Below are 57,671 nucleotides of genomic sequence, written 5' to 3'. Positions count from 1 at the left end.
ACTTACGATTTTTTTGACTTAGAATTAAAGGGACCATGTTATCAAAAACTTCAATATGAGGTAAGTGATTATTTGTATAAAATTTCTAAGGTTGAAGAATTTGATGAAACAGGTGTAATAAAAGACTTCAGTTACTATGACTTTATCATTTTAGAGTTGCCAAGTATCATTAAAAACCCATTTCCTGTTAAACTGGCGGCCACTATGGATTATACCTTCTTAATCACCAGAGCAAATAGGGCCTGGGGTGAGGCCGATAAGAATGCCTTGACTTTATTTAATGAAGCTACAACTGGGCCAGAACCTTCGATTATATTAAACGGAGTTAAAGTTTTGGAAATGGAGACCGTTGTAGGCGATATTCCAAAGAAACGATCTATCATCAGACGCTGGATTAAGCAGGTTGTACAATTTAGATTCTTCACTAAAAAATCTGTTGCCTAATGATTCAAAAGCTAAGAAATATTGGGAAGGAGAAAAACGTATCATCGTTATTAACAAACGTTGTTATTGCATTTCTCGGTCTTTTGAGTTTTATGCTTTTGACAAGACAATTAAGTAAAGAGCTATTTGGCGATTGGGTGCTTTTTATAACACTAGCGACTTTTGTTGATTTATTGAGATTCGGTCTTACTAGAACTTCAGTGGTGAGATTGTTGGCAGGAGCCGATAAAGAACGTTTTAAAAACTTATTAGGTTCTTCATGTCGGATCAATCTAATATTGTTGGGGTTGATTTGTATTTTTTGCTGGGGTGTATTGGGTTTTTTGAATTACAGCAATATAAGTCTGAATCAAGGATATAAACTTTTTCTTACCTGGTACCCATTGTTGGCACTTTGTAATTTAGGTTGGAATACAGCTTCCGCTCTTTTTCAAGCTGAGCAAAATTTTAATCGAATGATGTTTGTAAGGTTTGCCAATATCGGTCTATTTGTGGTTTTTTTAATTGGCAATGGACTATGGTTCAACCTTGGGCTTTTAGAAATAGTATGGGTAAATCTTGCTGTCAATTTGATTTCGAGCTTATGGTGCACTATAAAAAAGTGGGATGGTTTGGTATTCTTAAAATATGCTGATAAAACCATCGAAAAAGAATTAATCAACTTTGGTAAGTATTCTATGGGTACCCTTATTGGGTCAAGCCTACTCAAAAGTGCAGATACTTTAATCATTGGGTTGAGCCCTATTCTAGGCTCAGCAGGAATCGCGATGTATGCTATTCCCTTAAAATTGACCGACTTATTGGGTATACCGCTAAGAAGTTTTACCATGACTGCCTATCCACGTATGTCTAAAAAAGCCATAGCTGGAGACCTTGATGGAGTTCGAAAAATATTTTATTCCTATTCTGGTGCCATTACCTTATTGTTTATACCAGTAGCTATTTTTTGTTTTGTTTTTGCAGAATATTTGATTTTGATTTTAGGAGGAGATGCTTATGCTGATTCCTTGCCTTTATTAACTCTTGTTTTTAGAGTATTTACAGTATATACTTTACTACTACCCATAGATCGTTTTACAGGTGTTTTATTGGATAGTATTAACAAACCGAAATTGAACCTCTACAAGGTCATTTTTATGACAATCGCTAATATTTTAATAGATGTTTTAGCGGTGTTTGTCTTTGAAAGCCTTGTTATGGTTGCCGTGGGTACAGTTCTCTTTACGCTATTGGGAATCTTCTTAGGGTTTTACTTTCTGCGAAAAGAGATCCAAATTCAATCTAAACAAATTTTACCCGAAGGTATTTTCTTTTTTAAAAATTTAAATGCTCATATCGGTAAATGAACCCATTTCATAAAACATATGGTACGGATTATTTAAGGGAGCCATTGCCCATCGCAATTCTTCTTTCGTTGGCTGTTGCGTGCGCACATTTAACGGCTACAAAAGGATTGGTTGTTGGGATGGCGTTTATAATTTTACCTATTGCCATACTGTATTTGGGCGTATTATTTGCAAAACCCAAGTTGGGAATATTGACCATTTTTGTACTCAATTTTACCATTTTAGGACTTGGGCGTTATGTGCCAATGACCTGGGGTTTGTTGATTGACGGTCTTTTATTTCTAATGTACTTGGCTCTTTTCTTTAAGGCGTTCAAAATCAAAATACCTTGGAGTCGTGCAAAATCACAATTAAGCCTATTGGTCACCATTTGGTTTGGTTATGCCCTGTTTCAGGCAGTAAACCCAGAGGCAGCTAGTTTTGCGGCTTGGTTTTATGCAATGCGAGGCTTGGCACTCTACCAATGGATGATCGTACCCCTACTTTTTATCATATTTAATAAGCCCAAAGATTTAAAGCTCTTTCTAATAATTTGGGGAATTATGTCCTTTTTTGGAACCTTGAAGGGTTGCCAACAGCTATTTTTTGGAGTAGATTCCTTTGAGCAAAAATGGTTGGATAATGGGGGTGCTTTGACACATGTGCTCTTTGGAAAACTTCGAATATTTTCATTTTACTCAGATGCGGGTCAGTTTGGAGCATCACAAGGCCATGCTGGGGTAGTGTTTGGTGTGCTAGCTCTTTATACAAAAAGTAAAAAGTTTAGAATTTTTTGCATAATGGTTTGCTTAGCTGGCTTATATGGTATGCTTATATCAGGAACAAGAGGTGCTATTGCGGTTCCTGCCGCTGGAGGTATCATGTTTTTGATATTAAGAAAAAATATCCCAATTCTGGTTGCCGGTGCAATTATGGGTATAGGTGTTTATGTGTTTTTTGCTCATACCACCATTATGAATAATAATGCACAAGTAAGAAGGATGCGAACGGCATTTGATCCTAATGATGCTTCTCTACAGGTACGCTTGGCCAATCAACGAAAATTATCAACCTATTTGGCATCAAGGCCTTTTGGTGGAGGTATTGGTTCTACGGGTAACTGGGGACAACGATTTACGCCAAATACCTTTTTGGCAAACACGGCTACCGATAGTTGGTTTGTTGCTATTTGGGCAGATACAGGTATAGTCGGCCTTTATTTACACTTATTCATTTTGTTTTTTGTGCTAATTACAGGAGCGTATAATGTGATGTTCAAAATCAAAGATCCCTGGCTCAAAGGGCAAATTGCCGCATTGGTTTGCGGCATGTTCGGAATTATGGGGGCATCCTATGGTAACGGCGTCTTTGGACAGTTTCCAACTTGTATCCTAATGTATACAGGTATGGTATTTATGTTTATTGCACCTAAAATGGATGAAAAAATCATGGCCTCAAAAGCAAAACGATCCATCGAAACAACATTAAAAAAATTAGGCAACCTGAGTCCAGCTTAAAAATAAAATTATGAAAACAAACAATCCCTTGGTTTCTATAATAACCATTAATTATAATGAGTCAAGTGTCACTTTAGATATGCTCGAATCATTAAAAAGTTTGTCATATGACAATATTGAGGTCATTGTTGTTGATAATGCTTCTCCCAATGATAATCCTGACATTATAAAAGAACAATATCCAGAGGTCAATCTTATTAAGAGCAAACAAAATTTAGGTTTCGCAGGAGGTAATAACCTTGGGGTCAATGCTGCCAAAGGAGAATATTTATTGTTTATAAACAATGATACGATAGTTCCAAAAGATTTTATTGAGCCCTTGGTCGAAACTTTAGCTAATGATGAAACTATTGGTATGGTGAGCCCAAAGATTAAGTTTCATTGGGATCCAACTTTAATTCAGTATGCTGGGTATACCCCAATGAATCATTGGACAATTCGAAATAACAGTATTGGATACCATCAAAAAGATGAAGGTGATTATGACCAACCTGGCGAAACTGAGTCAATTCATGGCGCAGCCATGATGGTGCCAAGACGTGTTGTAGATAAGGTCGGTACGATGACAGAAATCTACTTTCTTTATTATGAAGAACATGATTGGGCCCAAGCTATTAAACGTGCGGGATATAAAGTTTACTATCAACCAAAGTCGCATATTTTACATAAGGAATCGCTTTCTACAGGAAAGTTCAGTCCATTAAAAACATATTACATTTCCCGAAATCGTATTGTATTTGCCAGACGCAATTTTAAGCCAGCTCATTTACTGGTCAGTTTGTTATTTCAAACGTTGGTTTCAATTCCCAAAAACACTGCTACTTTCATTGTAAAAAGACAGTTTAAGCATTTAAAGGCGTTTTGGAAAGCGATTTTCTGGAATGTTAGAAACCACAAAATAATCCATTCTTAAAATTACCCCCATGAAAAACCCAAGTAGAATTTTATTTATTTTAATAGCGTTATCCTTCCTTTCTTGCGTAAGTGAGAAAGATTTGGATCAACCTATAGTAGATGATGAAATTGTTATCACAGACGATGATGGAGGAGTTGATGACCCGTTATCGGCTCTAAACGTTTCGACATCATTTGATTATCCTACCAGTAAAAATATAAACCTGATTCTAGAAGCTCCAGATTTTCTGAAAGGGGCAACTTTTTCAATTTATGGCAAGGTAGGAATTCAAGATAGCTTGTCTATTGCAAGCGGAACCTTTAATGAAGAAGGTCGTTTTGAGAAACAGCTAACAGTTACCTCGAGATTGGATAGCCTTTTAATATTTACAAATTATATTGGACTTATTGACAATGTACGGTTGCCGGTAAATACTGAAGAAGTCTTATTTGATTATACTCAATTTTATGAGCGCAATGGAAGTTCTGGAAAAGGTATTGAAAGACCCAAGCGAATACATCTTTCACAAAAAGGGCAAGCGGAATATACTTTTATTGACAGCTTTAATGGATTAGGAGTTCCAGATAATTTAGCATTCGCTGATGTGATTCAACAAAATTTATTAGACGATATCAATGCTTCTTTACCAGAGAATGTACCTGGAGGCATTCCTTCTTCAAACCCCGATTTTTTGGCTGGTAAAGAAACTAGTTTAATCATTACTGAAGAAGCTGATGTTTGGGTAACATTTGTTTCTGAGGGCGCTGGTTATCGTAATGTACTAGGGTACTACTCTTATCCTCTTGGAAATGAACCGGCTTCAGTTGATGATATTGTTGAACATCGAGTCATTTTTCCGAATGTTTCGTTTTCAGGCTCTGGAGGAGGTTTGATACCTGGTGATCGAGTTTATCTCGGCAGGTTTCCAGCGAATACTGTTATTTCATGGTTCTTGGCAGCTAATGGTTGGTTTGGAAGTGGGGTCAATGACGGTAATGGCGTATACTATTCAAACCCTGATTTTAATCCGGAATCCACCGCTTCAACAAGAGATCATATGGTGTTATTATATGACGAAGCTCGTGAGTTGACCTTACTTGGGTTTGAAGACTTAAGAAGAGATGTTGCCACTGATGATGATTTTAATGATGCCGTATTTTATGCAAAGGCGAATCCACCTGATGCCATTCAAATTGGAGATTTTGCAGAAATAGAAGTCGCCAATGATGCTGATGGAGATGGAATCAATGATGAACTTGATGATTTTCCTTTTGATGCAGACAAAGCCTTTAATAACTTTTTGCCATCGGTGAATTCAACAGGCAAGTTGGTATACGAAGATTTATGGCCCAGTCAAGGAGATTATGACTTTAATGATTTAGCTGTAGACTACTCGTTTAATTTAATTGCAAATGGAGATAATTTGATAACCTCCATTGATGCCTCATTTACCATTGAGAATATTGGAGGGGCCTTGCATAATGGTTTTGCATTTACACTTCCTATAAATCCAAATAATGTGAGTAGTATTGATGGTCAAATCATCAATGGTGGCTATGAGACTATTGCATCAAATGGAACTGAGACTGGTACTAATACTGATGAAACTGTCATAATTGTGGCAGGTGATTGTTTTGATTTACTTGGGCAGACGATTAACATTTCTATAGAATTCTCATCACCAATTGATGCAAACGCCCTGGGCGAAGTACCTTTTAATGCATTTTTAATAGCAAATCAAGATCGGGCGAAGGAAATTCACCTACCAGATTTACCGCCAACCAGTAAGGCGGACTATTTGGGCACTCAAGATGACTTTAGTGACCCTTTGATTGGTAGATATTATAAAACGAATACCAATTTGCCTTGGGCACTGAATATTTATGAAGGTTTTCAAACTCCACCAGAAAACGTACCTATCATTTTACAGTATCCCAGATTCGTGAATTGGGCAAATTCCGGAGGCACAGAAGACCTTGATTGGTACGCTCAATAATTCAATAATCTTGAAATGACTTGTTTACAACGTAATGTTTGCGTTTCACAACAATATTTTCGAAACTAAAAAATGTAAGATAATATTTACAAAAAAATAACGAAAAAACTTTAATAAATGAATATTGCAGTAATTGGTACAGGATATGTTGGTTTAGTGACCGGCACTTGTTTTGCAGAAACGGGTATAAACGTTGTCTGTGTTGATATTGATAAAAAGAAGGTCGATATGCTCCGAAATGGAGAAGTGCCTATCTATGAACCAGGTCTTGATGCGCTTTTAGAACGCAACATTGATAAAGGTAGAATTTCTTTTACTACAAGTTTACAAAAAGCAATTAAAGATTGTGATGCAGTATTTATTGCTGTTGGTACTCCACCTGATGAAGATGGTAGTGCTGACTTAAAGTATGTTTTGGGTGTTGCGCGCGAGATTGGGCAACATATGGAAGATTATAAGGTAATTATTACGAAAAGTACGGTACCCGTAGGAACTTCATATAAGGTAAAAGCTGCTGTTGAAGAAGAATTGGTCAATAGAGGTGTTCGTATTCCATTTGATGTGGCATCAAATCCTGAATTTTTAAAAGAGGGTAGTGCCGTTGACGACTTCTTGAAACCGGATCGTATTGTGGTTGGTATAGAGAGCAAGAGAGCTGAAAAGGTAATGAAAAGGCTTTACAAGCCTTTCTTGATGAACGGTCATCCACTATTGTTTATGGATATTTTCTCGTCTGAAATGACGAAGTATGCCGCGAACTCTATGTTAGCAACCAAAATTAGCTTCATGAACGATATTGCCAATCTATGTGAACTCGTTGGTGCAAACGTTGATTTGGTACGTAAGGGTATTGGTTCAGATACGCGAATCGGAAATAAGTTTATTTATCCTGGTACAGGATATGGTGGTAGCTGTTTTCCAAAAGATGTTCAAGCCTTAGTTCGTACTGCCGATGAATATGGTCATTCCTTAGAAGTCTTGAAAGCAGTGGAGGCTGTTAACTACAGGCAAAAGACTACGCTTGTTGAAAAAATCAAAAAGCATTTTGGTGAAAACTTAAAAGGAAAACAATTTGGAATGTGGGGCTTGGCTTTTAAACCAAAAACTGATGATATGCGCGAGGCTCCATCATTAGTTATAATAGAACAATTGAAGGCAATGGGCGCGAATATTCGTGCTTATGATCCAGTTGCTATGGAAGAAGCCGAAAGAATATTAGGTGATTCCATAGAATACGCGAAGGATGAATATGATGCGGCCATTGACGCAGATGCGTTGATCTTAGTTACGGAATGGTCTGAATTTAGAATGCCAAATTTCAGGATACTTGAGAAACTCATGAACGAGCATACAATTTTTGATGGCAGAAATGTGTATGATCCAGAAGAAATGGAGGAAATCGGTTTTAGCTACTACAGTATTGGACGTGAGGCTGTAAAAATTGAAGAAATCGCTCAGGTATAAATTGAACTGAAAACAAAAAACATGAAACGAATATTAGTAACTGGAGGTGCAGGCTTTGTAGGATCACATTTATGTGAACGACTTCTAAAAGAGGGGAACGAAGTCGTTTGTATGGATAATTATTTTACGGGTAGAAAAAGTAAAATTGTTCATTTGATGGACAACCCGTATTTTGAATTGATAAGGCATGACGTTACATTGCCTTATTTTATTGAGGTTGACGAGATTTACAATCTTGCATGCCCTGCTTCCCCTGTTCATTATCAGCACAATCCTATAAAAACCATTAAAACATCAGTTCTAGGTGCTATTAATATGTTGGGACTTGCAAAGCGAATTAATGCCAAAATCTTACAAGCATCAACAAGTGAGGTTTATGGTGATCCAGAAGTTCACCCACAACCCGAAAATTACTGGGGTCACGTAAACCCGATTGGAATAAGGTCTTGTTATGATGAAGGAAAAAGGTGCGCAGAGTCACTATTTGTCAACTATCATCAATCAAATAATGTTCTAGTAAAAATTATTAGAATATTTAATACCTATGGACCACGAATGGAACCAGATGATGGTCGCGTAGTGTCCAACTTTATAATGCAGGCCTTGCAAGGTCATGATATTACCATTTTTGGTGACGGATTGCAGACCAGAAGTTTTCAGTATGTAAGTGATTTGGTAGATGGAATGATTAAGATGATGAATACTGAAGATGATTTTATAGGTCCTATCAATATTGGTAACCCTGGTGAGTTCACGATGTTAGAACTGGCAGAAAATATTATAGATCTGACTGGTTCGAAATCGAAAATTACCCATCAACCATTACCTTCAGATGATCCTATGCAACGTAAACCAGATATTTCTTTAGCTAAAGAAAAGCTTAGAGAATGGCAACCAAGTGTCGATTTAAGAACAGGTTTAGAAAAAACCATTAAGTATTTTGATGGAACACTTCAAGATAAATCTATTCAAGAGTTAGTGAATTCATAATTCAATTTTTTAATTAAGTTAGAATGGATGCAATTAAGATTATAATCAATGTCATTGAAATACTACTGATCGGTTATTTCGGATTTGCATCCATATATATTTTTCTATTTGCTCTTGCAGGTATATTCAAGGCAAAAAAGAAGAACGTCATTATAAATAAACAGCGAAAATTTGCTGTTTTGATTCCAGGTTATAAAGAAGATAACGTCATTGTTGAAGTGGCGCGAAGAGCTTTAGAGCAAAGCTATGCAGAAGAACTTTTTGATGTGGTTATTATAGCCGACTCATTTCAAGAAAACACACTTGCCAAGCTTCGTAAACTGCCAATCACATTGGTTGAGGTAGCTTTTGAAAAAAGTACCAAATCCAAGGCTTTGAATAAAGCTATGGAAGTCATCGGAGATAAGTATCATGTGGCTTTGGTTCTTGATGCCGATAATATCATGGAGTTTGACTTTATCGAACAAATTAATGATGCCTTTAATAGGGGTTATAAAGTGGTTCAAGGACATCGTATTGCAAAAAACACAAATACGCCTTTTGCAATTCTTGACGCTATCAGCGAAGAGGTCAATAACCATATTTTTAGAAAAGGACATCGAGTATTAGGACTTTCATCAGCCTTAATAGGGTCGGGCATGGCATTTGATTATCACTTTTTCAAAACTACCATGGCCAATGTCAATGCCGTGGGTGGATTTGACAAAGAATTGGAGTTAAAACTGCTTCGCAATAGAACAAAAATTGAATATTTGCATAAAGCCTTGGTGCTAGATGAAAAAGTTCAAAAATCTGAGGTGTTTTCAAATCAGCGTAAAAGATGGCTTTCAGCGCAGTTTATTTATTTTAGAAGATATGTGCTATCTGGCATTAAGGAATTAGTCTTTAAAGGTAATATTGATTTTGCTGATAAGGTTTATCAGATGATTTCTACACCAAGAATTTTATTATTGGGTCTTGTGTTTGTTTTCACAGGGGTCTACGCATTGATTGATATCTTTTTCGAAAGCTCAACAAGTATTGTCTCTTCTCAATACTGGTTTATAACATTTATAATTACTGTTTTGGCGTTCGCATTATCGATACCAAGAAAATACTACAGCATATCAACATTGAAAGCGGTTTTAACACTACCTAAAGCATTTGTTCTGATGTTTTTATCCTTGTTCAAATTAAAAGGAGCGAATAAAAAATTCATTCATACCCAGCACGGTACCCTTAGCGGACAGTAAAATTTAAAATATGAAAATAGGAATTGAAGGACAACGGCTTTTTAGAAAAAAGAAGCACGGTATGGATATGGTAGCCTTAGAGCTCATCAAAAACTTACAAAGTATTGACAAAACTAATGAGTATGTCATTTTTGTAAAACCCGATGAAGACAATACCTGTATTCCTGATGCGCCTAATTTCAAAATAGTAGAACTGACTTCAAAGTTTGGATATCCTGGTTGGGAACAATGGGAGCTGCCAAGAGCAGCATATCACGAAGATTGTGATGTTTTGCATTGTACAAGTAATACAGGTCCATTATTTTGTAAAGTTCCTTTAGTGACTACATTACATGATATAATTTACCTAGAGAGCATTAGTATTTTTAAGAAAGATGGTACCTGGTATCAGAAACTTGGGAATATGTATCGCAGGTATTTTGTGCCACCGGTCATTAAAAAGAGTAAAAAAGTCATTACCGTTTCCAACTATGAAAAACACAGAATCAATAAGTATTTTGGATTTAAAGATGATCGTTTACATGCTATATACAATGGTGTGGGTGAGCATTTTAAAAAAGTTACTGATAGCAAAGTACTTTCTACAATAACGACCAAGTTTAATCTTCCTGAAAAGTTTTTCTTCTTTTTAGGCAATACTGATCCAAAGAAAAACACTATTGGTGCCTTAAGGGCTTTTGCGGATTTCAACTTGGAATATCCAAATCAATATCAGTTAGTGATGTTAGATTATGATGAAAACGAATTGCAACGAATATTAGGTTCCATTGGTCATCCTGAATTAAGAAAACAAATTCATCTTTTAGGATACGTGCCAAATGAGCAATTACCAGCGATTATAAGTCAATGTACTATTTTCTTGTACCCTTCTTTACGTGAAAGTTTTGGAATACCAATTTTAGAGGGAATGGCCTGTGGTGTGCCAGTGATTACTTCAAACACATCATCGATGCCAGAGGTAGCAGGTGAAGGAACAGCCTTGATTATTGACCCTTTCAAGCCTAAAGAGATTTCAAATGCTATGCAGACATTGGTTGAAGACCAAATGTTGGCAAAGGTTTTATCAGAAAAAGGTATTTCACGTGCAAAAGACTTTTCGTGGAAAGCAATGGCAGAAAACGTTTTAGCACTTTATGAAGATGTCTATGAAGAACTAAATACAGCAATGGTATGATTGAAGGCAAAGATATTATTGTAATGGGTATTCAAGCTTGGGATATTGAGATTGGTAGTAATTGTAAGAATATTGCTGTTGAGTTTGCCAAGAATAATCGAGTTCTTTACGTGAATCCGCCAATGGATAGGGTATCAAGATATAGAGAGCGACATACTCAAAAAATAAAAAAGAGAGTACAAATAAGAAAAGGATTAAAGGATGATTTGGTTCAATTAAATGAATCAATGTGGAATCTTTATCCAAAGACACTTACCGAGTCGGCTAACTTTTTAAACGCTAGTTGGTTGTTTGATAAATTAAATAAAATCAATGCAAAGCGATTTTGTTCAGATGTAGCTGATGTAGTTGAACGATTAGGTTTTAAAGACTATATCATCTTTAACGATAGCTCAATGTTTTTAGGGCAACACATAAAAGAATATTTGCAACCTTCATTTTACGTGTATTACATGCGTGATTATTTAACCAAAAACCCATATTGGCGAAAAAATGGCGTTCGTTTAGAGCCTAAGCTCATTCAAAAAGCTGATTGTGTAGTTAATAACTCTACCCTCTACACCGAGTATGGAAAACAATTTACAGAGCATTCTTATATGGTTGGCCAAGGTTGTGATACTTCTCTCTTTAATGATAAATTAAGAGAGATTGAGATTCCAACAGATTTGAAAGATTTTGAAGGACCTGTAGTCGGCTACGTAGGTTTTTTAAGTAGTAGAAGATTGAGTATTGAAATAATTGCAGATGTGGCGAAAGCAAGACCAGATTGGAACATTATTTTGGTGGGCCCGGAAGATGATGCTTTCAGCACTTCAGAATTACATGAAATTGATAATGTACATTTTTTAGGAAGTAGGGATGCTTCGGAACTGCCTAATTATATCAAAGGATTTGATGTAGCTATTAATCCTCAGTTGATTAATGACGCAACGATTGGAAATTATCCTAGAAAAATAGATGAATATTTAGCCATGGGAAAACCTACAGTGGCATCAGCTACAAAAGCAATGGAATATTTTGCTGAGCATACCTATTTAGGCAAAACTTCGGAAGACTATGTGGAATTAATTGAAAGAGCATTGAAAGAGGATAGCGCTGAATTGCGAGCTAAAAGGAAGGCCTTTGGTCTTTCACATAGTTGGGAAAATAATGTCAATGAAATTTACAATTGCATTTTAAAAGTAAGCAAGCAATCAGCATAAAATAGAAGTTATGGGTATTGTCAATAAAATAAAATCTAACCCTAAGTTGAAGCAATTCGCCCTAACGTTAATTGCCCCAAAGAGAAATCCACGACCTCGTTTTTGGGTGCGTTGGTTTTTAAATCCTTTAAAACACAAAAAAGGAAAAGGGGCAACCATTAGACGAAATAGTCGTATTGATGTTTTTCCATGGAAAAGATTTGAAGTAGGGCAACTAACAACAATTGAATCTTACTGTACCGTTAACAATGGCTCTGGTGATGTTCTCTTAGGAGATAGGGTTAGAGTAGGTATTGGTAGTGTAGTTATCGGACCAGTAACAATGGGTAATGGTTCGGGCTTGGGGCAAAATGTATTTGTTTCTGGTTTTAACCATGGTTATGCAGACGGTTCAAAAAACTCAAGTGAACAAGAACTTGACGTTAGACCTACAATTATTGAAGATGAAGCCCATATTGGTGCAAATTCAGTGGTATTGGCTGGAGTTACCATAGGAAGAAATTGCCAAATAGGTGCTGGCAGCGTAGTTACCAAAGACATCCCTGCATATTCAGTTGCGGTTGGTAACCCAGCTCGAGTCATAAAACAATTTAATCCCCATTCGGGTGAATGGGAATCTGTTAAGAAAAAACAAGCGATAGTCGCTTAAAACTAGTTAATATGGAAGCTTTAAAAATTATTTTCTGGATAGCTTTATTTATCATTTTCTATTCCTATTTGGGGTACGGCATTTTGTTGTTCGTTATCATAAAAATTAGAAGACTATTTGGTCTAGGTAAACCATTCACTGGTAATGAAGATTATGAGCCTGAAGTAACTCTTTTTGTGGCAGCCTATAACGAAAAAGACTATCTCGACGAAAAAGTTTCCAATTCCAAAAGCTTAAATTACCCTCAGAACAAGGTAACCCAGTTATGGGTAACTGATGGGTCGGACGATGGTACACCTGAACTATTAAAAAAGCATAAAGATGTTTCGGTAATACATAGTCCTGAAAGGGCGGGCAAAATTGCTGCGATGAATAGAGGTATGAAGTATGTGAAAACCCCAATCGTGATTTTTTCAGACGGAAATACTAACCTGGGCAAAAACTCTATTAAAGAAATTGTGCGCCTTTTTAGAAACCCTAAAGTAGGTTGTGTTTCAGGTGAAAAGCGTATCTATTCGAAAGATGCTGATAGTGCGGCTGGAGCTGGTGAAGGAATGTATTGGAAATATGAATCGCAATTAAAGAAATGGGATGCAGAACTGTATTCTGTGGTCGGAGCAGCCGGAGAGCTTTTTGCCATTCGTACTGAGTTATGGCAAGAAGTTGAAAAGGACACTTTATTGGATGATTTCATGATTTCATTGCGAGTTGCAATGAAGGGAAATACCATTCAATACAATCCTGATGCTTATGCAATTGAAAATGCTTCAGCCAATGTAAAGGAAGAGCTAAAGCGAAAAATTAGAATATCAGCTGGAGGAATACAATCCGTGGTACGTTTAGCTCCCTTATTGAATTTTTTCAAATACGGTACTTTATCGTTTCAGTATATTTCACATCGTGTTTTACGTTGGACATTAACCCCTTTATTACTTCTACTTTTAATTCCGATCAATTTAATCCTTGCGCTCAATGAAGGATTAGTTTCATTAGGGGTTTTTAGTTTTTTGTTTTGGGGTCAAGTAATTTTCTATGCAGCTGCATTGTTAGGATGGTTTTTAGAAAACAGGCAAATTCGATTAAAGATTCTTTTTATTCCTTATTACTTTTTCATTATGAATTTATCCGTGTTTTTAGGTTTTGGTAGGTACTTAAAAGGAAACCAATCTGTAAACTGGGAACGTGCCAAACGAGGGGGGGCTTCAGCGGAGGTGGTGGCTTAAACTAATTGATTTTCATAAAGGGGTAGGTCGAAGTAAAAGACACTCCCTTTGCCCACTTTACTTCTAATGTTAAGCGAACCACCATTTTTTTGAATGAAATTTTGGCAAAGTATCAAACCTAAACCGGTTCCAGGTTCTTTTTCCGTGCCTAATTTGCTAAAATGTTCATTAGGATTGAGAACTTTACTGATATCTTCTTTTGGAATGCCTTGACCATTATCTTCAATTTCAATGATTAATGCACCGCTGTTGGCAATAGCATTTACGTTGATTGTGCCTTTGACTGGCGTAAACTTTATGGCATTTGAAAGCAAGTTTCTGAGTACGGTTTTAACAGTATTCATGTCTGCAAAAACTAAAGTGTCTTTGAGAACATTGTTAATCAGTTGAATGTTTTTATGTTCACTACCTAATTTAAGTAATCTAAAGGTCTGCTCTACTAAATCAAAAACGTCTAATTTTTCGGGAATGATTTGAATTTGATCACTTTCAGATTTTGCCCACCCCAATAGGTTCTGAAGTAAGTTCAAAGCCTCATCCATAGTTTTTAGCAGTTCATAAACAGTGCCGCCTAAAAAATCATCTGCTTTAGGGTCAATGATACCGCGCATGATAAAATCCATTTTCAGTTTTGCAGCACTTAAAGGAGAGCGCAAGTCATGACCGATGATGGAAAACATTCTGTCTTTTAGGATATTCGACTGTCTCAGATTCTCAGCCTGTTTCTCTATCTGGTTTTTTGCCCTTACCAATTCAACATGGGTTTGTATTCTAGCAATAAGTTCTTGCTCATTGAAAGGCTTGGTAACATAATCAATACCTCCTACTTCAAAACCTTTGACTTTGTCTTTTATATTGACCTTTCCTGTTAGGAAAATCACCGGGATATTTTTGTATTTGGGATAGGACTTTAATTTTTCGCAAAGCTCAAACCCATCAATTCTTGGCATGATAACATCAAGTAGTATGAGATCAGGTAGCTTTTCTTCTAACAATTCAAAGAAATGGTCGTCATCACTGGTACCCTTATAGTTGAAGTCGTTTCTTTCAAGGATGAATCGCAACAGCTCAATGTTTAACTGTTCATCATCAACAGCTAAGATATAGGGCTTTTCATTAATTTGGTCATTCATTTGTAAATAGCTATGCCAAACTAAAGTAAGAAAAAGTTTTCATCTTAAATAAGTATTATCCCTGTGTTTGTAATAGAATTTGTTAATTGATTGGTTATTGAAATTTTAAAACTCTATATTATCCTGTTCCACAACCAAAAACTATTCTTTCACAACATAAATTGATTTGAAAATGTAAGTAGGATTATATTTACAAAATAAGTAGTAATAAACCTTAAAATATTATGATACATGTTTTGGTAACTGGCGGGGCCGGATTTATTGGTTCCAATTTTGTTCCCTATTTTTTGGAGACGAACCCAAATATCCACTTGGTAAATTTAGATGCTTTGACATATGCAGGTAATCTTGACAATCTAAAAGAGGCTGAAGCTGAAGACCGGTATACCTTTGTTAAAGGTGATATTTGTGATAGAAGCCTGGTTGAAAAACTTTTTGAACGTTTTGACATCAAAGGCGTCATACACTTTGCAGCAGAATCACATGTAGATAACTCAATTACCAATCCTGATGCCTTTATGCAAACCAATATTATTGGTACCTTCAATCTAATTGACGTAGCGAAAAAACATTGGATGGTTGGCCCTGGTATTTATAAAGAGGCTTATAAAGATTCTCGCTTTCATCACGTATCAACTGATGAGGTATATGGTACACTTGGTAAAGAAGGTTTGTTTATGGAAACTACCCCATATGCTCCAAATAGTCCATATAGTGCATCGAAAGCATCTTCCGATTTTATCGTTAGAAGTTACCATCATACGTTTGGTATGAACGTGGTCACAACCAATTGTTCAAACAATTATGGTCCAAAACAACACGATGAAAAATTGATACCAACAATTATTAGAAAAGCATTGTCTAAAGAACCCATTCCTATTTATGGAGATGGATCTAACATTCGCGATTGGCTGTTTGTATTAGACCATTGTAAGGGAATTTTATTGGCCTATGAGAAAGGGGTTTCTGGAGAAACATATAATATTGGCGGACGAAACGAACGTAATAACCTATATATCGCAAAAACTGTATGTGATATTTTAGATATAAAAACACCACGAAATGATAACAAATCATATCATGATTTGATTACTTACGTTAAAGATAGGGCAGGACATGATTTTAGATATGCCATTGATGCCTCTAAAATTGAAAATGACCTTGGCTGGAAGGCTGATGAGAATTTTGAAACAGGAATAGAAAAAACAATTGATTGGTACTTGAGACGCTATGTTGAAAAAGAAAATTCAAGTCTCGCTTAGCCAAATTAATATACCCCACAACAAAAAAATATATAATGAAAGGAATCATATTAGCAGGAGGTTCTGGAACAAGACTGCATCCTTTGACACTGGCAGTAAGTAAACAACTAATGCCAGTTTACGATAAGCCCATGATTTATTATCCGCTTTCTACTTTATTAGAATCAGGAATTTGGGAAATCTTAATTATATCCACCCCTCACGACTTGCCTTTGTTCAAAAAATTGTTGGGCGATGGTAGAAAATATGGATGCCGTTTTGAGTATGCCGTGCAAGAAGAACCTAATGGTCTTGCTCAAGCATTTATCATTGGTGAAAAGTTTATTGGAAATGATAAAGTGGCATTAATATTAGGAGATAACATTTTCTACGGTACGGGTTTAGAAAATCTTTTGCAGACCAACAACGACCCAGATGGGGGTATTATTTATGCCTATCATGTAAATGATCCAGAGCGCTATGGGGTGGTAGAATTCGATGATAATGGCAAGGCTATTTCAATAGAAGAAAAACCGCAAAGTCCAAAATCAAACTACGCCGTACCAGGAATCTATTTTTATGACAATGATGTTGTTGAAATAGCAAAAAATATGAAACCAAGTGCTCGTGGCGAGTTAGAGATTACCGATGTGAACCAAGAGTACCTAAAAAGAGGGAAATTGAAAGTTAGCATTATGGATAGGGGCACTGCTTGGCTAGATACCGGTACCTTTGCATCATTAATGCAAGCAGGTCAATTTGTTCAGGTTATTGAAGAACGTCAAGGTTTAAAGATAGGGGCTATTGAGTCGTCTGCATATAAAATGGGATATATCACAAAGAATCAATTCAAAAAATTAACTGAACCCTTCTTAAAAAGCGGTTATAGCAAGCGCTTATTAGAAGTTATATCATAGTCTTATGGAAGTAAAAGAGACAAATATAGAAGGCTGTTTTTTGATGGAGCCAAGAGTGTTTGGTGATGAACGTGGTTACTTCTTTGAAAGTTATAACCAAGAAATTTTTGAAAAGAAAACTGGAGCGAAACCTTTTTTCGTACAAGACAATCAATCCTTTTCAACTAGAGGAGTACTCAGAGGGTTGCATTTTCAGAAAGGGCAACATGCTCAAGCAAAGTTGGTTCGGGTTTTAGAAGGAGAAGTTTTAGATGTAGCTGTAGATATTAGACCTGGTTCTAAAACCTTTGGTAAAGTGGTTTCAAATATACTTTCGGCCGACAATAAACAACAGATGTACATTCCTAGAGGGTGTGCACATGGTTTTGTAACACTAAGCAAAACAGCATCTTTTTTCTATAAATGCGATAATTTTTACAATAAAGAATCAGAGGGTGGAGTTTTATATAGCGATCCTGATTTTAATATTGATTGGGTAATTGATGAATCAGAATTGATTATTTCTGAAAAAGATAAGGTTCTACCAACTTTTAACGAAGTAGTATTAGATTAACCAGTATCAAATTTTAATTAGATTTAAATGAATATTCTTGTAACCGGGGCCTCAGGTCAATTAGGCAGCACTTTGAGAGCTTTAACTATCACAAATCAAGAAGGCTTAAATTTTGTCTATAAATCTTCAGCTGAATTAGATATTACCGATTTCGAGTCCGTACATCAAGAATTGACTTTAAACGATTATGCCTATTGTATTAATTGCGCGGCATTCACAAATGTAGACAAGGCTGAGTCAGATACCGATTTAGCACGCCTAGTGAATATTACAGGAGCCAGAAATTTGGCATTGGGTTGTAATGAAAACCAAACCATTTTAATTCATATTTCAACAGATTTCGTTTTTGATGGGTATTTGAATGAGCCTTATCATGAAGAAGCTATTGCGAGACCAATAGGATTTTATGGAGACACCAAGTATAAAGGAGAACGTGCCATTATCAATAATTTACAAGAATATTTTATCTTAAGGACGTCATGGTTGTACTCAGAGTTTGGAAACAACTTTATGAAGACCATGATTCGACTTGGTAATGAACGTGATGAGCTTTCGGTAGTTTATGATCAAATAGGCACACCGACCTATGCCAAGGACTTGGCAACTGTTATTTTATACATTATCAAAGCCCATAGCATTGATTATGGAGTTTATAATTATAGCAATGAAGGCGTCGCTAGTTGGTATGATTTTGCCAAAGCTATTTTTGATGGTCAAGGTATTGAGATTGACTTAAAACCTATTCGTTCAGAAGAATACCCTACACCGGCGGAACGCCCAAAATTCAGTGTGCTTGATAAGGCAAAAATCAAGGATACGTTTCACTTATCAATTCCTCATTGGAAGGATAGTCTTGCCATAGCCTTGAAGGCCTACTCAAAAATTGAGGCTTAAAGCCCTTTTATTTGTGTGCTGTGAAAAGAATCGGCCTGTAGGCGCAGTAATTCTTCCGCTTTCTGTTTTTTGTAGCGGAAGAGTTCCTCTTCCGATTTGATGTCCTCATAAATTTCTTGATTCATTACGGAATCTGTAGATAACAACAATTTTCGCTGTGTCACTTTCTGGGTCACCCAAGTTGCGACCACACTTTCACCTTCTTCAAACTTATAGTCATACTCTCCTTTTGGAGCCAATAGTTTTGCAATGATCGGTGCTGTTTCTATTGCTAAGAATAATAAGAAAATAAAAAACGAAGGCAACCAAGGTAGTTTATTCAACGCATTGATACGGGCCATAAGGCCATCAAAACCATCAATGATAGGTTGGGAAGAAGTCACAGATTCATTATAGTCTTTGTTTAGGTTTGTAATTTGATTTTCTATGCTAGAAATTTTTGCAGCATTAGTTTCTTTTAAAGTTTGTAGTTCAGCTAAATAGGCATCGTGTTTTTGACGCTTTTCTTCATAAACAGGGCCTTTGCCCAACAAACCGGTTCCAGCAGTCCCTTCAGCTTCTGAAATATAGGTATCATAAAGTGCATTTGTCTCGGTTTCTTTCTGTACAACCTCATTTTTTAAGTTGGAAATATCTTGATTTAAAGCTTCAATTTTAGGAGTGTACTGCAATGCTAATTGTTCTTTATTTTCAAGGGTCATGGCATTTTTTTCTTCAAGGAGAACTTGATTGATTTCCTTCTCAAAAATTTTCATTTCCAAGGGCTTTGAAATCACGATTGCAATGATAATCGCTAGAATTATCCTCGGTGCCGCTTGAAACAGCTCACTTTTGATATTATCCCTTTTTTTAATGGTAGAAACAATATACCTATCTAGATTAAAAATGAGAAGTCCCCAAATTAATCCGAAGAAAATTGCTGTGTATACGTTGTCAAAAACGGTAAAAAGTGCATAGCCACTTGCAATAAAAGCCATGACTGCCGTAAAGAAAACAGTTGCACCTATACCTGCATATTTATTGCGTTCTCCGTTTGAACAAGTTGAAAGAATATCGGTGTCAGCTCCTGAACAGAAGATAAAAAATCGTTGTAACATGATAGTGCTCGTTTTGGTTTGATCTAAGTATTGAACGCAAGTATTTATGATTTGTTACAGAAAAAGCCTTCTAATTGAAGGCTTTAACAGTGATTTGTGATATTATTGATATCAATTTTCATGCTTTTTTCCAAAAATAAACTTTAGGTTTTCCATTTTTGGTGCCCTTGGTGTTCACTCTTTCAATTTGTGTGTTTTTAGTTAACCACAATGCTCTTTCTGTTGAGATGGGCTCATCGTTATAGAAAAACGAAGCCTCTTTTTCTATCATTTCTGTTAGGTCAATGACTGAATTTGGGTTATTGCTTTTGTTGTAATTCTTGTGAGAAACTTTGCTTAGGTCGGTTAAAACAATCGCATACTCATCTTCAGAAAAATCTTCGGTGGCAACCTGAATCGATTTGTTGTTTTGCAATAATTGACGTGCTTTAACCGAAGAAACTCTATTTCCATTAAAATAAAAAGTAGGATTCTTTTTTAATGGTTCTTCAAGTTTTTGACCTTGACGATTTACTTGTTCGCCTTTTTCATTGAAATAACTTGTAATGCCATTCCTGGTACTGTAAAAAAGTTCATTACCATTTACTGTAATACTACCGGTCTCTATTGAAATTCTAGAAGCAGAAGATTTTTTGATGGTAATAGGTTTTTCAGAAATTCTAACCTGTGGATTTTTTGATTTGCTTCCTGTAGTTGAAATGTTCAAGCTTTTATCTTTCTTTAAAAGCTCAATTGCTTTGGCTGACGAAATCTTTTTATCCTCGAGATAAAAAGTGGCTCCTCTTTTTGCCATTTCAATGACATGGTCAAGCGGTTCTAAGGGCTCTGGAGGGGCAGGTGGTGTGATGGCTGCTTTTTTTACCTTTTTAGGACTAGGTGGTTTCGGAGCCTCTATAGATTCTTCCTTTGAAACCTTTGAAATTGGTTCAGAAGGGGAAACTTCATCAATTCTAGGTGCTTTTGGTGCGGGCGGCGGCTCTGGAAAATCAGGAAAAGGTTCGGCATCTGCTTTTTGTTTGTCAGACATTAGGCCATATATGTATTCCAAACGGGCTACATCATGACCAAGAATCCGCATGTTGTCGCGGTCCATCTCATTATATTTTTTAGCTAGTGCATTATACTCCGCCATTAGTTTTCGTGAAGCGCCTTCTTGAACATTTTTTTCATACAAATTATTATTTATGGAAGTATTGTTTGGTTTTTCTTTTTTTTGAACAGATTTTGTTTCGCTAAATCCGTACAATAAAATTACAAATAGGGGTACTACTAAAATACTGCGCAGTAAAACTGCTCTTTTTGAGGTTTCTTTTTTCATGATTTTAAATCGTTTTTTGATTGATGAATAATTAATGGCATTGGCCATTTTGATTGACTGATATTTGTTATGACTATCCCGTGATAAATAGGACAATAGCGTATTTTGATAATTACTTGTGGATGTGGTCTTTTTTAAGACAGCACTATCTGCTAGAAATTCATGATTTAGCTTGATACATTTTTTAAAGAAAAAGACCATAGGGTTAAACCATAGAATAACTTGCAAGAGCTCTATAAAAACAACGTCAATACTATGACATTGCTTGGCATGTACGTCTTCATGTAACAAAACTTCATCAGGTATGGTATGCTCTTCAAACTTAATTTTGTTTAAAAAAACATATCTAAAAAAAGTATGTGGTGGAAGTTGTTCTTTTAGCAATACTTTGATGCTGAATTGTTGTTTTAGTTTAGGGTTCTTTCGAATTCGATTGATAATTTGAAGTAGATTTTTGAAAAATTGAAACCCAAAACCAATAAGGCCTAAAGCATAAATGGTCTTGACTATTAAAATCCAATTGATAACGTCAATAGCTTCAGGTCGAGTTGTCGTTGTTATATTTGGTTCGCTTACTACTTGGGTAGTAGCATATGTAGTAGTAGGTTCAATATACGCTACAAAAACCAATGATGGTATTACTAAAGAAGCAATTAATCCTGCCAGAAGATAAAACCGCTTAAATATATGCATCTGCTCTTTTTCCAATAAAAGCTTGTAGAAGAGCAAGAATATGGCCATACAAGCCGCAGATTTTAATAGGTATAAAAGCATGCTATTTTCTTTTTATTTCTTGATCTATGAGCTGTTTCAATTCTTGCAGTTCCGTTTTGCTCAAATCAGTTGATTGAGTGAAAAACGATGCAAATTGAGTAGGGCTATCGTTGAAAAAGTTTTTGATCAATCCGTTCACATGCTTTGAGAAATAATCTTTCTTTTTTACAAGAGGAAAATATTCTCTTGATCGACCAAAACTATTATAGGCCACAAAACCTTTGTCGGCCATACGTTTTAACAATGTGGCTATCGTTGTGGTCGCCGGTTTTGGCTCTTCATATGCATCTAATAAATCTTTCATAAAAGCCTTTTTATGCTTCCATAAAATATTCATAAGCTCTTCTTCTGTTTTTGACAACTGCATGTTCTACAATATTAGAATTAACTCTACAAACATAGAATAAATATTTTAATTCTACAAGTGTAGAGTAAATGTTTTTGAAATAGGACTATATTTTAGGGTGTAAAATATAGACGTAATGAGGTTGTTGGAAAACTTAACTAGGAATTCATCTCCGTAAAATACTTATAGAAATAAGGAATGGTCTCAATACCCTTTAAGTAGTTCCAAACTCCAAAATGTTCGTTGGGAGAGTGAATAGCATCACTATCCAATCCAAAACCCATTAGAATAGTTTTGCTGTTTAAAACTTGTTCAAAAAGTGCTACGATTGGAATACTCCCGCCCGTACGTTCGGGTATCGGGGTTTTCTCAAAGGTTTTTTCATAGGCTTTTGCCGCAGCTTTATATCCTAGGCTATCCATATTCGTAACATAGGGTAATCCGCCGTGATGCGGAGTCACTTTCACTTTCACACCTTTGGGGGCAATAGCTTCAAAATGTTTGATAAATAATTCTGTAATCTCATCAGGATCTTGATGGGGTACCAATCGCATAGAAATTTTTGCATAGGCTTTGCTGGCTATTACAGTTTTGGCACCTTCGCCTGTGTAGCCGCCCCAAATTCCATTAACATCAAGGGTTGGCCTTATCGAATAACGTTCTGAAGTGGAGTACCCCTTTTCCCCATAAACATCATCAATATCCAAAGCATTTTTGTAATCTTCTAAATCAAATGGCGCTTTTGCCATTTCAGCTCGTTCTTCCGCAGAAACTTCTTCAACCTTATCATAGAAACGATCTACAGTGATTCTATTGTCTTCATCATGCAAAGAAGCAATCATCTTGTTCAGTACATTAATGGGATTAGGCACGGCGCCTCCATAAATACCAGAATGCAAATCTCGATTAGGCCCAGTGACTTCAACTTCAACATAGCTTAAACCTCTTAAGCCGGTTGTGATGGAAGGAACATCATTGGCAATCATGCCAGTGTCAGAAATCAAAATAATATCATTCGCGAGCTTCTCTTTATGGTCTTCTAAAAAATCTGCCAAACTATCACTACCTACTTCTTCTTCACCTTCAATCATGATTTTTACATTACAGGGTAGTAAGTCATTTTTGGTCATGAATTCAATGGCTTTCACGTGCATGTACATTTGGCCTTTATCATCGCAGGCACCACGCGCAAAGATTGCACCATCAGGATGTAGTTCTGTTGTTTTAACGACAGGCTCAAAAGGTGGTGAGGTCCATAAGTCCATTGGATCTGGCGGTTGCACATCATAATGTCCGTAAACCAAAATTGTTGGTAATTTCGAGTCCACCGTCTTTTCACCATATACCACTGGGTATCCTTTGGTCTCACAGATTTCAGTGATGTCACAGCCAGCATCTTTCAAAGATTGTTCCACCATTTCAGCAGTCTTTAAAACATCTTTTGAATAGGCAGGGTCTGCACTAATTGAGGGAATTTTAAGTAACTCAATCAATTCATTTAAAAAACGGTCTTTATGACTTGCGATATAAGATTTTATTTGATCCATGTATTTCTTTAAAGGATGCTAAATTTACAAAATGCGAAGGAACAAATTTCATTTTTTGGTTGCCTTATCGATTAATTAAAATTTGTTATTTCACAATTAGAAAATTGATTTATATTTGCAATCCTTTTGCGGGCGTGGTGGAATTGGTAGACACGCTAGACTTAGGATCTAGTGCCGCGAGGTGTGAGAGTTCGAGTCTCTCCGCCCGCACAAATAAAAGCTTCTTGGAAACGAGAAGCTTTTTTATTTCACGTAAGATTTGATTTTGGAAAATATTGAAGAGACGAGAAGTTCATACTGAGCGCAGTCGAAGTAAGTATCTCCGCCCGCACGAAAAAACCTCTCAGTTTTGAGGTTTTTTTTGTTTATGGGTATTTACGACTTCTATTTTGTAAAATCGTCAATTTCTTTAAATTGTTCTACTGAGGTTCGCTCTCCCAAATCATGCATGGACTGCATTTGATTATGATTGTTGTCGTGCCAAAATTTTTTCCAATCATCAAGGGAATCCCATCTTGCGATTGTTTTTATTTTTGTTGGTTCCTTAGCATTTTGTAACATAAAACTCCCTCTTGCCCCTTTAACTGTCTTATGAATTTCTGTAGTTGTTTTTTTCCATACTTTAATGAAGGATTCCAAGTTTTTAGATTCTACTTTCCAATTGTATATTATTCTTATCATTAAACCATTTTCAACTAGTATAATATTAAAAGATGAATATTTTATAAAAAATACTGCTTAATATATAAATAATTGAACAAAATTGATTTTATGAATACAATCCTATCTTGTGCTGGGTTTAAGTTTTGGCCATTTCTCGCTTAGGATTATGCCATGAATTGGCTTCCATACCTAGTTCAGGAATAACCAATAATGGAATTTGAGTATGAAAAGCAGCTCGTTTTACAATTGGCTCACGCGTCATACGTTCCATATAACTGTGCTGGTAATTGAGCATGGCCAATAGGTGAATACCCAACTCTTCTGAAAACACTTCCAAAGACTGTGAAACGGAATTTAGTTCCGATACTGTGTGAACGTAGTGCTCAATTTCTGCAAAGTATTTTCGCAACATATTAAGGTTGAATTGCTGTAGCTCGGTAAGCGCTTTAATTTCATATTGCACATGAACGATACGAATGGTCGCATGGAACGATTTTGCCATTTCAATTAATGAATAAAGTTCTGATAAAGTATAAAATCGATTAAAATCGGTAGCAAATGCAATCTCAGTTGGCACCGAAAAATCAAAATGTTGCGGAATGGCAAGAACTGGACATTTTTTTGTACTCTTAATGATACGCACGGTATTGCTACCCATAAAAACTTCATCCATGCCTGAGGCACCTTTAGTGCCGGTAACGACCAAGTCAATATTATACGTGTCAACTAAATCTTTAACCTCATCAACCAAAAGATTGAATGATGAAATAGTTTTAAAACTGTGTTTGTCATTACAGAACTCAGATTTTATGCGCTCAACGGTATTCAACAATCCGGTTTCAGAATTATAACGAATAGCGTCTTCTATTCGAACACCGTCTATTATTGGAGCCATAAAGCGGCTGCTTGGTATCACTGGCGTATAGGTGTTCAAAAGAAAGAACTCACAAACTTCTTGATGGAATAGTTGCATGGCATAAGAAATGGCATTCCAGGCATTTTCTGAAAAATCTGTAGGTATTAAAATACGTTTCATCCCAATTTTTTAAAGATGGAATAAAATTACGGTCGCATAACAAGCAATACTATGACATATGTCAGGTTTTGAAAAAGGGGATGCTTAAGTATAGGGTTAAAAACCTTCGGCCATGTCTTGAAGTTTACGGGCATCGGCAACCCTAATCCGTTTTCCAGAAGTATATATTAACCCCTTTTTCTTGAATTCTGAAATAATTCTTATTGCAGACTCAGTAGCGGTACCCACCACATTGGCAATATCTTCTCGTGATAAGGTCAGTTTTAAGAACCCTTCATCATCTTCCCCAAAATTATTTTTAAGATATAAAAAAGCCTCTGCAATTCGTTGCTTTACGGTTTTTTGAGACATATTGACAATGACATCATCAGCTTCTTTTAAATCATGTGCCATATGGCGGAGCACCTCCAGTGTAAAGTTTGGGTTTTTGTGCAAGGTAGAATTGATACTGTCTTTTGGAATAAAACAAACCTCCATATCGCTCACCGCAATAGCAGATAAGTTGGTTGACTCTTCAGCAATAACGGAGCGTTGCCCCATAACTTCGCCTTTGGTTGCTAATTTTACAATTTGATCTTTACCGTTTGGGCTTAGTTTGGATAGTTTGGAGACCCCATTACGAACACAATATACACCATTCAATTTATCGCCCTCTTGAAATAGTGGTTCTCCTTTTTTAATGCTTTTTGTAGTCTTGGAATCTGACACCTGTTTCAACTCTTCTTTGCTCATGGCACGAAGCGAATTGAACTGTCTTACAATACAATTTTCACATCTGCTTTCTTCCATAATGGAAATAATTTACCTGATACTTAAATATACTGATTATAAGTGAATTAGAGTTCATAATTTTTTAAATAATAAAATTTACCATTTTATGATATTGATGTAGTTTTCTCCTCAATTAAATTCAGTTTCCCATATCACAAATGTACTGGGGGTTATATTTTTAAAAGCTGACAAATATCATGTTTTAAGAATTACCCATGAACCACTTTTGTAAAAGGTATAATGCAAATGTGAATGGATACTTCAATATGTTACCATTGTGGAGAGCCAAGTGGCAAAGTCAAGGTATGCTTTGATGACAAAGTGTTTTGCTGCAATGGTTGCAAAACGGTTTACGAGATTTTCAGTACCAATGACTTATCGTATTACTATGATTTAGAAAAGAGTGCTGGCGCCACACCTAATATGGTTGAGGGCAAATTTGATTATTTGGCCAATGATGATATTGTAAACAAATTAGTGGAGTTTGATGAAGAAGGTATTCAAGTAGTTCAACTGTTAATACCCCATATTCATTGTAGTTCTTGTATTTGGGTGTTGGAAAACTTAAACCGATTACACTCTTGCGTGAAAAGTTCTCAAGTAGATTTTCCGAAAAAGAAAGTACGCATTACATATACCACTACTGGTTTTTCTTTAAAAGAATTGGTTGTTCTGCTTGCTAAAGTTGGATACGAGCCAAATATCTCATTGGAAGATTTTGCTAAAAAGAAAGTAACGGTTGATCGAAGCTTGATGTATAAGTTGGGTGTAGCTGGCTTTGCATTTGGTAATGTTATGCTATTGTCTTTTCCTGAATATTTTGAAGTTGAAGAATTTTGGCTGGATCAATATAAAGTTGTTTTTCGCTGGTTGATGTTTGCCTTTTCCTTACCGGTCATTTTTTATGCGGCAAGAGATTACTTTCTAGCTGCTTTTAAAGGGTTGCGCTCTAAAATATTGAATATAGATGTACCTATAGCCTTGGGTATTTTAACGCTCTTTCTACGCAGTACCGTAGATATCATTTTTGATTTGGGCTCTGGTTTTTTTGATAGTCTGACGGGCTTGGTCTTTTTCTTGTTGGTCGGACGCTTTTTTCAGCAAAAGACATACGGATTTCTATCTTTTGAGCGTGATTACAAATCGTACTTTCCAATTGCGGTAACGAAAATTGACGAGAATAAAAGGGAAGAAAACATTCAAATTTATGAAGTAAAGGCGGGTGACCGACTGTTGATTCACAACCAAGAGATACTTCCCATTGATTGTATTTTGATTTCTGGAGAAGCTCAAATCGATTATAGCTTTGTGACTGGTGAATCACAAGCCGTGTTTAAGTCTTCGGGTGATAAGCTTTTTGCAGGTGGAAAGCAAAAAGGTGGGCCTCTAGAAGTTGAGGTATTAAAATCGGTATCGCAAAGCTACCTAACCCAGTTATGGAGTAATGCCGCATTCTCAAAAAATAAAGCCTCACATTTTCAAACAATTACCGACCGTATTGGGAAGCGTTTTACCATTGCCATATTGACCATTGCTTTTGTGGCCGCCACTTTTTGGTTGTTTGCTGATGCTAGCAAAGCTATGAATGTTTTTACCGCAGTACTCATTATTGCGTGCCCATGTGCGATTGCACTTGCGGCTCCTTTCACCTTAGGCAATATGCTTCGGATTTTCGGCAAGCATCAGTTCTATATAAAAGATACCAATACTATTGAACGATTGGCACAAATTGAAACGGCCCTTTTTGACAAAACGGGTACATTGACCTCGGCTTCTGAGAATACGATTTTTTATGAGGGAATGGAATTGACCGAGCAAGAAGTGTCACTACTTAAAAACACCTTGCGGGCTTCAAACCACCCATTGAGCCGCTCCCTGTACAATATTTTAGAGAGTAATGAAATTGAAACCTTAGACGCTTTTGAAGAAGAAACGGGCAAAGGGATTCAAGGGCGTGTAGATGAACATTCCATAAAGGCAGGCTCTGCAAAATTTATAGGTAAAAAACCTGATGTACAATCATTGGATACCTCGGTCTATGTGAGTGCCAACGAGAATTACAAAGGGCGTTATGTGTTTAAGAACAAATACCGTGGTGGAATATCAGAATTGTTTGAACAAATGTCAAACGACCATACACTGGCGGTGTTATCTGGTGATAATGAAGGTGAAAAAGACAACTTAGAAGAACTGTTGCCCTTTGGCACTCCTCTACTATTTAACCAAAAACCTGAAGATAAGCTTGACTTTGTCAAAAAGCTCCAAATTAAAAATAAAGTATTGATGGTCGGTGACGGATTGAACGACGCAGGCGCATTGGCACAGAGTGATGTAGGCATTGCCATATCAGAGAACATCAATGTGTTTTCACCAGCTTGTGACGCAATTTTAGACGCCTCCAAACTGACTCAACTGGGCAATTTTCTAAAACTATCGAAGCAGGCGATTAAGGTAATCAAGATCAGTTTTCTACTATCGCTATGTTACAATGTCATCGGTTTATATTTTGCGATAACTGGGCAATTACAACCTGTTATAGCGGCAATTTTGATGCCATTAAGTTCCATAAGTATAGTAGTTTTTACAACACTTGCCAGTAATTTTTTAGGTAAAAAATTAAGAAAATAAGCATAGCTAATGAAGAACAAGATCTGCAATTCAATGATATTATGTGTGACGATTGGTCTCGTGTATGTGTGGTTTGGTGCTTTAAAGTTTTTTCCGGGTTTGAGCCCGGCAGAACAACTGTCCAAGAATACCATTGACCAACTTACTTTTGGTGTGGTTACCGATAAATTATCGATAATGTTACTGGCCATTTTAGAGGTTGGTATAGGGCTATTATTGATTTTTGACCTATATAGAAAACAAGTGGTATTAATTGCACTTGCCCATATGGCTTGTACGTTTTCACCTTTGCTTTTTTTTCCCGCGCAATCATTTGAACTGGCTCCAGTGGTACCCACATTATTGGGTCAGTACATTGGTAAAAACATCATTATTGTTGGTGCTTTGGTCATCCTTTTAAGAGAGGACAGAAAAAAGATGAATTATAAATAAAAGCTGATAAATGTCATTTTTTAGAAGATACCATCAAATTAATTTTACCCTCAAATTCAGGTAGGTATGAGTGTGATTTATGTGTTACTGACAATCAGTATATGTGTCGCTTTGGTCTTTTTCGCAGCCTTTGTGTTTTCCGTAAAGAAAGGGCAATATGACGATGCGTATACCCCTTCGATACGGATGCTATTTGAGGATGAGCTCGTAGAGACCAAATCAGATAAAAACAACCAAAATAAAAGACAAACTAAATAATTATGGAAGTACAACAATTTCAATACGATAATAAAATCGTACAAAAGTTTCTCTATGCCACCATGCTTTGGGGTGTTGTAGGAATGGTCGTTGGGCTGCTGTTGGCCTTTATGTTTCTGTTTCCAAACTTGACCGATGGAATATCATGGTTAAGTTTTGGGCGTTTACGGCCACTACATACCAACGCCGTCATATTTGCTTTCGTTGGTAACGCCATTTTTGCTGGTGTTTACTACTCGTTACAGCGATTGTTAAAGGCCAGAATGTTTAATGATGTTTTAAGTAGCATTAATTTTTGGGGATGGCAATTGATTATTGTGGCAGCTGCAATTACATTGCCTTTAGGCTATACAACCTCTAAAGAATATGCCGAACTGGAATGGCCCATTGATATTGCCATCGCAGTTATTTGGGTAGTATTTGGTTGGAATATGATAGGCACCATTTTAAAAAGGCGCCAACGTCATTTATATGTGGCCGTATGGTTTTATCTGGCCACTTTTGTGACGGTTGCCGTACTACATATTTTTAATAGTTTAGAATTACCTGTAACAGCTTTAAAAAGCTATTCAGTATATGCAGGAGTACAAGATGCTTTGGTGCAATGGTGGTACGGTCACAATGCCGTAGCTTTCTTTCTGACTACGCCATTTTTAGGCCTGATGTATTATTTTGTGCCTAAAGCAGCGAATAGGCCGGTGTATTCTTACCGACTTTCCATAGTTCACTTTTGGTCATTGATATTCATTTATATATGGGCAGGCCCACATCACTTATTGTACTCTTCATTGCCCGATTGGGCACAGAATTTAGGTGTGGTGTTTTCGGTAATGCTTATTGCACCGTCTTGGGGTGGTATGATTAACGGACTTTTGACCTTACGGGGGGTTTGGGATAAGGTTCGTTCTGATGCTACCTTGAAATTTATGGTCGTTGCCATTACGGGTTATGGTATGGCAACCTTTGAAGGCCCAATGCTTTCTCTTAAAAACGTAAACGCTATTGCACATTTTAGCGACTGGATTATTGCACATGTGCATGTTGGTGCATTGGCGTGGAATGGTTTCTTAACCTTTGGTATGATTTACTACTTAGTTCCAAAAATGTGGAAAACCACTTTATATTCAAAAGGCTTGGCCAACCTGCATTTTTGGATAGGTACTTTAGGGATTATTCTCTATGCTTTACCAATGTATGTAGCTGGATTCACTCAGGCCCTAATGTGGAAAGAATTTAATCCGGATGGGACGCTGGTTTATGGAAACTTCTTGGAGACTGTTCAACAAATCATACCTATGTACTGGATGCGTGCTATAGGTGGTACAATGTTTATTGTTGGTATGTTAATAATGGTATACAACGTCATCGTGACTATAAGAAAGGGCACAGCAGTAACAGATGAATTGGCAGAAGCTCCTGCCTTGACAAGAGTTTCTAAAAGAAGAGTGGCTGGCGAAACTTTCCATACGTGGTTAGAAAGAAAACCAGTACAGCTAACGGTTCTGGCTACAGTGGCTATTTTGATTGGAGGTATCATTCAAATTGTTCCAACGATTTTGGTGAAATCGAATATACCGACAATAACAAGCGTCAAACCATATACTCCATTGGAATTGGAGGGTCGCGATCTATATATCAGAGAAGGTTGTGTGGGTTGTCACTCGCAGATGATACGACCTTTCCGAAGTGAGGTAGAACGTTATGGTGAATACGCCAAAGCTGGCGAGTTTGTTTACGATCACCCATTCCTTTGGGGCAGTAAACGTACCGGTCCAGATTTGCTTAGAATTGGCGGTAAATACTCTGATAATTGGCACTTAAACCATATGTATGATCCACAAAGTACTTCGTCAGGATCTATTATGCCAGCCTATCAATGGTTGGTGCTCAATGAGCATGATAGAAGTGGGGTCGAAAGCAAGATGCACGCCATGGTAAGTCTGGGTGTGCCTTATACTGATGAAGATATTTCAAATGCACAACTAGCTATGGCTGAACAGGCTGAGCAGATAGAAAAGAATCTATACACTGATCCCGAGTTTGAAAGAACCTATGAGGCGGATAAAAAATATGCTCAAGAAAACGGAGAAGAGTTTGTTGAAATGCGTGACCGCGAGATTGTATCCTTGATTGCATATTTGCAACGATTGGGTACAGATATCAAGGTGAAGAATACAGACGAATTATTATCACAAAACAAATAAGACCATGTTGAAATTTGTAAAAAACCATATGGAAAGTATTGAAGGGATAGCAACGTATCCTATGATATCCCTATTGATTTTCTTCGTGTTTTTCACCTTGCTTTTTTGGTGGGTGTTTACTGCTAGCAAAGCACATATAAAAGAAATGGGCGAATTGCCTTTGGATAACGATAACCAATAAAAAACCTAAGATTATGTTTACTAGAACTCCTTGGTGGATTCGAATCCCAGTATTATTTTTCTTAGTCTTCGGACTAATGGAATACTTTATTGATTCAGGTGAGCAACCTGCATTTATTGCCTATCCGATTACACAGTTTTTCTTGTTAATGGTGCTATTAATATTGATTGCTATTGAAGTGATATTAAAAGCGATCGAAAATGTAATGTTCCAAACCTTATCATCAGAAGCTCAGGAACGTTACTTAGCAGATAAAAACAAAAAATGGGAGTGGAAATGGGGTAAGGCCATGTATGCAAAACTGACCCGTACCAAGAAAATTGAAGAAGAAGGTGAAATCATTTTAGATCACAATTACGATGGTATTCGTGAGTTGGATAATGTATTGCCACCATGGTGGGTGTACATGTTCTATGCAACCATCATTTTTGGAGTGATCTATTTAGTTCGGTTCCACATTGTAGGTGATTATACCCAGGCTGTTGAATATGACCAAGAAGTAGCTGCGGCTAAAATTGAAATTGAAGAGTATAAAAAAACGGCTAAAAATTTGGTGGATGTAAATACGGTCGAGTTGTTGACAGACGCATCCGATTTAAATGCTGGAAAGACGATATTTACAACCAGTTGCGTAGTTTGTCATATGGCAGATGGCGGAGGTGGTATTGGGCCTAATTTGACTGATGAAAACTGGATTTTAGGTGGTGGTATCAAAAATGTATTCAATACGATTTCAGAGGGGGGTCGCGATGGTAAGGGTATGGTAGCTTGGAAACAAAGTCTAAAACCATTAGAAATGGCACAAGTAGCCAGTTATTTACTACAATTTCAGGGAACAACACCGGCGAATCCTAAAGCACCCGAGGGCGATGTATGGATTGATCCGGATGCTCCTGAAGTAGAAATACAGGAAGAGGCTCCTGCAGAACAGGTTTCTGATTCTACTACGGTTGTTATGAACTAGAAAAAAAGATATAAGACCAAATGTAGTCGGGATTTATTTTGTATCACTACGAAAGCACGAAGAGAGATGGAAGAAAATTTTAGGGATTCCATAGGAACAATAAATGCGGAGGGCAAACGGGCTTGGGTATTTCCTAAAAAACCTAGTGGACGTTTTTACGAATACCGTAAATATGTCAGCTACGCTTTACTATTATTTCTTTTTGCTTCGCCGTTTATTAAGGTGAACGGACATCAATTTTTGATGTTCAATGTGTTGGAGCGACGTTTTAATATATTTGGATTTCCTTTTTGGCCGCAAGACTTTCACCTAGTGGTCATATCTATGATTGCTGGTGTGATTTTCATTGCACTGTTCACAGTTGCTTATGGTCGCATTTTCTGCGGGTGGGTTTGCCCACAGACCATTTTTATGGAAATGGTTTTTCGTAGAATTGAATATTGGATTGATGGCGATAGAGGTGCCCAACAACGATTGGATAAATCACCATGGAATGCAAAAAAGATTCGAAAACGGGTATTGAAATGGATTATATTCTTCATTATTTCGTTTTTAATTGCCAATGTATTCCTTGCTTATTTAATAGGTAGTGATCAACTAATCCAATATGTTACTGATGGTCCTTTAGCGCATGTAAGTACCATGATTTCGTTGTTGATTTTTACTGCGGTCTTTTATTTTGTATTTGCATGGTTTAGAGAACAGGTCTGCATTATCGCTTGTCCGTACGGGCGTATGCAAGGCGTATTGTTAGATGAAAAATCAATTGTGGTCACTTATGACCACAAAAGGGGCGAAGCAGAAAATGGACGAAAAAAGTTTAGAAAAAATGAAGATCGTGACGCTCTTGGTCATGGTGATTGTATCGATTGTTTTCAATGTGTGAACGTCTGTCCAACGGGTATAGATATCAGAAACGGTACGCAACTTGAATGTGTGAACTGCACTGCCTGTATAGATGAGTGTGATGATATTATGGAGAAAATAAACATGCCAAAAGGTTTGATTCGCTATGCCAGCGAAGACGAAATCAATAGTAAGACTAAGTTCAAATTTACGGCGCGTATGAAGGGATATACGGCGGTTTTAGGAATATTGATTACTGTACTTGTGGGCATGTTGTTTTTAAGGAATGAGCTTGAAGCTAATATTTTGAGGTTACCTGGACAATTGTATGAGCGCAAGGCAAACAATGTCATCAGTAATGTCTACACCTATAAGTTAGTCAATAAAACTATTGAAGACGTTGAAGAAGTTAGTTTTAAGCTATTGTCCCATAAAGGAGAAATTAAAATGGTATCACAAGAGCGCTTTGCTGTACCAGCAGAAGAATTGGCAGAGGGCACCCTGTTTATTGAAATAAGCGCTTCGGCCTTAAATGCAGATAAAGATAAATTGAAAATAGGAGTCTATAGCGGAGGTAAATTGATTGAGACCACTATGACGCAATTTTTGGCTCCTCGGAGTTACAACTAAAAAATAAAAACTATGAAAATAAACTGGGGAACAGGCATTGTACTATCGTTTATCGCTTTCATTGCTTTTATTCTATATTTTGTGGTTAGAATGAGTATTGATAATCGTGCAAACCACGATTTGGTTGCCGATGATTATTACAAACAAGAGCTAGCTTATCAAGAAGAGATAGATGCAGAAAATTCTGCTTCGGCCAATTCGGCCAAACTCCGAATAGAAAAAACAGCAGAAGGCTTAAACATAATTTTTCCTGAAGATTTTAAAATTGAAGACATCACCGGTAAGGTGTCCCTATACAGACCGTCGAACAGGCATTTGGATTTTAACTTTCCTATAAGTTTGTCCAAAACACATTTGCTCATACCTGACAATCGCCTGCTAGACGGTCGATGGGACATTGCCGTAAAATGGGAATATAAAGGTAAAACCTTTTTACATAAAGAAAAGTTGAACTACTAGGTATGTTGTTAGGAGGATTGGTTTTAGGTTTTTTAGGTAGTTTACACTGTTTAGGCATGTGCGGCCCTATTGCCTTTATGCTGCCATTGGATAGAACTAACACCACTAAAAAACTAATGCAACTGTCCATCTATCATATGGGTCGCATGCTATCTTATGGTTTTTTAGGACTTCTTTTTGGGTTCGTCGGTAAAGGCCTTTACCTCTTTGGGTTTCAGCAAAAATTATCTATAGCTGTTGGCATTGTTATGATATGCTTGGTAATACTTCCCGATAAATATTTGAAGAAATTTAGCGTCGCAAAGCCTATTTATGGCTTATTGGGAAAAGTAAAGTCAAGGTTGGGTCAGGAGCTTAAAAAGCGAACCCCAGATACTTTTTTGACCATAGGTTTTTTAAATGGTTTTTTACCATGTGGATTGGTTTATATGGCTCTACTTGGAGCGGTCGCTTTGGGTAACCCTGGGCAAGGTGGATTATATATGATGTTATTTGGACTGGGAACAGTACCATTAATGACCAGTACTGTTCTCTTAAGTGGCTTGTCAAAAGGTGCAACCAAAAGAACGGTAGAGCGCATGATTCCAGTTTTTGTAGTGCTTATCGGAACACTTTTTATACTAAGAGGCCTTGGTTTAGGTATTCCATATGTTTCGCCAAAAGAACCAGCAAAAACTGAAATTGCCAATAGTGAGATGGAATGTCATTAGTATTTTAGCGAGTATAAATATGTAAAACGCATACCAATTATGAGAATAGCAAGTGTTGAAGAAGCGGTAAAAGTTGTCAAATCAGGTAATCGGGTATTTTTTCAAGGTGCGGCCATGACACCCAATGAACTCATTGATGGCCTTTGTAACAGACATGAAGAACTAGAGAATATCGAAATTGTTTCGATACATACTGAGGGCGATGCAAAATATACCCAAAAACCCTATAATAAGACCTTTCACTTGAATTCCTGTTTTGTTGGTGGCAATGTGCGTAAGTTGGTGAATACACCTGCTGGTGATTATATCCCGATTTTTTTGAGTGAGATTCACTTATTGTTCAAAAAAGATATACTGCCTTTAGATGTGGCTTTTGTTCAGGTTTCACCACCAGATAAGCACGGGTTCTGTTCTTTAGGTGTTTCGGTCGATGTAGCACTTCCTGCTGTTCGTACGGCAAAAAAAATAGTGGTACAGATAAATCCATCAGTACCAAGAACACATGGTACTGGTATTGTTCATGTTGACGAAATTGAATGCGCCATAGAAGTTGCCCGACCTATTCATGAGCATAATCCTGTTACAATTTCCGATACTGAGCATAGAATTGGTCAACATGTAGCCTCACTTATAGAAGATGGGGCGACCTTGCAAATGGGTATAGGTAGTATCCCTGATGCTGTGTTAGCTAATTTGGGTAACCATAAAGACCTTGGAATTCATACTGAAATGTTCTCTGATGGGGTATTGCCCTTGTTAGAAAATGGTATTATTACTGGTAAGGAAAAGGTGGTCAAACGAGGGAAAATTGTGAGCTGTTTTGCAGTAGGTTCAAGAAAATTATATGATTTCATCGATGACAATCCTATCTGTGATTTTCGGGATGCTGCCTATACCAACGATACCGCACGAATTCGAAGAAACCCAAAAGTTACGGCTATTAACAGTGCCATCGAAATTGACCTTACCGGTCAAGTCTGTGCAGATACGATTGGTAGTTATCAATTTTCCGGAGTTGGAGGCCAAATGGATTTTATTCGAGGAGCTTCGCTCTCTAATGGTGGTAAACCCATATTTGCAATGTCATCTGCCACAAAAAAAGGAGTTTCTAAAATAACTCCCTTTTTAAAAACAGGAGCAGGTGTTACAACAACAAGGGCTCATGTGCATCATGTGGCGACAGAATATGGTGTAGTTAATCTATTCGGGAAAAGTTTGCAACAACGTGCACAGGCGTTAATTTCCATTGCACACCCTAATCATCAAGAGGCCTTGAGTGAAGCTGCGTATAACCGTTTTAATGGAAAATAAATTGAGATGCCAAGACCAAAAACAAAAGCAGATCTCATAACACAGAGCCAAGGAAATTATAAAAAGCTTTTGGATTATGTGGACGCCTTTTCAACGCAAGAGCAATTGGCTGAATTTCCTCAAGGTACATTGAATCGAAACATTCGAGATGTCTTGGCCCATCTGAACCATTGGAATTTGATGATGCTCAAATGGTATACGTTGGGCATGAAAGGTGAGAAGCCAGCTATGCCTGCTGAAGGCTATACTTGGAAAACCATGCCCGATTTAAATCGGAAGATTCAAGAAAGGTACAACGATACAGCTTTAGAAGACATCAAGGGCGAATTGGTACAGTCGTTTGAAAGATTACAAGTGATCATCGCTGGGCATTCAAATGAAGAACTGTTTACAAAAAAACGCTACAAATGGACAGGCTCGACCTCATTGGGGGCTTACCTGATATCAACTGCATCAAGTCATTATGATTGGGCCTATAAATTGATAAAACGCATAAAAAAGGATAAATCTTAGTGTAGACTTACCCTTTTTTGTTCGAAATCAAAAAGCTGTCAATCAATCAAAAAATCATTTTAGTATTGCGCTAATAAATAGTTGATCAAGTCGGTAGTGGTTACCATACCGACAAGTTTGTCGTCATCCACTATAGGTAGTGCGTGAAATTCTTTTTGAGCCAAAAACGCAGCGACCTCTTGAATCGTAGCCGAAGAAGACACACAGATAACATCTTTGACCATAACTTGTTCAATGGTGAACATATTATATACCATGGTATCAACATCTTGTTCGTGTTCGTCAATGGCATCTGCAAAACTGATACGCATTAAATCGGTATAACTTAACATACCTAATATTTTGCTGCCCGAAGTAACGGGTATATGCCTTATTCTATTTTTTTTAAAAAGTTCTTCAGCAGTGACCAAATCATCTTTAGTACTGATAGTGACCACATTTTTGGTCATAATCTGTGATATAGGAACTCGCTTTTTCATGAGGAGTAGTATTAAAGTTTCTATCTTAAAGATACCATACTATTACTGCAAGTTATATGACAAATGTCAGGCTGATGTAATATAAATCTATATGTTTTTGAATTAAACCATTCTACAATTATTCTAAAATTGTAAATTGAGAAGCCTATCAGTTATTTTTTAATAATTAAGCAGTATGAAACAAAATACCTCCCGAAGGTCTTTTATAAAAAAGGCCACGCTAAGCTCAGCGGCACTAACAGCGGCACCTCATGTTTTTTCAAATTCATATGACGAAAAAATACTTTTGTCCAGAACCTATGGTGAATATAATTATTCGGCAAATGACCGAATTAATCTGGCGCTTATTGGTTCGGGTATTCAAGGTATTTATGATACGAGTTCAGCCCTGCGAGTACCTGGGGTTCAATTAGTAGCGGCATGTGATCTGTATTCAGGGCGATTGGATAGGGCAAAAGAACTTTGGGGTGACTCAATTTTTGTTACAAGGGACTATAGAAAAATATTACAGCATAAAGACATAGACGCCGTAATCATAGCAACACCTGATCATTGGCATCAAAAAATTACCATTGACGCCCTTAAGGAAGGCAAACACGTATATTGCGAAAAACCCATGGTTCAAAAATTTGAAGAAGGGCAGGCTATTATCAAGGCACAACAAGACAGCAGTATGATATGTCAAGTGGGCAGTCAAGGAATGTCATCTCTAGGAAATGAAAAGGCCAAACAGTTATACGAAGAAGGGGCGATTGGTGATTTGGTTATGCTTGATATGTACAACGATAGGTATTCGGCAGAGGGCGCATGGCAATACCCAATACCTCCTGATGCGAATGTAGATACTGTAGATTTTGATACCTTCTTGGGCAAGGCACCAAAAGTACCCTATGAACCAAAGCGCTTTTTCAGATGGCGCAATTATCAAGATTACGGTACGGGTGTCGCTGGCGATTTGTTCGTGCATGCGTTTTCTACTTTAAATCATATTATCAGTTCACATGGACCAAATCGGGCAATGGCCACAGGTGGTCTGCGCTATTGGAATGACGGCCGTGATGTTCCCGATGTTAGTATTACCTTGTATGACTATCCGAAAACAGAAACACATGCTGCTTTTAATGCAGCTTTTCGAATTAACTTTATTGCGGGTAATGGAGGTGGAGGCGGCTTTAAATTAATCGGTACTGAAGGTGAAATGGAAGTTGGGCAAAATCATGTAAAAGTGACCAGGTCGAAATTAGGCATGACCCCAAGTGATTATTCCATGATTGCATATACTGAAGCCACACAAGAGAAAATAAGACTTGGGTATCAAGAAAGACAATTAAACACACGTGAATCAAGCTTGAATACAGGAACAACAACTTGGCAGGCACCAAACGATTATAAAGGGGGGCATTATGACCATTTTTATAACTTTTTCAACGCAATTCGAACAAAAGGAGAGGTAGTGCAAGACCCAACCTTTGGTCTGCGTGCTGCTGGAGCTGCACTTTTGGCTAATGAAAGTTATTTTAAGAAAAAGCCCGTGAATTGGAATCCGGATGAAATGAAATTAGTATAATATAGTATTGAATAAAAAAGAGGGCCATTAAAGCCCCCTCATTCACTAAAAATAAACTGACTAAATTTTAAAGGTGACTACAGGTATTGTACTGTGATTGGCAATGTCTTCACCAATACTGCCCATAAAGAAATGTGACAATCCTTTTCTACCATGAGTGGGTATGCCGATCATATCTGCTGCCTGTGATTCGGCATAGTTTAAGATACCTTTTTCTACACTATAATCATTGTAGATGTCAACTTCTTTACCAATCCGCGCAATGTTCAAGAATTTTGATATTCGGTCATAGGTATCCTCAGTGCTTAAAAAAGCATCTGCGGGAGTATTGATATAGACTAATTTTAGTTCGGCTCCTAAAAGTTCAGCAAAGGCAATTGCCTTCTTAGCGGCTGGTATACTTTCTTCTTTAAAGTCACTAGCAAATACAAATCGCTCCGCTTTAAAACTACCAACTTCACCTTTGACTACCAATACTGGAACTTCAGAATTGCGAACCACGCGCTCTGTATTAGATCCAATAAAAATTTCTTCAAGACCGTCTGTACCATTGGACCCCATTACGATTAAATCAACTTTATGCTTGGTTGCAACTTCATTCACTTCACTAAAAACTTTATAGTGCTTTATTATAGGCGTGATTTTTATACCTTTTAAATGAGGCTTATCCAAAAATTTTGTTAATCGATCTTCCGTCACTTTTATCAGGTGCACAATATGAACTTGAGGAATATATTCCGTATTGGACATAATACCTGGTGACAACTCTAGCATATGCAGCACAAAAAGTTCAGCATTACTTTTCTTGGCCAAAGTAGCAGCTAATTTAAGGGCAGTTTCAGATTGCTCTGAAAAGTCTATGGGTACAACTATACGTTTCATTTTGTTTGAGATTTATGGGTTTATAAGGTCATCGAAAACAAACGGGTTTCCGGTTTTTTTCTTTGTAATTTTAAGTCAAAAGCCATACTGATATTTCTGATAAATGGCTTTCCTTTTTCAGTTACTTTAATACTATTAGCAGTGATTTGTATCAGCTCGTCAGTTTCCAATTCTACAAGATTATCAATAATGTGTTGGAAATCGAGAAAATTGGTTTGGTCCACTTCCCATGAAGTTTCAAAGTGACACATGAGGTTCAATATATGCTTGCGGATCAATTCATCTTCCTTATTCAGTATGTGCCCACGATAAACAGGAATAATATCATGTTGAACCAAATGTTGGTACTCTTCAATGTTTTTAACATTTTGGGCAAAGGCATGCCAGCTATCACTAATGCTCGATGCGCCCAAACCAATCATTAATTGGGTATTCGATGCAGTATACCCCATGAAGTTACGATGTAAGCTGCCATTTTTACTTGCAATGAATAAGTTGTCAGTTTTAAGGGCAAAATGATCCATTCCAATATCATGGTAACCAAGTTCAGTCAATCTTTTTTTGCCTATTTCATATTGCAATTTCTTGTCTTCGTTAGTGGGTAGATCTTCATCGCGATAACCACGTTGACCATTGCCTTCTAGCCAAGGTACATGGGCATAACTGTAAAATGCTAATCTATCTGGTCGTAGCTCATTCGTTTTTTTAATGGTGTTTTTAACATCTGCTAAAGTTTGAAAAGGCAATCCATAAATGATATCATGCCCTACCGAGGTATAACCTATTTCTCGCGCCCAGTTGGTTACATTCCAGACATTTTCAAAAGGCTGAACCCTATTAATGGCTTTTTGAACGGTTTCATTGTAGTCTTGCACACCAAAACAGACTCTTCTAAAACCTACATTATAAAGTGCTTGCAAATGGTCTTTTGTGGTGTTGTTCGGATGTCCTTCAAAACTAAGCTCAGCATCCGTTGCTTTTTTTGCAAACCGAAAAATACCATTGGCTAAACTGGTCAGATTTTCAGGAGAGAAAAACGTAGGAGTACCACCGCCCAAATGCAGTTCTTTAATGACGGGCTTACTAACCAAAAGGTCTCTGTATAGAGACCATTCTTTCAGTACGGCATTGATGTATGGAATCTCTACTTCGTGTCTTTTGGTAATACGTTTGTGGCAACCACAGAACGTGCACATTTGTTCACAAAAGGGAAGGTGAATATAAAGACTTATACCATCTGACTCACTATTTTCAAAAGACTCTTTTACACTTAGTTTCCATTTTTTTCCTGAGAACTTATTGATATCCCAATAGGGAACCGTTGGGTAACTGGTATATCTCGGCCCTGGAACATTATACTTATTGGTCAAATTGCACATACCTATTCAATTTATAAGGTCAAAACTACAGGGTAGCGAGCAAATAGAATATGATAATTATCAGTTCTTGTTTTTTCAAAATGCCCGATATGATAATTGTCATATGTTCAGCGGGTTGACGCTTCTATATTTGTAGGTAATGCACTTTGATATGGGAGAAATGATTTTAAAGAGCAAAAAAGATTTGGTGGAGCGAAAGGCTTTTGTCCAACATCTTATCAACGATGTCAAAGCATTGGAACTGCTCTTAAAAGATAAAAAGTTTGAAGACGATATCGTACGGATTGGCTCTGAACAAGAATTATGTTTAATTGACAAAAACTACCAGCCGGCCGGCGTTAATCTTGAACTTTTAAAAGCTATTGACGATCCCCATTTTACTACCGAGTTGGCCAGTTACAATATTGAAATTAATCTTGATCCCTTTGAACTAAAGGGCAACTGTTTTTCTGCTGCTGAACAACAAGTTCGTGCGCTATTGCAAATAGCAGATGGAAAGGCAAAAAAAATGGACATTAAGTTACTACTGACCGGTATTCTACCGACCATTGGTAGGCGCGAGGTCTCATTGGATTTTTTGACCCCGATACCAAGATATTTTGCTTTGAATGATGCATTGGTCGCCAATAAGGGTGGTGATTTTAAATTGAAGATTCGTGGGGTTGATGAACTCTATCTTAAACATAATTCTGTTATGTTCGAAGCTTGTAACACCAGTTTTCAACTGCACTTGCAGATACCTTCATACGATTTTATTTCAAGTTATAATTGGTCACAGGCTATTGCTGGCCCTGTGCTTTCTGTATGTTGTAACTCACCAATGTTGATGGGCCGCGAACTATGGAAGGAAACTCGTATTGCTCTTTTTCAACAAAGTCTAGATACCCGTAAATCGGGCTATGTACTGAACGATCAAGCACCACGTGTTGGTTTTGGCACAAATTGGGAACAGGGCTCGGTTGCTGAAATTTTCAAAAAAGACATTTCAAAACATCGCGTATTACTGACCAAGGCCATTACCGAGGGTTCGCTGGAACAATTGAAAAGAGGAGAAGCCCCTAAGCTTGAAGCCCTGCGTTTGCACAATGGAACGGTATACCGTTGGAATCGGCCCTGCTATGGTATAGGAGGTGATAAGCCCCATTTGCGAATAGAGAACAGGTATATTCCCTCTGGGCCATCAGTTACAGATGAAATGGCAAATTTTGCGTTTTGGATAGGATTGATGAAAGGGCGTCCCCCAAAGTATGATGATATGGAATCATATATGGATTTCAAAGCAGCAAAGACCAATTTCATTAAAGCTGCCAGAACTGGCAAAGAAACCATGTTCTTGTGGGAGAATGAGTTGATCAGTTCAAAAAAGTTGCTGATGAACAAACTGTTGCCGATTGCTTATGATGGCCTGCAAAAATGCAATATTGACCTTGAAGATAGCAATCGGCTACTTCGTATTATTGAAAAGCGAGCGAAAGGGAGTACCGGCGAACAGTGGCAAGTACGAAATTTCAGAAAGCTCAGGAAAGTCTATAAGACCAATACGGCATTGCAACATTTGACCAAAGCCATGTACGAAAACCAAAAGAAAGCACTACCAATTCATGACTGGCAAGAGATATTGGTTTCACAAAAAGATAAACGAATGAACGGTCTAGTGAAAGAGGTAATGTCTACCCATTTGTTTAAACTATATGAAAATGATTTTGCCAGTATGGCGAGGGCAATTATGGAATGGAACAACATACACCACATACCTATAAAAAACGACAAGGGCGACTTATCAGGGCTGTTGACATGGAGCTATCTTGAAGGTCTTGATATGAACCTAGAAGAAATTTTGGTAAAGGATATTATGATAAAAGAGATTACCACAGTGGGACCCTATACTACAATTGTTGAGGCGCAACACTTGATGGAAAGTAAAGGTTATGGTTGCCTGCCAGTTTGCGATCATAGAGCCTTGGTCGGTATTGTCTGTAAAACGGATTTGTAATAATGTCAAAAGTACATGGTAAACTACTGAAGATTGAACATCAGGTCAATCGAGTTATCGACCATTTGAAAGGAGATGATGATGGTCCTACCTTGGTTTTTTTTGCCGGAATACATGGAAATGAGCCAGCCGGTGTACTTGCACTTCAATTGGTATTTAAAAATCTTCGTGAAAAGCATTTTAAGATTTCAGGTAATATTTATGGCCTAGCAGGAAACTTGAATGCATTACAGAAACAAATACGATATCAAGATGAGGATTTGAACCGTATTTGGAACAGTAAAAAATTACAAAAAATCAATGGGAGTACAACAACCGATCTTCATTCTGAAGAACGCGAAATGTTATCGTTGTACGAACAATTATCAGCCATTTTGGATTATGCCGCTCCACCATTTTATTTTATTGACCTTCATACAACCTCCAGTGAAACATCCCCATTTATCGTAATGAACGATAGCCTATTGAACCGAAGGTTTGTAATGAACTATCCCTTACCCAAAGTATTGGGAATAGAAGAGTATTTACATGGTGCATTATTGAGCTTTATCAATGAAATGGGGTATCTGTCGTTTGGTTTTGAAAGCGGTCAACATGATGAGCAATTAGCGGTTACAAACAATATAGATTTCATAAATTACACATTATTGCTAACATCATCTATTCAAGCAAATAAGCAATGGTTTAGACAAGTAAAAGCCGGGGTCGATCAAATGTCGGGGATAGCTTCCAGCTTTTTCGAAATCACATATGAACATCGATTGACAACTTTAGATAAATTTAAAATGTCACCTGGTTTTGTGAATTTTCAAAAAGTTCAAAAAGGGATTGAGGTAGCAAGCTATAATAATAGGGCTGTTGTAGCCGAAAAAACCACCCAAATATTTATGCCTTTATACCAAACCCAAGGCAGTGAAGGTTTTTACTTTATTCAGCCGATACCGAAATTCTTTTTGTGGCTCTCAAAATATCTCAGAAAAATAAAACCCGATAACCTTTTAACGAAACTGCCGGGAGTAGAATGGCAAGATGATACCAAACGCGCATTAGTTTTAGATACACATATTGCCAAATACATTTCAAAATCGATATTTCACTTATTGGGCTATCGAGTTAGACAAGTAGATGCTTCGCATTTGGTGCTCAGAAGCAGGGAGGCTGCCTCGCGAGAAGCTGAATATCCTAAATCTTGGAAATAAAAAAACCCTGAAGTGATTTGCTTAAGGGTTTCTCTTTTTTTAAGTGTTGCTTATTTACTTTATCATAAAATTAATTGGAACACTATAAGCTATTCTAGCTGTCCTACCTCTCTGCATTGCTGGTTTCATTTCTGGAAGACTTGCAATAATTCGTTCGGCCTCAATTTCTAACAAACGGTCTGGGCCGCGTTTTCTTATTCCCGCTACTTGACCTTTTGTATTAATTTCAAACTGCACAAAAACGCGACCAGAAATTTTCATTTCAAGAGCCGTTTTTGGGTAATTAAAATTCGCCCTTATGTGTTCTTGAACTTTCTTGTTAAAACATTCTTTGCGTTCTTGTTCAGTTTTGCAAGGTTCGCAACCTGGAAAAATAGGTACTTTCTCAATGATGGCAAAGGGTACCACAATATCCTCTTCGTCCTCACCAACATCAACATCGTCGACACTGACAATGGCATCTTCAATATAGGTGTCTTGGCTACTTTCGGTACTTTCAATTATGGTTTCTTCTACTTCTTCGACATCCTCAACAATTTCAATTACGTCAGGAGCAGCAGGTGGTGGTGGCGGTGGCGTGGTACGGATCATTTCTGTTATCGGAACTTCTTCGTCCATATCATCTTGCACCTCTAAAATCTGCGCAAATTCTTCATTGGTGTCATAAGTCTTATATTCCAACATTCTCCATGTGGCAAAGAGCACTACAGTTAACCCGATTACAAAATACAGGCTACTATTTCTATTTAGATCTGCTTTGGGATTTTTTTTGAGTTCCATGACAATTGATATTGATTACGGAATAAAAGTACTTTTACTATAGCGCAAAAAACATGATAATTATCAACTTTTTAATTTTAACACCTTTCTATTACGAAATTGATAATTAATTGACATTAACGAAGTTGTCTTTTGCTTTTTTATAAAGGGTGGTCTTGAATAGAAATACCATTCGAATCCTATCAAAGTTGTTTGGTCCAACGTGGTTTTTCATGTATCCGATTTCAACATTAAGGTTTTTTGTAATTCGTCTACCGAGACCTAGATAAAATCGGTTTTGATTGATGTTGGCTTGTTCAAAATCTAAAAAAGGTTCATCAAACACCTTTATATATAAATGCTCAGATAGGTCTTTTGTGAACTGTAACCGATACCGTAAACGCAGGTTGAAGATATCTTCAGTTGGTTTTGAGATCCAGCGTTGTTCCAATCGAAACCGTTGTGAAACTTTAGAATTGTAAAGTTTGGTGCTATTGCAGAATTCTTGATAGGTCCAGACTTGTGTGGTCAGGGTTTCAAATTCATCGTGATCAAAGGGTTGAGTGTCTAAATAAGCAGCACCTAAGGTGAAATTGTACTTGGCATTTGGCGCATAGGTCAATCCTGTTCTGAAAAAACCAAACTCTGTGGTTTCTGCCAGATTATAAGCTCTTATGACACCTACTGTTGGTATTCTCCACTTTTTTGCTATACTGTTATTACCGGAAATGACCAACCATGTGCCAGTGGCATCTTTCAGTTCATTTTGGCAAAATAGGTTTTGGGTGAGTGCTATACAAATGATAATAAATACAAGCTGTTTTAGTAAGATAGCTGTGTAGCGAAAGTGCACCATAACCCTTCATTAAGAATATCTTGGACAAAGTTGCTTAAGAATAAAAACCAAAAGCATGATAAATATCATCAATCGATAATAAATTAATTTTTTGCATATAAATAGCCGAACCTGACATCTGTCATGTTTTTACTATGCTACTCAAGTTACTTTTGAACTGAAATTAAATTTTAACCCATTTAAGTTTCTTAGGTATGAGCAACATCAAAAAAATTTTAATCCCTTTTGACTTTACAGAACCAGCATTAGCTGCATTAAGCTATACTTTGGATTTTATAGGTTTTGAAAATCCTATTCAGGTTCAGGCAGTTTATGCAAGCACTTCAGAAGTAAGTGATTTCGATAAGAAAAAAGCAGAAGAAGACTTTGATAATATCGTCAAGTCTTTAAACAAGCGCACTACTCTTAAACCTCAAATATTAGTTGCGGTTGGAGATTTGGTCGATGTTATCTTGACAACTCGAAAAGAACAAAAATCAGATTTAGTAATTATGGGCACTTTAGGTGATATTAGTATCGATGCACATGTTACGAATACATCTAAACTTGTTTTGGAGGTAGATTGCCCGGTTATTACAATTCCTTTTGGTTCTGAAATTATGGTTCCTAAAGAGATTGCTTTGGTATTAGGTAAAGAAGAAATTGAAGACCCAAAAGTTTTGAGCCTTCTTCTACAAATTGCCCGCTCGTTTAATGCCAAGGTACATGTATTGACCATTTATAAAGAATCGATATATGGAGAAAACGTTATCGTAGAAAGCAATGAAGATACTTTGGAGTACTATTTAGAACATTTTTATTCAGAACATAATTTTGAAAAAAATCAGGATATAGAGCAAGGTATATTGGATTATATAGAGGAGAAAAACATTGACCTCTTAGCAATTCTACCTCGTAACCATGCTCAGAAAACAAAGGCTTCTGAAGGCAGATTGACCAAGTTGTTGACCTTGCACTCTACTGTTCCTGTTTTGACAATAGATTAATATTATAGATAAGTCTAAATGGTTACACTTCTAATTATCCTAATTATTACAATTGCCTTATTCGTATGGGGTAAATTTCCGCCAGATGTGGTTGCTCTAATGTCCATGTTGACACTTTACCTAACAGGTATTCTTGATATAAAAGAGACTTTGGGCGGTTTTAGTAATACCACGGTAATAATGATAGCAGCTTTGTTCATTATTGGTGAAGGACTTTCACGAACAGGTTGGACTGCACTTGCTGGGCAACGATTTGTAAGTTGGGCGGGTAAAAGTATACCAAAATTATTAGTTATAGTTACTTTGGGGGCTAGTGTCCTTTCAGGTTTTGTTAGTAATACTGGTACTGTAGCGGCACTGCTTCCAGTTACAGTTTCAGCTGCTTGGAGTGCAGGAACGCTTCCCTCAAAGTTATTGATGCCTGTGGCATTTGGTTCAAATACTGGCGGTCTTTTAACCCTTACAGGTACACCGCCTAACATCATTGCCAGTAATACTTTGGTTGAAAATAACCTTGACGGATTTTCTTTCTTTGAATTTGCATTAATAGGGCTTCCGCTTTTGATTATTGCGATAGTATATTTTAGGTATGTAGGGTATCGTTTGCTTCCTAAACGTCAGACCAATGAAAGACCAGCCGATATTGATGCTGAAATGCATAAATGGATATCAAATTATAGTATTGGTGATAATTTATATCGACTGCGAATTCGGTCAATGTCACCTTTGATCAATACCAAAATAGGGGATTGGAGTTTTGAGCAAGAACATGCGGTTTCTGTTATGCGCTTAAAGCGAAGGCACCCTAGTCCTCTGCAACAAAAAATACCACAATTTGTTGATCTTCCTGAGCTGGATACCGAAATGCGCTATCATGATATTATTACGGTAAAAGGCGAGCCAGAAGAGGTTGATAAATTGGTGCTAAAGTTTAGTTTGGGTGTTATTCCTACACCTGCTGAAAAAGACACCTTAAAAAACGAATTGATCAATCAAGAAGTTGGTATGGCCGAGATGTTCATTGCTCCAAACTCGGTTTTTGTAGGACGCGTCATTAACTTGGGGCATTACCTAAAACAGACCGGGGTGCAATTATTGGCTGCATCAAGAAATAATCGCCCTCTTACCGGAAAGATTAAGATTGAAGCAGGAGATGCCTTCGTTATCAGAGGAACTTGGGAGAATATAGAAACCTTGAAATCATTATATGAAAATGTGGTGATTTCGGGAAGCCCCGAGGCCATGTCCAAAAATGTGGCCCAACTGACCCCTAGAAGTTATATCGCCATTGGAACTTTGATATTGATGATTTTATTATTGGTATTCAAGGTATTTCCGGGCGCTATTGCCGCTTTGATTTGTGCAGGAATTATGTTACTGACCCGTTGTGTTCCTATTTCAAAAGCATATAAGGGCATTAGTTGGACAAGCGTTGTCATGATTGCTGCTATGATTCCAATGGGAACTGCACTGCAAAAAACAGGAGTTGCTGAAATGGCGGCCAATGGTTTGGTTGATATCTTGGGAAGTATCCATCCAACAGCACTTTTAGCAGGAATCTTTTTACTAACGACTGCTTTTAGCCAGACAATCAATAATTCTGCGACAGCAGTATTGATGGCACCAATAGCATTATTGGCGGCAACAACACTTGGTGTTTCGCCAAAACCTTATTTGATAACAGTGGCCATAAGCGCTTCAACAGCATTTTTGACCCCTGTAGGTACGACTACTAACGCCATGGTTTTATCCGCTGGCGGTTATACTTTTTTAGATTATGTAAAGGTCGGTGGGCCATTATTGTTGCTATTTTTTATAACAACAATTACCCTGGTGCCATTGATCTGGAACTTTTAAAATAACGTTTAAAATTAAAATTTATGAATGCTATTAAAGAACAAACAAAAACTTTAGAAAAGTATGGTATCAAAAGTGATAACATACATTGGAATTTAGATGGGGAAACCCTACAGCGCATGACTGTAGAAAAAGGCATGGGTGTTGAAAGTGAAAATGGAACCTTGAGCATCAATACCGGTAAGTTTACGGGCCGTTCGCCAAAAGATCGTTTTTTGGTAAAGGATGATTACACCAAAGATCGTGTATGGTGGGGCCGAATCAATAAGCCTATCTCACCAGATAATTTCGATAAACTTAGAAACGAGATTACCAAATATCTATCAGGTAAAGAAATATATGCCAGGGATGCCGCGGTTTGCGCCCACCCTGATTATAAGATGAATGTACGTGTGGTAACCGAATATCCATGGTCAAATTATTTCATTAAGAACATGTTTTTAAGGCTTTCAGAAAACGAGCTCGAAAACTTTGAGGAAGAATGGTTGGTGCTTTGTGCCCCAGGTTATGAATGTCCAGACCCAAAGGCATACGGAATCATTGCTGGAAACTTCTCTATTCTTGATTTCACCCGTAAGATTGCATTGGTCGGTGGATCAGAGTACCCAGGTGAGATGAAGAAGGGTATTTTTTCAGCATTGAACTTGATTCTTCCAGTGGACAAAAACGTGTTGCCAATGCACTGTTCGGCCAACGTTGGTGAAGAAGGTGATACTGCAATTTTTTTCGGACTTTCTGGTACGGGCAAAACAACCTTATCCGCAGACCCTGACAGAAAACTAATTGGCGATGATGAGCATGGGTGGACTGCCGAAAATATCATTTTTAACTTCGAAGGAGGTTGCTATGCTAAGGTAATAGACTTAACTGAAGAAAAAGAACCAGATATTTATCGTGCGATTAGACAGGGAGCTTTACTTGAGAATGTTGTCTTTAAAGAGGGAACCAAAGAAGTAGACTACTTCGATAGTTCAATTACCCAAAATACAAGGGTAAGCTATCCAATTGATCATATTGATAACATTGAGGAGCCTTCATACGCTGAAAACCCGAAGAACATCTTTTTCTTGACATGTGATGCTTTTGGCGTATTACCTCCAGTTGCTAAGCTGACACCAGGTCAAGCTGCATATCACTTTATTTCAGGATATACTGCTAAAGTGGCTGGTACCGAGGCAGGCATTAACGAACCAGTACCATCATTTTCAGCATGTTTCGGTGAACCTTTCATGCCTTTGCACCCTGCTGTATATGCTGAGATGCTGAGCAAAAAAATGACTGAAGCTGGTGTAAATGTTTGGTTGATCAACACTGGATGGAGTGGTGGTCCTTACGGAGTAGGTTCTAGAATTAAATTGAAGTACACTAGAGCAATGATTTCTGCTATTTTAGTAGGAGAATTGGAGAAGGTGGATTTTGATGCGCATCCTATTTTCGGATTGCACATGCCAAAGTATTGCCCAGGCGTACCTACCGAAATATTAGATCCGATGAACACCTGGTTGCAAAAAGGAGCCTATGTGAGCAAAGCAATACAATTGGCGCATTCATTCCATATTAATTTTGATAAATTTGCTAGTGAAGCTTCTGAGGACATATTGAACGGTGGGCCGCTTATTGACTCTCACCATAGCTTGAACGAGCATTTCTAAATGGAATATAAATTGTGAGTAGATTTAAAATTGAGAATTTGGGTACGCCCAAAGTAGCATCTCCCCTTCAGTTAAGCACTGTAAGGGGAGATAATATTTTTAACTTTATTAATGATAAGGACCAATTGGTCTACGATCTTTCATTGGAAAATTATAACCAATGTATTGAAAATAATGAGCCACCTGCTTGTTTAGAGAAAGCAGGGCCACGTCAAAATATCTTTTTTGAGCCAAAAAATGTAACGGCAGCAATTGTAACATGTGGCGGTCTATGTCCAGGTGTCAATAATGTGATTCGTGGGGTGGTGATGGCACTTCATTATTTTTATGGGGTCAAGAAAATACTGGGTGTTCCTTACGGTTATGAAGGGTTAAACCTTGAAATGGGCCATGGTTTTATGGAACTAACCCCAGATAAGGTTAATGATATTCATCAATTTGGAGGCACTATTTTAGGTTCTTCACGTGGCGGGCAAAGTGTTGTTGTGATGGTAAATACTTTGGTTGAAAACAGCATTGATATGTTGTTCACTATTGGTGGTGACGGAACCCTAAAAGGGGCCAATGCCATAGGTGAAGAGATTCAGAAAAGAGGATTGGATATCAGTGTTATTGGCATACCCAAAACAATCGATAATGATATTGATATTATTGATAAATCCTTTGGATTTGAAACTTCATTCGATATTGCAAGTCCGATTTTAAGAGATGCCCATAATGAAGCTTCTGGAGCTTACAATGGTATATCAATAGTAAAGTTAATGGGTCGTGATAGTGGTTTTATTGCTGCCTCGGCCGCTTTAGCCATGCCAGTGGTCAATTTTGTATTGGTACCCGAAATGCATTTTAACCTATATGGTGAGAATGGTTTTTTAGAGAATTTGAAAAACCGTTTAGACACTAAGCATCATGCGGTAATTGTAGTTGCCGAAGGCGGTGGCCAACACTTGTTTGAAAAAGATGAGGTTCGTACCGATGCGTCAGGTAATGTACAACACGATGATATTGGATTGTTCTTAAAACAAAAGATAGGAGAGTATTTTAAAGATGTTTATCCAACAACCATCAAGTATATAGATCCTAGTTACATTATTCGTAGTTCGGCAGCCAATTCGGGAGATAGTGTTTTCTGTAGTGGTTTGGCCTATATGGCGGTACACGGAGCAATGTCGGGTAAGACCAAGTTTGTGGTCGGCCGGGTAAACAATAAGTTGGTCTACTTGCCCATTAAAGCAGTTACCAAAAAACGGAAGAAAATCGACTTAGAAAGTGAATTTTGGTTCGCTGTTTTACAAAGTACCGGACAGCCTTTTTTGATGTAAGATTTTAAGCGATATTCATTTAAAATTAGAATTGCCATCCCAGCATATCAAAAATGCCTAATTTATCTAATAAAATGCAAACTGGTATAGCAATAAGTATGATAACAAGCGCAAAGACCATTATTCGAAGAAAACCTTCTAAAAAGCTAGATCCAACAGAAGTATTTTGTGCCATGATAAATTAATTTGTTTCAATGTACATAAAACTCCCGATAAATAGGCTGAAACATAGCTGTTTATTCGATTAAATACCTTGTTTTAGGTACGTTTGGGTGTTTAGTTTCGATGAACAAACGTCATTTTTTACCACTAAGCTTTTTTGCTAAGTCTTCTAAGGATATGCCTTTAGTTTCTGGCATTGCAAATAGCACCCATAATAATTGTAGTACCATCATACCCGAAAAGAAAATAAATATCGGCCATGGATTTTCTTTAAAAATGCCAATTTCTGCATCTAAAAAAGTTGGAGTCAATAACGTGATTAAAGCAGCAAAAACCCAGTGTACCCCAGTACCCCATGATTGACCATATGCCCGAACCTTGTTGGGGAAAATCTCTGATATAAAGACCCAAATGACTGCCCCTTGTCCAACGGCATGCGATGCAATAAAAACTAATATAAAAATAAGTAGAATTAAAGAGCTAGCTCCGCTATAAAAACACCATCCCACAACGGCCAAACTAATAATATATCCAAGAGAACCAATATACATTAGTTGTTTTCTTCCTAGTTTATCAATAAGTGAAATGCCCACGAAGGTAAATATCAAGTTGATGACACCTATTGAAATTGAACTGAACAATGATTCGCCAGATGCCAACCCTGCACGCTCTAAAATCTCAGGAGCGTAGTAGAGTACAAAATTGATTCCGGACAACTGATTGAAAAATGCCAAAAAGAAGGCTAATAGCAACGGTTTTTTGTACTTGCCTGAAAATAATTTTTCTTTTACTGTTGTTGCTGACTTAAGTAATGCATCCTTGATTTCAACAATTCTCTTTGCTGCTTCTTCACTTTCAACTCCTAACAAAGAAAATGCACTCAAAGCTGTTGTATCATCTTGCCCTTTCATTAAGAGCCATCTAGGGCTATTGGGAATCTTAAGTACCATTACAGTGTAAATCAAAGCTGGTAGCCCTTCCATACCTAACATCCAACGCCAGGAAACATCAGCACTAAAAAAGATTCCAATAAGGTAGTTTGATATGAAAGCAATTAAAATACCGAATACGATATTAAATTGATAGGTCGCCGTAAGACGGCCTCTATTATTGGCATTAGAAATTTCAGAAATATAGATTGGCGCAGCAACAGAAGATGCACCTACGCCAACACCACCAATAAATCTAAAGAATGAAAAACTATAAGCTTCGGGTGAAAATGCAGAGCCTATGGCTGAGATAAAATAGAGTACCCCAATCCAAAACAACGTCTTTTTTCTGCCTAATTTATCCGTGGGAATTCCCCCAAAAAGAGATCCGAAAACGGTTCCCCAAAGTGCCATTGACATTATAAAAATGCCATGAAAGGTGAAAATGGAATCGCCCAAAAACCAGTTTGTACCCCAAAGCTCCTTAATAGGTTGGTTTGCTCCGCTGATTACTACGGTGTCAAATCCGAATAAAAAACCTGCTAAGGCTGCGGTGAGCGAAATTCTTAGAATACGTTTGTCCATCTGGTAGTTGGTTTGGGCTAAAACTACTAAAAATTAAAGAAGCTTAACAATGTGCGACATGACCTCTTTAGTTGCTCCTTGCTTTTTTTGGATATAGTCGGCGTTTATTTTTCCGGTATTTTTAGAATAGGTGTTATCGCTCCAAAGCGCATCTAATTGGCGGCGAAATTCATTTTTATTGGATATGCTTATTATTCCATTCAGCTCTACAAGGTCTTCTGCTTCCTTAAACCCATCGTATTTTGGACCTATGATGACTGGAATTCCAAAAACTGCAGGTTCCAAAGTGTTGTGCAAGCCAGTCGAAAATCCACCCCCAACATAAGCGATGTCTGCATAATTGTAAATTTTGGTCAAAAGACCAATACTATCTATTATGAGTACTTCTACATCATCTAATGTTGCTTCTTTCATTTTTGAATAGCGTATTGTTTTTTTATTGATACTATCAACCAATTTTTCTATATGAGAGGATTTGATGTGGTGTGGTGCAATGACAAACTTGACATTTTCATTGATTTGATTAATGTAATCAACAATAATCGTTTCGTCTTCGGGCCAAGTGCTACCAGCAATCATACAACGGTGTTCCCCCTTAAAAGTAGCCATAAATACAAGTTCATTGTCATTCTTTAGAATTTGAAATACCCTGTCAAAACGGGTATCACCACTTATCGTACAATTTTTAAACCCGATTGTATTTAGTAAATCTTTTGAATTATCATCTTGAACAAAGAAATGTGATATATTTTTCAAACTTTTTCTCATGAAGCCACCATAAGGTTTGAAAAAGATTTGTTTTCTAGAAAAGATAGCGGAAGCCAGAAGCGCGGGAACCTTACATTTTTTTAGTTCACGCAAGTAACTGGGCCAAATTTCATATTTGATAAAGATGGCCAGTTCGGGTTTGATCAAAGCAACGAACTGTTTTGCATTGGCAATGGTATCCATGGGCAGATAGATAACTACATCTGCTGGAGTCTTATCTTTTTTTACTTCATACCCCGATGGTGAAAAAAAGGAAAGTACAATTTTATTTTTTGTATACTTTTTTTTCAGTTCTTCCAATAAGGGAAGTCCTTGTTCGTACTCTCCCAATGATGCGGCGTGTATCCAAATCGTTTTGTCACCTTTATCAATTTGTTTTTTCAAAATCGAAAATGTGTCTTCTCTACCTTTTACAAAAAGTTTAATTTTTGGTTTGAAGATTGCGATTAGTTGTAAATGAAACCAAGCTATTTGGATAAGTATGTTATAAATAAAGTGCACTAAAAAGTCTTTATGCTAAAATACATTTCTTTGAAACAAAAGCTAACGAAGGGGTCTTTATTTGTTAGTTTTGTACTCTAAAATTGAAGCAGATGAAAAAAATTCAAATGGTTGACCTTAAAGGGCAATATGAAGAAATTAAAGAACAGGTCAATTCATCTTTTGAGACTATTTTGGATTCCTCTGCCTTTATTAATGGTCCAGAGGTTCATGCCTTTCAAAAAGAATTAGAGGGGTATTTGGGGGTAAAACATGTTATTCCCTGTGCAAATGGAACCGACGCACTTCAAATTTGTATGATGGGCCTAGGGTTACAACCTGGCGATGAGGTTATAACAGCTGATTTTACTTTTGCAGCTACCGTTGAAGTCATTGCCCTATTGCAATTGACACCAGTTTTAGTTGATGTGGAACCTAATACTTTTAATATTAATCCTATTGCCATTGAAAAGGCTATCACACCTAAAACCAAGGCAATTGTTCCTGTACATTTATTTGGCCAATGTGCCAATATGGACGCTATTATGGATTTGGCCAAAAAGCATAATCTTTATGTAATTGAAGATAACGCGCAAGGAATTGGTGCCACCCATACGTTTAAAGATGGTAAAAAGGCAAAATCTGGTACTATCGGGCATGTAGCTTCTACCTCTTTCTTTCCATCTAAAAACTTAGGTTGTTATGGCGATGGCGGAGCAATTTTCACCAATGATGATGAATTGGCACATACCCTTCGAGGAATAGTAAACCATGGTATGTATAAGCGCTACCATCACGATGTAGTCGGAGTAAACTCTAGATTAGATTCTTTACAGGCAGCGGTCTTGCGAGCTAAACTTCCTAAACTCGATACTTATAACGAAAAAAGGCGTGCCGCAGCTAAAAAGTATTCCAATTCTTTTAAAAGTCAATCTGATATTATCGTACCTACAACTGTAAATGGCTGTGATGGTATTTGTGACACTTGTGATTGCCATGTTTTTCATCAATACACACTACGTGTATTGAGCGAAAAAAGAGACAAATTGGTGCAACATTTGAATGATAATGGCGTTCCATGTGGTGTGTACTATCCAATTCCGCTTCATAATCAAAAGGCGTATTTGGATTCGCGTTACAATGAAGCTGATTTTAAACTCACCAACCAATTGGTTAAAGAAGTAATTTCTTTACCTATGCATACGGAACTGGATGATGAACAAATTGACTTTATAACCAAATTAGTTATTGATTTTCTAAATAAGTAAATATCGAAAGATGAAAAAGATACTGGTTACCGGCGGTTTGGGCTTTATTGGGTCTCATACCGTAGTTGAACTTCAAAATGAAGGTTTTGATGTGGTCATTGTTGACAACTTAAGCAATTCTTCCGAAAATGTAATGGATGGTATTGTTGCTATTACTGGAAAAAAGCCAATTTTTGAAAAGTTTGATCTTCGTGATAAACTTAAAGTTGAGGATTTTTTTACTAGGAATACTGATGTTGAAGGAGTAATTCATTTTGCTGCATCGAAAGCAGTAGGCGAAAGTGTTGAAAATCCGTTATTGTATTATGAAAACAATATTGGGGTTTTGGTTTATATGCTTCAAGCACTTTCTAAAAAAGGTAGTGCAAACTTTATTTTTAGTTCTTCTTGTACTGTATATGGGCAGGCCGATGAAATGCCAATTACTGAAAATGCACCGGTAAAACCTGCCGAATCACCTTATGGAAACACAAAACAGGTTGGAGAAGAAATTATTAAAGATACGTGCAGGGTGAACCCACAATTGTCAGCTATAGCATTGCGTTATTTTAACCCCATAGGTGCACACCCGACTGTTGAAATAGGTGAGTTGCCTATTGGTGTTCCGCAAAATTTATTACCATACATTACTCAAACCGGGATTGGATTAAGAGAGCAACTTTCAGTTTTTGGTGACGATTATCCAACTACGGACGGTACTTGTATTCGTGACTATATTCATGTAGTTGATGTAGCTAAAGCTCATGTTGCCGCCCTTAAAAGATTAGTGGAAGATAATAATGAACAAAACTTTGAAGTTTTTAATTTAGGTACTGGAACCGGAAGCTCTGTTTTAGAGGTGATACAAAGCTTTGAACGTGTTACAGGTGAAAAGTTAAAGTATAGAATTGCCCCTAGAAGAGAAGGTGATGTAATTCAAGCCTATGCTGATACGCAAAAGGCGAATAAGATATTGGGGTGGAAAGCTGAATCTACTCTAGATGATGCTATGAAATCTGCATGGGATTGGGA

The 57,671-nt window shown here is 37.2% G+C and carries 52 protein-coding genes and 1 tRNA gene (2 of these 53 running past the window's edge); 37 read left to right on the top strand and 16 right to left on the bottom strand.

Going from position 1 to position 57,671, the window contains the following annotated elements; translation table 11 throughout:
* From RM706_RS02060 to RM706_RS02005, 12 genes are all read left to right on the top strand, one after another.
* Positions 1-444, top strand: the 3' end of a protein-coding gene (locus tag RM706_RS02060; RefSeq protein WP_311349359.1) for a GumC family protein. 1,788 nt of this gene lie to the left of the window's left edge; the window shows 444 of its 2,232 coding nt (coding positions 1,789-2,232); its start codon lies beyond the left edge, outside the window; the stop codon is at positions 442-444.
* Entirely contained in the window at positions 444-1,790 is a 1,347-nt protein-coding gene (locus RM706_RS02055; RefSeq protein ID WP_311349358.1) for an oligosaccharide flippase family protein, read from the top strand. Before RM706_RS02060 ends, RM706_RS02055 begins: the two co-directional genes overlap by 1 nt.
* On the top strand, positions 1,787-3,286 hold the full coding sequence (locus RM706_RS02050; RefSeq protein ID WP_311349357.1) for an O-antigen ligase family protein: 1,500 nt from the start codon (positions 1,787-1,789) through the stop codon (positions 3,284-3,286). Before RM706_RS02055 ends, RM706_RS02050 begins: the two co-directional genes overlap by 4 nt.
* A 10-nt stretch (positions 3,287-3,296) precedes the next feature.
* On the top strand, positions 3,297-4,199 hold the full coding sequence (locus RM706_RS02045; RefSeq protein WP_311349356.1) for a glycosyltransferase family 2 protein: 903 nt from the start codon (positions 3,297-3,299) through the stop codon (positions 4,197-4,199).
* Positions 4,200-4,209: 10 nt separating this feature from the next.
* The gene (locus RM706_RS02040) at positions 4,210-6,177 is read left to right on the top strand and encodes an LruC domain-containing protein (protein ID WP_311349355.1); all 1,968 of its coding nucleotides are present in this window, start codon (positions 4,210-4,212) and stop codon (positions 6,175-6,177) included.
* 117 nt (positions 6,178-6,294) lie between these two features.
* Entirely contained in the window at positions 6,295-7,641 is a 1,347-nt protein-coding gene (locus RM706_RS02035) for a UDP-glucose dehydrogenase family protein (RefSeq protein ID WP_311349354.1), read from the top strand.
* A 21-nt stretch (positions 7,642-7,662) separates the two neighbouring features.
* The gene (locus tag RM706_RS02030) at positions 7,663-8,631 is read left to right on the top strand and encodes a UDP-glucuronic acid decarboxylase family protein (RefSeq protein ID WP_311349353.1); all 969 of its coding nucleotides are present in this window, start codon (positions 7,663-7,665) and stop codon (positions 8,629-8,631) included.
* Between the two features lie 23 nt (positions 8,632-8,654).
* Positions 8,655-9,863: a glycosyltransferase family 2 protein gene (locus RM706_RS02025; protein WP_311349352.1), complete on the top strand. Its 1,209-nt coding sequence runs from the start codon at positions 8,655-8,657 to the stop codon at positions 9,861-9,863.
* A 10-nt stretch (positions 9,864-9,873) separates the two neighbouring features.
* Complete coding sequence (locus RM706_RS02020) at positions 9,874-11,037, top strand: glycosyltransferase family 4 protein (RefSeq protein WP_311349351.1); 1,164 nt, start codon at positions 9,874-9,876, stop codon at positions 11,035-11,037.
* The gene (locus RM706_RS02015) at positions 11,034-12,239 is read left to right on the top strand and encodes a glycosyltransferase (RefSeq protein ID WP_311349350.1); all 1,206 of its coding nucleotides are present in this window, start codon (positions 11,034-11,036) and stop codon (positions 12,237-12,239) included. The genes RM706_RS02020 and RM706_RS02015 overlap by 4 nt, the downstream gene beginning before the upstream one ends.
* A gap of 10 nt (positions 12,240-12,249) precedes the next feature.
* On the top strand, positions 12,250-12,888 hold the full coding sequence (locus RM706_RS02010; RefSeq protein ID WP_311349349.1) for an acyltransferase: 639 nt from the start codon (positions 12,250-12,252) through the stop codon (positions 12,886-12,888).
* An 11-nt stretch (positions 12,889-12,899) separates the two neighbouring features.
* Entirely contained in the window at positions 12,900-14,111 is a 1,212-nt protein-coding gene (locus RM706_RS02005; RefSeq protein ID WP_311349348.1) for a glycosyltransferase family 2 protein, read from the top strand.
* Here RM706_RS02005 and RM706_RS02000 read toward each other — a convergent pair.
* Complete coding sequence (locus RM706_RS02000) at positions 14,108-15,244, bottom strand: hybrid sensor histidine kinase/response regulator (RefSeq protein WP_311349347.1); 1,137 nt, start codon at positions 15,242-15,244, stop codon at positions 14,108-14,110. The two genes, RM706_RS02005 and RM706_RS02000, sit on opposite strands and share 4 nt — an antisense overlap.
* A gap of 224 nt (positions 15,245-15,468) precedes the next feature.
* Here RM706_RS02000 and rfbB point away from each other — a divergent pair, with 224 nt between their 5' ends.
* The 4 genes from rfbB to rfbD are packed head-to-tail and all read left to right on the top strand — an operon-like array spanning position 15,469 to position 18,849.
* Positions 15,469-16,506, top strand: a complete 1,038-nt coding sequence (gene rfbB, locus RM706_RS01995; RefSeq protein ID WP_311349346.1) for a dTDP-glucose 4,6-dehydratase — start codon at positions 15,469-15,471, stop codon at positions 16,504-16,506.
* A 35-nt stretch (positions 16,507-16,541) separates the two neighbouring features.
* Positions 16,542-17,402 (top strand): glucose-1-phosphate thymidylyltransferase RfbA, encoded by an 861-nt coding sequence (rfbA, locus tag RM706_RS01990; protein WP_311349345.1) that lies wholly within the window; start codon positions 16,542-16,544, stop codon positions 17,400-17,402.
* A 4-nt stretch (positions 17,403-17,406) separates the two neighbouring features.
* Positions 17,407-17,955: a dTDP-4-dehydrorhamnose 3,5-epimerase gene (rfbC, locus tag RM706_RS01985; RefSeq protein ID WP_311349344.1), complete on the top strand. Its 549-nt coding sequence runs from the start codon at positions 17,407-17,409 to the stop codon at positions 17,953-17,955.
* A gap of 27 nt (positions 17,956-17,982) precedes the next feature.
* The gene (rfbD, locus tag RM706_RS01980; protein ID WP_311349343.1) at positions 17,983-18,849 is read left to right on the top strand and encodes a dTDP-4-dehydrorhamnose reductase; all 867 of its coding nucleotides are present in this window, start codon (positions 17,983-17,985) and stop codon (positions 18,847-18,849) included.
* Here the strand turns inward: rfbD and RM706_RS01975 are convergent.
* From RM706_RS01975 to RM706_RS01960, 4 genes are all read right to left on the bottom strand, one after another.
* Positions 18,846-19,946 (bottom strand): DUF4407 domain-containing protein, encoded by a 1,101-nt coding sequence (locus RM706_RS01975; RefSeq protein ID WP_311349342.1) that lies wholly within the window; start codon positions 19,944-19,946, stop codon positions 18,846-18,848. The two genes, rfbD and RM706_RS01975, sit on opposite strands and share 4 nt — an antisense overlap.
* Before the next feature lie 118 nt (positions 19,947-20,064).
* Entirely contained in the window at positions 20,065-22,038 is a 1,974-nt protein-coding gene (locus RM706_RS01970; protein ID WP_311349341.1) for a M56 family metallopeptidase, read from the bottom strand.
* A 1-nt stretch (position 22,039) separates the two neighbouring features.
* A complete protein-coding gene (locus tag RM706_RS01965; protein ID WP_311349340.1) occupies positions 22,040-22,405 on the bottom strand; it encodes a BlaI/MecI/CopY family transcriptional regulator in 366 nt (121 codons plus the stop codon).
* A 137-nt stretch (positions 22,406-22,542) separates the two neighbouring features.
* Positions 22,543-23,931 (bottom strand): dipeptidase, encoded by a 1,389-nt coding sequence (locus RM706_RS01960; protein ID WP_311349339.1) that lies wholly within the window; start codon positions 23,929-23,931, stop codon positions 22,543-22,545.
* Between the two features lie 128 nt (positions 23,932-24,059).
* On the opposite strand from RM706_RS01960, the gene RM706_RS01955 reads away from it, so the two are divergent.
* Positions 24,060-24,141: transfer RNA gene (locus tag RM706_RS01955), tRNA-Leu, on the top strand.
* A 174-nt stretch (positions 24,142-24,315) separates the two neighbouring features.
* Here the strand turns inward: RM706_RS01955 and RM706_RS01950 are convergent.
* From RM706_RS01950 to RM706_RS01940, 3 genes are all read right to left on the bottom strand, one after another.
* Positions 24,316-24,612, bottom strand: a complete 297-nt coding sequence (locus tag RM706_RS01950) for an antibiotic biosynthesis monooxygenase family protein (RefSeq protein ID WP_311349338.1) — start codon at positions 24,610-24,612, stop codon at positions 24,316-24,318.
* 118 nt (positions 24,613-24,730) lie between these two features.
* Positions 24,731-25,630, bottom strand: coding sequence for a universal stress protein (locus RM706_RS01945; protein WP_311349337.1), 900 nt, complete (start codon positions 25,628-25,630; stop codon positions 24,731-24,733).
* A 96-nt stretch (positions 25,631-25,726) separates the two neighbouring features.
* Positions 25,727-26,419: a Crp/Fnr family transcriptional regulator gene (locus RM706_RS01940; protein WP_311349336.1), complete on the bottom strand. Its 693-nt coding sequence runs from the start codon at positions 26,417-26,419 to the stop codon at positions 25,727-25,729.
* Between the two features lie 234 nt (positions 26,420-26,653).
* Between RM706_RS01940 and RM706_RS01935 the strand changes: the two genes are divergently transcribed.
* The 11 genes from RM706_RS01935 (at position 26,654) to RM706_RS01885 (ending at position 37,537) form a co-directional block, all read left to right on the top strand.
* Complete coding sequence (locus tag RM706_RS01935; protein WP_311349335.1) at positions 26,654-29,029, top strand: heavy metal translocating P-type ATPase; 2,376 nt, start codon at positions 26,654-26,656, stop codon at positions 29,027-29,029.
* 9 nt (positions 29,030-29,038) lie between these two features.
* Positions 29,039-29,461: a doxx family protein gene (locus tag RM706_RS01930; RefSeq protein ID WP_311349334.1), complete on the top strand. Its 423-nt coding sequence runs from the start codon at positions 29,039-29,041 to the stop codon at positions 29,459-29,461.
* 66 nt (positions 29,462-29,527) lie between these two features.
* Entirely contained in the window at positions 29,528-29,719 is a 192-nt protein-coding gene (gene ccoS, locus RM706_RS01925) for a cbb3-type cytochrome oxidase assembly protein CcoS (RefSeq protein ID WP_311349333.1), read from the top strand.
* A gap of 2 nt (positions 29,720-29,721) precedes the next feature.
* The gene (ccoN, locus tag RM706_RS01920; protein ID WP_311349332.1) at positions 29,722-31,923 is read left to right on the top strand and encodes a cytochrome-c oxidase, cbb3-type subunit I; all 2,202 of its coding nucleotides are present in this window, start codon (positions 29,722-29,724) and stop codon (positions 31,921-31,923) included.
* Between the two features lie 4 nt (positions 31,924-31,927).
* Complete coding sequence (locus RM706_RS01915; RefSeq protein WP_311349331.1) at positions 31,928-32,104, top strand: CcoQ/FixQ family Cbb3-type cytochrome c oxidase assembly chaperone; 177 nt, start codon at positions 31,928-31,930, stop codon at positions 32,102-32,104.
* A 13-nt stretch (positions 32,105-32,117) separates the two neighbouring features.
* Entirely contained in the window at positions 32,118-33,068 is a 951-nt protein-coding gene (locus RM706_RS01910) for a cbb3-type cytochrome c oxidase N-terminal domain-containing protein (protein WP_311349330.1), read from the top strand.
* 66 nt (positions 33,069-33,134) lie between these two features.
* A complete protein-coding gene (ccoG, locus tag RM706_RS01905) occupies positions 33,135-34,544 on the top strand; it encodes a cytochrome c oxidase accessory protein CcoG (RefSeq protein WP_311349329.1) in 1,410 nt (469 codons plus the stop codon).
* Between the two features lie 12 nt (positions 34,545-34,556).
* Positions 34,557-35,003, top strand: a complete 447-nt coding sequence (locus RM706_RS01900; protein ID WP_311349328.1) for a FixH family protein — start codon at positions 34,557-34,559, stop codon at positions 35,001-35,003.
* 2 nt (positions 35,004-35,005) lie between these two features.
* Positions 35,006-35,713: a sulfite exporter TauE/SafE family protein gene (locus RM706_RS01895; protein ID WP_311349327.1), complete on the top strand. Its 708-nt coding sequence runs from the start codon at positions 35,006-35,008 to the stop codon at positions 35,711-35,713.
* A 39-nt stretch (positions 35,714-35,752) separates the two neighbouring features.
* Positions 35,753-37,024 carry an acetyl-CoA hydrolase/transferase family protein gene (locus RM706_RS01890; protein ID WP_311349326.1) on the top strand — a complete coding sequence of 424 codons (1,272 nt, stop codon included), beginning with the start codon at positions 35,753-35,755 and terminating at the stop codon, positions 37,022-37,024.
* A gap of 6 nt (positions 37,025-37,030) precedes the next feature.
* Positions 37,031-37,537 carry a ClbS/DfsB family four-helix bundle protein gene (locus RM706_RS01885; RefSeq protein ID WP_311349325.1) on the top strand — a complete coding sequence of 169 codons (507 nt, stop codon included), beginning with the start codon at positions 37,031-37,033 and terminating at the stop codon, positions 37,535-37,537.
* Positions 37,538-37,596: 59 nt separating this feature from the next.
* Here the strand turns inward: RM706_RS01885 and RM706_RS01880 are convergent, their stop codons facing one another.
* Positions 37,597-38,016, bottom strand: a complete 420-nt coding sequence (locus RM706_RS01880) for a CBS domain-containing protein (protein WP_311349324.1) — start codon at positions 38,014-38,016, stop codon at positions 37,597-37,599.
* Positions 38,017-38,191: 175 nt separating this feature from the next.
* On the opposite strand from RM706_RS01880, the gene RM706_RS01875 reads away from it, so the two are divergent.
* A complete protein-coding gene (locus RM706_RS01875) occupies positions 38,192-39,583 on the top strand; it encodes a Gfo/Idh/MocA family protein (RefSeq protein WP_311349323.1) in 1,392 nt (463 codons plus the stop codon).
* Positions 39,584-39,643: 60 nt separating this feature from the next.
* Here the strand turns inward: RM706_RS01875 and RM706_RS01870 are convergent, their stop codons facing one another.
* Positions 39,644-40,465, bottom strand: coding sequence for a universal stress protein (locus RM706_RS01870; RefSeq protein WP_311349322.1), 822 nt, complete (start codon positions 40,463-40,465; stop codon positions 39,644-39,646).
* Positions 40,466-40,485: 20 nt separating this feature from the next.
* Entirely contained in the window at positions 40,486-41,844 is a 1,359-nt protein-coding gene (hemN, locus tag RM706_RS01865) for an oxygen-independent coproporphyrinogen III oxidase (RefSeq protein ID WP_311349321.1), read from the bottom strand.
* Between the two features lie 139 nt (positions 41,845-41,983).
* Between hemN and RM706_RS01860 the strand changes: the two genes are divergently transcribed.
* Together RM706_RS01860 and RM706_RS01855 are read left to right on the top strand one after the other, a co-directional pair.
* Entirely contained in the window at positions 41,984-43,837 is a 1,854-nt protein-coding gene (locus RM706_RS01860) for a glutamate-cysteine ligase family protein (protein ID WP_311349320.1), read from the top strand.
* A 2-nt stretch (positions 43,838-43,839) separates the two neighbouring features.
* The gene (locus RM706_RS01855) at positions 43,840-45,036 is read left to right on the top strand and encodes a M14 family metallopeptidase (RefSeq protein WP_311349319.1); all 1,197 of its coding nucleotides are present in this window, start codon (positions 43,840-43,842) and stop codon (positions 45,034-45,036) included.
* A 54-nt stretch (positions 45,037-45,090) separates the two neighbouring features.
* Here RM706_RS01855 and RM706_RS01850 read toward each other — a convergent pair whose 3' ends face one another.
* On the bottom strand, positions 45,091-45,816 hold the full coding sequence (locus RM706_RS01850) for an energy transducer TonB (RefSeq protein ID WP_311349318.1): 726 nt from the start codon (positions 45,814-45,816) through the stop codon (positions 45,091-45,093).
* 106 nt (positions 45,817-45,922) lie between these two features.
* Positions 45,923-46,651: a DUF2490 domain-containing protein gene (locus tag RM706_RS01845; RefSeq protein ID WP_311349317.1), complete on the bottom strand. Its 729-nt coding sequence runs from the start codon at positions 46,649-46,651 to the stop codon at positions 45,923-45,925.
* 194 nt (positions 46,652-46,845) lie between these two features.
* Between RM706_RS01845 and RM706_RS01840 the strand changes: the two genes are divergently transcribed.
* Genes RM706_RS01840 through RM706_RS01825 form a run of 4 tightly spaced genes read left to right on the top strand, consistent with a single transcriptional unit; the run spans position 46,846 to position 52,468 of the window.
* On the top strand, positions 46,846-47,637 hold the full coding sequence (locus tag RM706_RS01840; protein WP_311349316.1) for a universal stress protein: 792 nt from the start codon (positions 46,846-46,848) through the stop codon (positions 47,635-47,637).
* A gap of 18 nt (positions 47,638-47,655) precedes the next feature.
* On the top strand, positions 47,656-49,494 hold the full coding sequence (locus RM706_RS01835) for an SLC13 family permease (protein WP_311349315.1): 1,839 nt from the start codon (positions 47,656-47,658) through the stop codon (positions 49,492-49,494).
* 23 nt (positions 49,495-49,517) lie between these two features.
* Positions 49,518-51,146 (top strand): phosphoenolpyruvate carboxykinase (ATP), encoded by a 1,629-nt coding sequence (gene pckA / locus RM706_RS01830; protein ID WP_311349314.1) that lies wholly within the window; start codon positions 49,518-49,520, stop codon positions 51,144-51,146.
* A 14-nt stretch (positions 51,147-51,160) separates the two neighbouring features.
* Entirely contained in the window at positions 51,161-52,468 is a 1,308-nt protein-coding gene (locus RM706_RS01825) for an ATP-dependent 6-phosphofructokinase (protein ID WP_311349313.1), read from the top strand.
* A gap of 25 nt (positions 52,469-52,493) precedes the next feature.
* Here RM706_RS01825 and RM706_RS01820 read toward each other — a convergent pair whose 3' ends face one another.
* The 3 genes from RM706_RS01820 to RM706_RS01810 form a co-directional block, all read right to left on the bottom strand.
* Positions 52,494-52,643 (bottom strand): hypothetical protein, encoded by a 150-nt coding sequence (locus RM706_RS01820; RefSeq protein ID WP_311349312.1) that lies wholly within the window; start codon positions 52,641-52,643, stop codon positions 52,494-52,496.
* Positions 52,644-52,764: 121 nt separating this feature from the next.
* Positions 52,765-54,144: a sugar porter family MFS transporter gene (locus tag RM706_RS01815; protein WP_311349311.1), complete on the bottom strand. Its 1,380-nt coding sequence runs from the start codon at positions 54,142-54,144 to the stop codon at positions 52,765-52,767.
* Between the two features lie 33 nt (positions 54,145-54,177).
* Positions 54,178-55,296 carry a 3-deoxy-D-manno-octulosonic acid transferase gene (locus RM706_RS01810; RefSeq protein ID WP_311349310.1) on the bottom strand — a complete coding sequence of 373 codons (1,119 nt, stop codon included), beginning with the start codon at positions 55,294-55,296 and terminating at the stop codon, positions 54,178-54,180.
* A 209-nt stretch (positions 55,297-55,505) separates the two neighbouring features.
* On the opposite strand from RM706_RS01810, the gene RM706_RS01805 reads away from it, so the two are divergent.
* Complete coding sequence (locus RM706_RS01805) at positions 55,506-56,660, top strand: DegT/DnrJ/EryC1/StrS family aminotransferase (RefSeq protein WP_311349309.1); 1,155 nt, start codon at positions 55,506-55,508, stop codon at positions 56,658-56,660.
* A 10-nt stretch (positions 56,661-56,670) separates the two neighbouring features.
* Positions 56,671-57,671: the 5' portion of a UDP-glucose 4-epimerase GalE gene (galE, locus tag RM706_RS01800; protein WP_311349308.1), read on the top strand. Its footprint extends 40 nt past the window's final position; the window shows 1,001 of its 1,041 coding nt (coding positions 1-1,001); its start codon is at positions 56,671-56,673; its stop codon lies beyond the right edge, outside the window.

Origin of the sequence: Croceitalea rosinachiae, assembly GCF_031846445.1 — a bacterium.
Lineage (GTDB): Bacteria > Bacteroidota > Bacteroidia > Flavobacteriales > Flavobacteriaceae > Croceitalea > Croceitalea rosinachiae.
This window is presented reverse-complemented; position numbering and strand designations above follow the sequence as displayed.

What these genes read in the sequence shown, in the direction of transcription:
- RM706_RS01870 (WP_311349322.1), bottom strand. Translation starts at nt 40,465, where the DNA reads ATGAAACGTATAGTTGTACCCATAGACTTTTCAGAGCAATCTGAAACT.
- RM706_RS01965 (WP_311349340.1), bottom strand. Translation starts at nt 22,405, where the DNA reads ATGCAGTTGTCAAAAACAGAAGAAGAGCTTATGAATATTTTATGGAAG.
- pckA (WP_311349314.1), top strand. Translation starts at nt 49,518, where the DNA reads ATGAATGCTATTAAAGAACAAACAAAAACTTTAGAAAAGTATGGTATC.
- RM706_RS01945 (WP_311349337.1), bottom strand. Translation starts at nt 25,630, where the DNA reads ATGAAACGTATTTTAATACCTACAGATTTTTCAGAAAATGCCTGGAAT.
- RM706_RS01850 (WP_311349318.1), bottom strand. Translation starts at nt 45,816, where the DNA reads ATGGAACTCAAAAAAAATCCCAAAGCAGATCTAAATAGAAATAGTAGC.
- RM706_RS02020 (WP_311349351.1), top strand. Translation starts at nt 9,874, where the DNA reads ATGAAAATAGGAATTGAAGGACAACGGCTTTTTAGAAAAAAGAAGCAC.
- RM706_RS02045 (WP_311349356.1), top strand. Translation starts at nt 3,297, where the DNA reads ATGAAAACAAACAATCCCTTGGTTTCTATAATAACCATTAATTATAAT.
- RM706_RS01895 (WP_311349327.1), top strand. Translation starts at nt 35,006, where the DNA reads ATGTTGTTAGGAGGATTGGTTTTAGGTTTTTTAGGTAGTTTACACTGT.
- rfbD (WP_311349343.1), top strand. Translation starts at nt 17,983, where the DNA reads ATGAATATTCTTGTAACCGGGGCCTCAGGTCAATTAGGCAGCACTTTG.
- RM706_RS02055 (WP_311349358.1), top strand. Translation starts at nt 444, where the DNA reads ATGATTCAAAAGCTAAGAAATATTGGGAAGGAGAAAAACGTATCATCG.
- RM706_RS01875 (WP_311349323.1), top strand. Translation starts at nt 38,192, where the DNA reads ATGAAACAAAATACCTCCCGAAGGTCTTTTATAAAAAAGGCCACGCTA.
- RM706_RS01880 (WP_311349324.1), bottom strand. Translation starts at nt 38,016, where the DNA reads ATGAAAAAGCGAGTTCCTATATCACAGATTATGACCAAAAATGTGGTC.
- RM706_RS02050 (WP_311349357.1), top strand. Translation starts at nt 1,787, where the DNA reads ATGAACCCATTTCATAAAACATATGGTACGGATTATTTAAGGGAGCCA.
- rfbA (WP_311349345.1), top strand. Translation starts at nt 16,542, where the DNA reads ATGAAAGGAATCATATTAGCAGGAGGTTCTGGAACAAGACTGCATCCT.
- RM706_RS02010 (WP_311349349.1), top strand. Translation starts at nt 12,250, where the DNA reads ATGGGTATTGTCAATAAAATAAAATCTAACCCTAAGTTGAAGCAATTC.
- RM706_RS02000 (WP_311349347.1), bottom strand. Translation starts at nt 15,244, where the DNA reads ATGAATGACCAAATTAATGAAAAGCCCTATATCTTAGCTGTTGATGAT.
- RM706_RS02025 (WP_311349352.1), top strand. Translation starts at nt 8,655, where the DNA reads ATGGATGCAATTAAGATTATAATCAATGTCATTGAAATACTACTGATC.
- RM706_RS01860 (WP_311349320.1), top strand. Translation starts at nt 41,984, where the DNA reads ATGCACTTTGATATGGGAGAAATGATTTTAAAGAGCAAAAAAGATTTG.
- ccoG (WP_311349329.1), top strand. Translation starts at nt 33,135, where the DNA reads ATGGAAGAAAATTTTAGGGATTCCATAGGAACAATAAATGCGGAGGGC.
- ccoN (WP_311349332.1), top strand. Translation starts at nt 29,722, where the DNA reads ATGGAAGTACAACAATTTCAATACGATAATAAAATCGTACAAAAGTTT.
- hemN (WP_311349321.1), bottom strand. Translation starts at nt 41,844, where the DNA reads ATGTGCAATTTGACCAATAAGTATAATGTTCCAGGGCCGAGATATACC.
- RM706_RS01950 (WP_311349338.1), bottom strand. Translation starts at nt 24,612, where the DNA reads ATGATAAGAATAATATACAATTGGAAAGTAGAATCTAAAAACTTGGAA.
- RM706_RS01855 (WP_311349319.1), top strand. Translation starts at nt 43,840, where the DNA reads ATGTCAAAAGTACATGGTAAACTACTGAAGATTGAACATCAGGTCAAT.
- RM706_RS01805 (WP_311349309.1), top strand. Translation starts at nt 55,506, where the DNA reads ATGAAAAAAATTCAAATGGTTGACCTTAAAGGGCAATATGAAGAAATT.
- RM706_RS01885 (WP_311349325.1), top strand. Translation starts at nt 37,031, where the DNA reads ATGCCAAGACCAAAAACAAAAGCAGATCTCATAACACAGAGCCAAGGA.
- RM706_RS01900 (WP_311349328.1), top strand. Translation starts at nt 34,557, where the DNA reads ATGAAAATAAACTGGGGAACAGGCATTGTACTATCGTTTATCGCTTTC.
- RM706_RS01930 (WP_311349334.1), top strand. Translation starts at nt 29,039, where the DNA reads ATGAAGAACAAGATCTGCAATTCAATGATATTATGTGTGACGATTGGT.
- RM706_RS01835 (WP_311349315.1), top strand. Translation starts at nt 47,656, where the DNA reads ATGGTTACACTTCTAATTATCCTAATTATTACAATTGCCTTATTCGTA.
- RM706_RS01970 (WP_311349341.1), bottom strand. Translation starts at nt 22,038, where the DNA reads ATGCTTTTATACCTATTAAAATCTGCGGCTTGTATGGCCATATTCTTG.
- RM706_RS01820 (WP_311349312.1), bottom strand. Translation starts at nt 52,643, where the DNA reads ATGGCACAAAATACTTCTGTTGGATCTAGCTTTTTAGAAGGTTTTCTT.
- RM706_RS01845 (WP_311349317.1), bottom strand. Translation starts at nt 46,651, where the DNA reads ATGGTGCACTTTCGCTACACAGCTATCTTACTAAAACAGCTTGTATTT.
- RM706_RS02040 (WP_311349355.1), top strand. Translation starts at nt 4,210, where the DNA reads ATGAAAAACCCAAGTAGAATTTTATTTATTTTAATAGCGTTATCCTTC.
- RM706_RS01940 (WP_311349336.1), bottom strand. Translation starts at nt 26,419, where the DNA reads ATGGAAGAAAGCAGATGTGAAAATTGTATTGTAAGACAGTTCAATTCG.
- rfbC (WP_311349344.1), top strand. Translation starts at nt 17,407, where the DNA reads ATGGAAGTAAAAGAGACAAATATAGAAGGCTGTTTTTTGATGGAGCCA.
- RM706_RS01815 (WP_311349311.1), bottom strand. Translation starts at nt 54,144, where the DNA reads ATGGACAAACGTATTCTAAGAATTTCGCTCACCGCAGCCTTAGCAGGT.
- RM706_RS01935 (WP_311349335.1), top strand. Translation starts at nt 26,654, where the DNA reads ATGGATACTTCAATATGTTACCATTGTGGAGAGCCAAGTGGCAAAGTC.
- RM706_RS01910 (WP_311349330.1), top strand. Translation starts at nt 32,118, where the DNA reads ATGTTTACTAGAACTCCTTGGTGGATTCGAATCCCAGTATTATTTTTC.
- RM706_RS02035 (WP_311349354.1), top strand. Translation starts at nt 6,295, where the DNA reads ATGAATATTGCAGTAATTGGTACAGGATATGTTGGTTTAGTGACCGGC.
- rfbB (WP_311349346.1), top strand. Translation starts at nt 15,469, where the DNA reads ATGATACATGTTTTGGTAACTGGCGGGGCCGGATTTATTGGTTCCAAT.
- ccoS (WP_311349333.1), top strand. Translation starts at nt 29,528, where the DNA reads ATGAGTGTGATTTATGTGTTACTGACAATCAGTATATGTGTCGCTTTG.
- RM706_RS01960 (WP_311349339.1), bottom strand. Translation starts at nt 23,931, where the DNA reads ATGGATCAAATAAAATCTTATATCGCAAGTCATAAAGACCGTTTTTTA.
- RM706_RS01840 (WP_311349316.1), top strand. Translation starts at nt 46,846, where the DNA reads ATGAGCAACATCAAAAAAATTTTAATCCCTTTTGACTTTACAGAACCA.
- RM706_RS02005 (WP_311349348.1), top strand. Translation starts at nt 12,900, where the DNA reads ATGGAAGCTTTAAAAATTATTTTCTGGATAGCTTTATTTATCATTTTC.
- RM706_RS01915 (WP_311349331.1), top strand. Translation starts at nt 31,928, where the DNA reads ATGTTGAAATTTGTAAAAAACCATATGGAAAGTATTGAAGGGATAGCA.
- RM706_RS01975 (WP_311349342.1), bottom strand. Translation starts at nt 19,946, where the DNA reads ATGTTACAACGATTTTTTATCTTCTGTTCAGGAGCTGACACCGATATT.
- RM706_RS01890 (WP_311349326.1), top strand. Translation starts at nt 35,753, where the DNA reads ATGAGAATAGCAAGTGTTGAAGAAGCGGTAAAAGTTGTCAAATCAGGT.
- RM706_RS02015 (WP_311349350.1), top strand. Translation starts at nt 11,034, where the DNA reads ATGATTGAAGGCAAAGATATTATTGTAATGGGTATTCAAGCTTGGGAT.
- RM706_RS02030 (WP_311349353.1), top strand. Translation starts at nt 7,663, where the DNA reads ATGAAACGAATATTAGTAACTGGAGGTGCAGGCTTTGTAGGATCACAT.